Origin of the sequence: Arsukibacterium tuosuense (assembly GCF_900215315.1) — a bacterium.
GTDB classification, from domain to species: Bacteria; Pseudomonadota; Gammaproteobacteria; order Enterobacterales; family Alteromonadaceae; genus Alishewanella; species Alishewanella tuosuense.
This window is the reverse complement of the sequence record NZ_OBEB01000011.1, coordinates 1-57,671: the sequence shown is the minus strand read 5'-3', so window position 1 is coordinate 57,671 and position 57,671 is coordinate 1. Positions and strand designations below refer to the sequence as shown.

At 51.5% G+C, this 57,671-nt stretch carries 50 protein-coding genes and 1 other RNA gene (1 of these 51 running past the window's edge); 30 read left to right on the top strand and 21 right to left on the bottom strand.

The window, feature by feature from the left end; translation table 11 throughout:
* Positions 1-1,484 carry the 5' portion of a sodium:solute symporter gene (locus tag CRO03_RS17960; RefSeq protein WP_245861731.1) on the bottom strand. The gene continues 121 nt to the left of window position 1, outside the view, so only the first 1,484 of its 1,605 coding nucleotides appear in the window; its start codon is at positions 1,482-1,484; the stop codon falls past the left edge of the window.
* A gap of 248 nt (positions 1,485-1,732) precedes the next feature.
* Between CRO03_RS17960 and CRO03_RS17955 the strand changes: the two genes are divergently transcribed.
* The 3 genes from CRO03_RS17955 (at position 1,733) to CRO03_RS17945 (ending at position 7,543) form a co-directional block, all read left to right on the top strand.
* Positions 1,733-3,649, top strand: coding sequence for a glycoside hydrolase family 3 protein (locus CRO03_RS17955; RefSeq protein ID WP_212682452.1), 1,917 nt, complete (start codon positions 1,733-1,735; stop codon positions 3,647-3,649).
* Positions 3,649-4,872 carry an acyltransferase family protein gene (locus CRO03_RS17950; RefSeq protein WP_097113055.1) on the top strand — a complete coding sequence of 408 codons (1,224 nt, stop codon included), beginning with the start codon at positions 3,649-3,651 and terminating at the stop codon, positions 4,870-4,872. Before CRO03_RS17955 ends, CRO03_RS17950 begins: the two co-directional genes overlap by 1 nt.
* Positions 4,873-4,954: 82 nt before the next feature.
* On the top strand, positions 4,955-7,543 hold the full coding sequence (locus tag CRO03_RS17945; RefSeq protein WP_097113054.1) for an EAL domain-containing protein: 2,589 nt from the start codon (positions 4,955-4,957) through the stop codon (positions 7,541-7,543).
* A gap of 19 nt (positions 7,544-7,562) precedes the next feature.
* On the opposite strand, the gene CRO03_RS17940 is transcribed toward CRO03_RS17945, so the two are convergent.
* The 3 genes from CRO03_RS17940 to CRO03_RS17930 all read right to left on the bottom strand — a co-directional run bounded on the left by CRO03_RS17940 (position 7,563) and on the right by CRO03_RS17930 (position 9,744).
* The gene (locus CRO03_RS17940; RefSeq protein WP_097113053.1) at positions 7,563-8,237 is read right to left on the bottom strand and encodes a DUF1294 domain-containing protein; all 675 of its coding nucleotides are present in this window, start codon (positions 8,235-8,237) and stop codon (positions 7,563-7,565) included.
* An 84-nt stretch (positions 8,238-8,321) separates the two neighbouring features.
* On the bottom strand, positions 8,322-9,221 hold the full coding sequence (gene nadC / locus CRO03_RS17935) for a carboxylating nicotinate-nucleotide diphosphorylase (protein ID WP_097113052.1): 900 nt from the start codon (positions 9,219-9,221) through the stop codon (positions 8,322-8,324).
* 1 nt (position 9,222) lies between these two features.
* On the bottom strand, positions 9,223-9,744 hold the full coding sequence (locus tag CRO03_RS17930; protein WP_097113051.1) for a retropepsin-like aspartic protease family protein: 522 nt from the start codon (positions 9,742-9,744) through the stop codon (positions 9,223-9,225).
* Positions 9,745-9,812: 68 nt separating this feature from the next.
* Between CRO03_RS17930 and ampD the strand changes: the two genes are divergently transcribed.
* Genes ampD through CRO03_RS17905 form a run of 5 tightly spaced genes read left to right on the top strand, consistent with a single transcriptional unit; the run spans position 9,813 to position 13,405 of the window.
* Positions 9,813-10,382, top strand: a complete 570-nt coding sequence (ampD, locus tag CRO03_RS17925) for a 1,6-anhydro-N-acetylmuramyl-L-alanine amidase AmpD (protein WP_097113050.1) — start codon at positions 9,813-9,815, stop codon at positions 10,380-10,382.
* A gap of 12 nt (positions 10,383-10,394) precedes the next feature.
* Positions 10,395-11,285 (top strand): regulatory signaling modulator protein AmpE, encoded by an 891-nt coding sequence (gene ampE, locus CRO03_RS17920; protein WP_097113049.1) that lies wholly within the window; start codon positions 10,395-10,397, stop codon positions 11,283-11,285.
* Position 11,286: 1 nt separating this feature from the next.
* A complete protein-coding gene (locus CRO03_RS17915; protein ID WP_097113048.1) occupies positions 11,287-11,745 on the top strand; it encodes a thioesterase family protein in 459 nt (152 codons plus the stop codon).
* Between the two features lie 24 nt (positions 11,746-11,769).
* Positions 11,770-12,684, top strand: a complete 915-nt coding sequence (gene rarD / locus CRO03_RS17910) for an EamA family transporter RarD (RefSeq protein WP_097113047.1) — start codon at positions 11,770-11,772, stop codon at positions 12,682-12,684.
* 43 nt (positions 12,685-12,727) lie between these two features.
* On the top strand, positions 12,728-13,405 hold the full coding sequence (locus CRO03_RS17905) for a DUF599 domain-containing protein (protein ID WP_097113046.1): 678 nt from the start codon (positions 12,728-12,730) through the stop codon (positions 13,403-13,405).
* A gap of 58 nt (positions 13,406-13,463) precedes the next feature.
* On the opposite strand, the gene dolP is transcribed toward CRO03_RS17905, so the two are convergent.
* From dolP to CRO03_RS17885, 4 genes are read right to left on the bottom strand one after another with little or no spacing between them, the layout of a single operon-like run.
* A complete protein-coding gene (dolP, locus tag CRO03_RS17900) occupies positions 13,464-14,033 on the bottom strand; it encodes a division/outer membrane stress-associated lipid-binding lipoprotein (protein WP_170949055.1) in 570 nt (189 codons plus the stop codon).
* Complete coding sequence (locus CRO03_RS17895) at positions 14,030-14,617, bottom strand: SIS domain-containing protein (protein WP_097113045.1); 588 nt, start codon at positions 14,615-14,617, stop codon at positions 14,030-14,032. The genes dolP and CRO03_RS17895 overlap by 4 nt, the downstream gene beginning before the upstream one ends.
* A gap of 12 nt (positions 14,618-14,629) precedes the next feature.
* Positions 14,630-14,974, bottom strand: a complete 345-nt coding sequence (locus CRO03_RS17890; RefSeq protein WP_097113044.1) for a YraN family protein — start codon at positions 14,972-14,974, stop codon at positions 14,630-14,632.
* A gap of 16 nt (positions 14,975-14,990) precedes the next feature.
* On the bottom strand, positions 14,991-16,829 hold the full coding sequence (locus tag CRO03_RS17885; RefSeq protein ID WP_245861730.1) for a penicillin-binding protein activator: 1,839 nt from the start codon (positions 16,827-16,829) through the stop codon (positions 14,991-14,993).
* A 76-nt stretch (positions 16,830-16,905) separates the two neighbouring features.
* Between CRO03_RS17885 and rsmI the strand changes: the two genes are divergently transcribed.
* Both rsmI and rnpB read left to right on the top strand, forming a co-directional pair.
* A complete protein-coding gene (gene rsmI / locus CRO03_RS17880) occupies positions 16,906-17,754 on the top strand; it encodes a 16S rRNA (cytidine(1402)-2'-O)-methyltransferase (RefSeq protein WP_097113042.1) in 849 nt (282 codons plus the stop codon).
* A gap of 24 nt (positions 17,755-17,778) precedes the next feature.
* Positions 17,779-18,147: RNase P RNA component class A (gene rnpB, locus CRO03_RS17875), an RNA gene on the top strand.
* Positions 18,148-18,290: 143 nt separating this feature from the next.
* Here rnpB and CRO03_RS17870 read toward each other — a convergent pair.
* Together CRO03_RS17870 and CRO03_RS17865 are read right to left on the bottom strand one after the other, a co-directional pair.
* Positions 18,291-19,799 carry a tryptophan halogenase family protein gene (locus tag CRO03_RS17870; RefSeq protein WP_212682451.1) on the bottom strand — a complete coding sequence of 503 codons (1,509 nt, stop codon included), beginning with the start codon at positions 19,797-19,799 and terminating at the stop codon, positions 18,291-18,293.
* A gap of 150 nt (positions 19,800-19,949) precedes the next feature.
* The gene (locus tag CRO03_RS17865; protein ID WP_097113040.1) at positions 19,950-22,799 is read right to left on the bottom strand and encodes a TonB-dependent receptor domain-containing protein; all 2,850 of its coding nucleotides are present in this window, start codon (positions 22,797-22,799) and stop codon (positions 19,950-19,952) included.
* Positions 22,800-23,037: 238 nt separating this feature from the next.
* On the opposite strand from CRO03_RS17865, the gene CRO03_RS17860 reads away from it, so the two are divergent.
* Positions 23,038-24,441: an SH3 domain-containing protein gene (locus CRO03_RS17860; RefSeq protein WP_097113039.1), complete on the top strand. Its 1,404-nt coding sequence runs from the start codon at positions 23,038-23,040 to the stop codon at positions 24,439-24,441.
* An 11-nt stretch (positions 24,442-24,452) separates the two neighbouring features.
* Positions 24,453-25,547 (top strand): dipeptide epimerase, encoded by a 1,095-nt coding sequence (locus tag CRO03_RS17855; protein ID WP_097113038.1) that lies wholly within the window; start codon positions 24,453-24,455, stop codon positions 25,545-25,547.
* 106 nt (positions 25,548-25,653) lie between these two features.
* Here the strand turns inward: CRO03_RS17855 and CRO03_RS17850 are convergent, their stop codons facing one another.
* On the bottom strand, positions 25,654-26,499 hold the full coding sequence (locus CRO03_RS17850) for a MurR/RpiR family transcriptional regulator (RefSeq protein ID WP_097113037.1): 846 nt from the start codon (positions 26,497-26,499) through the stop codon (positions 25,654-25,656).
* A 396-nt stretch (positions 26,500-26,895) separates the two neighbouring features.
* Between CRO03_RS17850 and mraZ the strand changes: the two genes are divergently transcribed.
* The 16 genes from mraZ to lpxC all read left to right on the top strand — a co-directional run bounded on the left by mraZ (position 26,896) and on the right by lpxC (position 44,646).
* Positions 26,896-27,360 (top strand): division/cell wall cluster transcriptional repressor MraZ, encoded by a 465-nt coding sequence (gene mraZ, locus CRO03_RS18480; RefSeq protein WP_019677036.1) that lies wholly within the window; start codon positions 26,896-26,898, stop codon positions 27,358-27,360.
* The gene (gene rsmH, locus CRO03_RS17840) at positions 27,361-28,320 is read left to right on the top strand and encodes a 16S rRNA (cytosine(1402)-N(4))-methyltransferase RsmH (protein WP_097113036.1); all 960 of its coding nucleotides are present in this window, start codon (positions 27,361-27,363) and stop codon (positions 28,318-28,320) included.
* Positions 28,317-28,625: a cell division protein FtsL gene (gene ftsL, locus CRO03_RS17835; protein WP_097113035.1), complete on the top strand. Its 309-nt coding sequence runs from the start codon at positions 28,317-28,319 to the stop codon at positions 28,623-28,625. The genes rsmH and ftsL overlap by 4 nt, the downstream gene beginning before the upstream one ends.
* Positions 28,622-30,373: a penicillin-binding transpeptidase domain-containing protein gene (locus CRO03_RS17830; protein WP_097113034.1), complete on the top strand. Its 1,752-nt coding sequence runs from the start codon at positions 28,622-28,624 to the stop codon at positions 30,371-30,373. The genes ftsL and CRO03_RS17830 overlap by 4 nt, the downstream gene beginning before the upstream one ends.
* Positions 30,363-31,847, top strand: a complete 1,485-nt coding sequence (locus CRO03_RS17825; protein ID WP_097113033.1) for a UDP-N-acetylmuramoyl-L-alanyl-D-glutamate--2,6-diaminopimelate ligase — start codon at positions 30,363-30,365, stop codon at positions 31,845-31,847. The genes CRO03_RS17830 and CRO03_RS17825 overlap by 11 nt, the downstream gene beginning before the upstream one ends.
* Positions 31,844-33,247: a UDP-N-acetylmuramoyl-tripeptide--D-alanyl-D-alanine ligase gene (locus tag CRO03_RS17820; RefSeq protein WP_097113032.1), complete on the top strand. Its 1,404-nt coding sequence runs from the start codon at positions 31,844-31,846 to the stop codon at positions 33,245-33,247. Before CRO03_RS17825 ends, CRO03_RS17820 begins: the two co-directional genes overlap by 4 nt.
* The gene (mraY, locus tag CRO03_RS17815; RefSeq protein WP_097113031.1) at positions 33,241-34,323 is read left to right on the top strand and encodes a phospho-N-acetylmuramoyl-pentapeptide-transferase; all 1,083 of its coding nucleotides are present in this window, start codon (positions 33,241-33,243) and stop codon (positions 34,321-34,323) included. Before CRO03_RS17820 ends, mraY begins: the two co-directional genes overlap by 7 nt.
* A gap of 3 nt (positions 34,324-34,326) precedes the next feature.
* Positions 34,327-35,661: a UDP-N-acetylmuramoyl-L-alanine--D-glutamate ligase gene (gene murD, locus CRO03_RS17810; protein ID WP_097113030.1), complete on the top strand. Its 1,335-nt coding sequence runs from the start codon at positions 34,327-34,329 to the stop codon at positions 35,659-35,661.
* Positions 35,658-36,869, top strand: a complete 1,212-nt coding sequence (gene ftsW, locus CRO03_RS17805; RefSeq protein WP_097113029.1) for a cell division protein FtsW — start codon at positions 35,658-35,660, stop codon at positions 36,867-36,869. Before murD ends, ftsW begins: the two co-directional genes overlap by 4 nt.
* Positions 36,862-37,947 (top strand): undecaprenyldiphospho-muramoylpentapeptide beta-N-acetylglucosaminyltransferase, encoded by a 1,086-nt coding sequence (gene murG, locus CRO03_RS17800; RefSeq protein ID WP_097113028.1) that lies wholly within the window; start codon positions 36,862-36,864, stop codon positions 37,945-37,947. Before ftsW ends, murG begins: the two co-directional genes overlap by 8 nt.
* The gene (gene murC / locus CRO03_RS17795) at positions 37,944-39,398 is read left to right on the top strand and encodes a UDP-N-acetylmuramate--L-alanine ligase (RefSeq protein ID WP_097113027.1); all 1,455 of its coding nucleotides are present in this window, start codon (positions 37,944-37,946) and stop codon (positions 39,396-39,398) included. Before murG ends, murC begins: the two co-directional genes overlap by 4 nt.
* A complete protein-coding gene (locus tag CRO03_RS17790; RefSeq protein ID WP_425427030.1) occupies positions 39,377-40,333 on the top strand; it encodes a D-alanine--D-alanine ligase in 957 nt (318 codons plus the stop codon). Before murC ends, CRO03_RS17790 begins: the two co-directional genes overlap by 22 nt.
* Before the next feature lies 1 nt (position 40,334).
* On the top strand, positions 40,335-41,108 hold the full coding sequence (locus tag CRO03_RS17785; protein WP_170949054.1) for a cell division protein FtsQ/DivIB: 774 nt from the start codon (positions 40,335-40,337) through the stop codon (positions 41,106-41,108).
* Positions 41,105-42,340: a cell division protein FtsA gene (gene ftsA / locus CRO03_RS17780; RefSeq protein WP_097113025.1), complete on the top strand. Its 1,236-nt coding sequence runs from the start codon at positions 41,105-41,107 to the stop codon at positions 42,338-42,340. The genes CRO03_RS17785 and ftsA overlap by 4 nt, the downstream gene beginning before the upstream one ends.
* A 25-nt stretch (positions 42,341-42,365) precedes the next feature.
* Positions 42,366-43,526 carry a cell division protein FtsZ gene (gene ftsZ / locus CRO03_RS17775; protein ID WP_097113024.1) on the top strand — a complete coding sequence of 387 codons (1,161 nt, stop codon included), beginning with the start codon at positions 42,366-42,368 and terminating at the stop codon, positions 43,524-43,526.
* 208 nt (positions 43,527-43,734) lie between these two features.
* On the top strand, positions 43,735-44,646 hold the full coding sequence (gene lpxC, locus CRO03_RS17770; RefSeq protein ID WP_097113023.1) for a UDP-3-O-acyl-N-acetylglucosamine deacetylase: 912 nt from the start codon (positions 43,735-43,737) through the stop codon (positions 44,644-44,646).
* 114 nt (positions 44,647-44,760) lie between these two features.
* Here lpxC and CRO03_RS17765 read toward each other — a convergent pair whose 3' ends face one another.
* Positions 44,761-45,222: a DciA family protein gene (locus CRO03_RS17765; RefSeq protein WP_097113022.1), complete on the bottom strand. Its 462-nt coding sequence runs from the start codon at positions 45,220-45,222 to the stop codon at positions 44,761-44,763.
* A gap of 214 nt (positions 45,223-45,436) precedes the next feature.
* Here CRO03_RS17765 and secA point away from each other — a divergent pair, with 214 nt between their 5' ends.
* Both secA and mutT read left to right on the top strand, forming a co-directional pair.
* Positions 45,437-48,181 carry a preprotein translocase subunit SecA gene (gene secA, locus CRO03_RS17755; RefSeq protein ID WP_097113020.1) on the top strand — a complete coding sequence of 915 codons (2,745 nt, stop codon included), beginning with the start codon at positions 45,437-45,439 and terminating at the stop codon, positions 48,179-48,181.
* Positions 48,165-48,620 (top strand): 8-oxo-dGTP diphosphatase MutT, encoded by a 456-nt coding sequence (gene mutT, locus CRO03_RS17750; protein WP_097113019.1) that lies wholly within the window; start codon positions 48,165-48,167, stop codon positions 48,618-48,620. Before secA ends, mutT begins: the two co-directional genes overlap by 17 nt.
* A 12-nt stretch (positions 48,621-48,632) precedes the next feature.
* Here the strand turns inward: mutT and CRO03_RS17745 are convergent, their stop codons facing one another.
* From CRO03_RS17745 to CRO03_RS17705, 9 genes are all read right to left on the bottom strand, one after another.
* Positions 48,633-49,154 (bottom strand): invasion associated locus B family protein, encoded by a 522-nt coding sequence (locus CRO03_RS17745; protein ID WP_097113018.1) that lies wholly within the window; start codon positions 49,152-49,154, stop codon positions 48,633-48,635.
* A 136-nt stretch (positions 49,155-49,290) separates the two neighbouring features.
* On the bottom strand, positions 49,291-50,295 hold the full coding sequence (locus CRO03_RS17740) for a PEP-CTERM sorting domain-containing protein (protein WP_097113017.1): 1,005 nt from the start codon (positions 50,293-50,295) through the stop codon (positions 49,291-49,293).
* A 174-nt stretch (positions 50,296-50,469) separates the two neighbouring features.
* The gene (gene yacG / locus CRO03_RS17735; RefSeq protein ID WP_097113016.1) at positions 50,470-50,703 is read right to left on the bottom strand and encodes a DNA gyrase inhibitor YacG; all 234 of its coding nucleotides are present in this window, start codon (positions 50,701-50,703) and stop codon (positions 50,470-50,472) included.
* Positions 50,704-51,026: 323 nt separating this feature from the next.
* On the bottom strand, positions 51,027-51,782 hold the full coding sequence (gene zapD, locus CRO03_RS17730) for a cell division protein ZapD (protein WP_097113015.1): 756 nt from the start codon (positions 51,780-51,782) through the stop codon (positions 51,027-51,029).
* Between the two features lie 101 nt (positions 51,783-51,883).
* A complete protein-coding gene (gene coaE, locus CRO03_RS17725) occupies positions 51,884-52,648 on the bottom strand; it encodes a dephospho-CoA kinase (RefSeq protein ID WP_097113014.1) in 765 nt (254 codons plus the stop codon).
* Positions 52,623-53,534 carry a prepilin peptidase gene (locus tag CRO03_RS17720; RefSeq protein ID WP_097113013.1) on the bottom strand — a complete coding sequence of 304 codons (912 nt, stop codon included), beginning with the start codon at positions 53,532-53,534 and terminating at the stop codon, positions 52,623-52,625. Before CRO03_RS17720 ends, coaE begins: the two co-directional genes overlap by 26 nt.
* A complete protein-coding gene (locus tag CRO03_RS17715; protein ID WP_097113012.1) occupies positions 53,534-54,763 on the bottom strand; it encodes a type II secretion system F family protein in 1,230 nt (409 codons plus the stop codon). Before CRO03_RS17715 ends, CRO03_RS17720 begins: the two co-directional genes overlap by 1 nt.
* Positions 54,764-54,844: 81 nt before the next feature.
* Positions 54,845-56,539, bottom strand: a complete 1,695-nt coding sequence (gene pilB / locus CRO03_RS17710) for a type IV-A pilus assembly ATPase PilB (protein ID WP_097113011.1) — start codon at positions 56,537-56,539, stop codon at positions 54,845-54,847.
* A gap of 164 nt (positions 56,540-56,703) precedes the next feature.
* The gene (locus CRO03_RS17705; protein WP_097113010.1) at positions 56,704-57,150 is read right to left on the bottom strand and encodes a pilin; all 447 of its coding nucleotides are present in this window, start codon (positions 57,148-57,150) and stop codon (positions 56,704-56,706) included.
* Positions 57,151-57,671: the final 521 nt, after the last annotated feature.

Genomic DNA, 57,671 nt, shown 5'->3' with positions numbered 1-57,671 from the left:
TGCCAGGTAAAGCCCAGATCCCAGCTTGCCAGGGTTGGGCTGATAAATTGCAACAGGTACGGCTGCATTAACAGGGTGACAGTAAAACCGGCCAGCAGTGCCGCTGTCACGCTGGTGCTGTTGCCTCTTTTGCTGAATAGCGCAGTAAAAAACACGCCCAGCAAACCACTGTACGAAAACACCATTACACTCAGGGCAAACGCCAGCAGCGGCATATCAGAATACTGCTGCCAGTAAAAACACAGCACGGCCATCGCTGATAACGTTACAGCGGTTAGTAACATGGCCCACTGGCCTGCTCTGACATAATGCCGGTCACTGGTCGCCGCGTTGCGGCGCTGGCGCCAGGGTTGATACATATCAGCAACCAGCACCGACGCCATCGAGTTTAAACCGGAAGTAATGGTTGATAAGGCAGCGGCAATCACACCCACCACCACCAGACCACGCAGTCCGGATGGCATTTCATTTAGCACATAATACATAAAGACGGTAATTTGTTCACCGCCAAAGCTGCCACTGTAGCTGGCGTCATTACTGAATACGTCGGGCCGCTGGTAATAGATATACAGCAACAGGCCAATGACGATAAACACCAACATCACCGGGATAACCAGCAATGCTGACGATAACAGTGCTTTAGCGCCGCCGGCGGCAGTTTTACAGGTTAATACCCGTTGGGTCATGTCCTGATCAAGGCCGAACGCCGCAATGTTCAGCAGCACGAAGCCAGTCAGTGCCGACCAGATAGTAAACACGCCACTGCTGCTGAAGTCGGCTCTGAAATCAAACAGCAGTAATTTAGAGGTGCCGTCGGCCAGGGGTTCACTTAATACGCCATACAAACTGGCCAGGTCCAGCTGCAGGCTGCTGTACAAATAGCCCAGCACCACCAACGCGGCAGTGACGTAAACTGCACATTGCATGGCGTCGGTATAAATAACCGAGCGAATGCCGCCGGCCATGGTACAGGCCAGCCCAATAATGGCCAGCAGGGCGATAGCGCTTACCACACTGCTGGCTTCAATATTGTTAAACAACAGCATGGCAACGGCCAGCGCAGCCATATATAAACGGGCACCACTGGCAAAAACCCGGCCAAATAAATACATTTTACCGGCGTGGTTTTTGGCTGTCGCATTAAAGCGGCTCTCCAGCAGTTCGTACACTGTGGTGACTTTCAGCTGGTAATAACGGGGTAGCAGCCATTTTATTACCAGTAAAGTGGCAATAATAGCGCCAATATTGGTGGCCAGATAGGTTAAATTGCCGCGAAAGCCCATGTCAGGGCCGCCGAGGAAGGTGGCTGCAGATTGTGAGGTCGCCAGGACTGATATCGCCACCAGAAAGGGCGGCATGGAGTTACCACCGAGAAAATAATCGCTGCTGTTGTTGGCCTGGCGCCGGTTTACCCAGACAGCCAGTGTTGCCAGCAGCAGGAAATAACCAAAAAATACCGTCCAGTCTAAAAACGTCAGTTGCATGGCAGCGTTCCCGAAGCGAGGTTTTACCGTTAATTTTTCTTTAGCAGAGCGCCGCTACTGGCGGGCGTGCGTTTTTTTTGTTTTACTGCAAGTATCTATTTATCAAACGATACTTTAGCAATCGATACGTTAACAAGCGTTACCTTAACATAAGCGGAGTAGACAGTGTGTTGGATCAGAAAAATTGTTGGTATAGGCTGTTATCGGGGTGTTTTATGTTATCGGTTTTTTTGTCAAGCGGGCCGGCAATGAGTAATCAGCCGCAGCCAGGCACAGAGCGCACTCACCCGGAAGCCACTGGCCCGGAACCCCGTTCAGAACCCCGCTCAGAACCCAGTATCCGGCAGATGCTCGGCCAGAAGCTGATGCTCGATCTGCGCTATTACTGTCAGGATGCGACGCCAGCGGGTAAGTGCCGCACACCCCTGACCAGTCTGCCACCTGAGCTGGCGCAGCTGATCAGTCAGTATGATATTGGCGGGGTAATTTTATTTGCGGAAAATTTGCAGGACAGTCAGCAGATTATTACGCTAAACCGGCAATTGCAGCAGGCCGCCACCCGTTCTGATTTAAAACAGCCACTATTTATCAGTATTGATCAGGAAGGCGGCCGGGTCGCCCGTTTACCCCGGCAGCTGGCTACGTCGTTTAGTGGCAATATGGCAATTGGTGCCACTTACCCGCAACATGGCAACTATTTTGCCGAACAGGCTGGAACCATTCTGGCCGACGAGCTGCTGGCGCTGGGGATCAATGTGAATTTTGCGCCGACGGTAGATGTTAATGTTAATCCGGATAACCCGGTAATCAATGTCCGGGCCTTTGCTGAAAACCCACTGGTGGTGGCAGAGTTGGGGGGGGCCATGACAGCCGCCATGCAACAGCGTGGCGTGATTGCCGCGCTGAAACACTTTCCGGGCCATGGTGATACCCACGTCGACAGTCATCTGGGGTTACCGCGGGTAGAGCATAGCCGGCAGCAGATTGATCAGATCGATTTATTGCCGTTTGCTGAAATTATTAATAAGCAACAGCCCGGCATGATAATGACCGCGCACATTCAGTATCCGGCGCTGGACAGCAGCACTTTTACCGCCAAAGACGGCCAGCAAATGATCAAGCCGGCTACTTTGTCGCGGGCGATCCTGCATGATTTACTGCGCCAGCAACTGGGCTACAATGGTCTGATAGTCACCGATGCGCTGGATATGGCCGGTATCAGTCATTTTTTCAGCCCGCACGACGCGGTAATTGCCACTTTTGCTGCCGGTGCTGATATTGCGCTGATGCCGGTAAAATTGCAAAGCCCGGCCGAGCTGGCAGATTTAGCGGCACTGTTAAACGCCCTCGAGCAAGCAGTAGCTAATGATCAGTTGGACAGCACCGAATTGCGGGCGTCTTATCAGCGAATCATTAGCCTGAAGCAACAGTATCCGCTGTTACCAGAAGGCAACGCTGCTACGCAGCTGGCAGCAGCAGAAAAACTGCTGGGCAGTCCGGCACATCGTCAGGTTGAGCTGGCGCTGGCTCAGGCGGCCATTACCCGGATCCCAACTGCTGATGATGCCAAAAACACCTCGCTGCCGCTGCTGAAAGATAAGCAGATTGTACTGATCATGCCTGACAGCAATAAAGCGGCAGCGCTGAGCCTGGCCTTGCAGCAGCAAAGTCCGCAACCACTGCAGATACAAAGCCTCAGTTTATTACAGGATGATTTGAGCGACGCTGGCCTGCTGTTGGCGCAGGCCGATGTGGTGATCAGTGGTTTTATTACGCCAATGCCATCGCTGGCTGAAATTGGCGGCATGGACGATGTCAGTGCCCTCGGTCCGCTGGCTGCCCGCTATCAGCGTCAGCAGCAGGATTTTCTGAGCCTGCTGCGCCAGGTTGAGCAGTTACAGGCTCCTCATGTATTTATCAGCCTGCGTGCACCCTATGATGCGGCTGTTTACGGCCAGTACGCCGATCTCTCTCTGGCCAGCTACGCTTATAACAGCGAAGATAGCGCCATTGCTGCCGGCGACCCTGGTGCAACCTATACCGCGCTGGCCCGGGTGTTACTTGGCCAGGCCGCGCCTGCCGGTAGCTTACCGGTGACGATAAAACCGGTTCTGCCTGAGCAGACAGCACCGGTTGCATCGAATAACCCGGCTAAGACGCGCTGATGCTGGCATCGGTGAAAGGCCATTGCGACGCCATTCTGGCAAGTTTGCCAGCGCAACGTTTGCTGGCGCTGGATGCGCTGCGAGGTTTAACCATTACCGCAATGATTCTGGTTAATAACCCCGGTAGCTGGAGCCATGTCTATGGCCCGCTGCGCCATGCCGAGTGGCATGGCTGGACGCTTACTGATCTTATTTTTCCTTTTTTTATAGTTATTGTCGGCATATCGCTGCAATTCAGCCTGCAGCGGCAAAGCAGCCAGGGTCAACATAGTCAGGGCCAAAAAAGTCAGGCTAACTGGCAGGTAATACGCCATGCGGCAGTGCGCAGTGCAAAGCTGTTTGGCCTGGGACTGTTTCTGGCGTTGTTTTATTATAATTTCGCCGATCCGGCTTACAGTTACCTTGAACAAAAACTGCTAACGCTGCGCTGGCTGGGTGTATTACAGCGGATTGGTCTGGTGTATTTCGCGACGGTGCTGATAGTGCTGTACTGTGGTAGCCGCGGCCGGATAGCCTGGCTAACAGGGCTGTGTCTGGTGTACCTGTTGGGCATGCTGTACCTGCCGTATCAGGACAGCCAGGGCAATACCTTTAGTGGTTTGCTGTTATTTGGCAATAGTTTCGCGGCCTGGCTTGACCATACACTGCTGGGTGTTAACCACCTTTATTACCGCACGGCCACGCCCTTTGCCTTTGACCCTGAAGGGATCTGGTCGACACTGCCCGCTATTGCCAGTTGTTTAAGTGGCGTGCTGCTGGCCCAGTGGTTACAAACCGAGCGTAGCCTGGCCCATAAAATTCGCGGCCTGCTACTGGCAGGCGTCATAGCCGTGTGGCTGGCCGAGTTATGGCATTTCAGTCTGCCAATTAATAAAAGCCTGTGGACCCCGAGTTTTGTGCTGCTCAGCACTGGCTACTGTGCCATCGCCTTAGCGGCGTGTATCTGGTTGTGTGATATTAAACGCTGGCGGCGCTGGAGTGCGCCTTTTGTGGTATTTGGCGCCAATGCTATTTTGTTCTTTATGCTGGCCGGCATTATGGCGCGGGCATTGGTGATGATCCCGGTCGGGGACGGGCTGCTGAAAGGCTGGTTATTTAACCGGTTATTTCAACCCCTGTTCGGTAACCTTAATGGCTCACTGGCATTTGCGCTGGTTTTTCTGGGGCTGTCGTATCTGCTGATGCACTGGTGTTACCGTAAGGGATACATTTTCAAAGTATAGCCGTTGAGCCTGCCGGCGACATTTGCAATTTGAGCTGCCTGCAGTAAGCTCAATAACAGAATAACAACTAAGTGACCTGTTTATGTGCCGTATTGCTCTGTTGCTGGCATTGCTTTTTTTAACTGCCAAAGGGTTTATTTTCGCTCCAACCTTAGCTAGCGAGACAACTTCGCCAGCAAGCCAGCCGCTGGTAGTAGGTATTTACCAGAATCCGCCGAAAATAGCGGTAAGTGCCGATGGCATGCCAACAGGTATTTTTGGTGACTTGCTGAAACACATTGCACAGCAGCAAAACTGGCAATTAAAACCGGTGAGTTGTGACTGGTCATATTGTCTGGAGCTACTGAAAAGCGGCGATATCGATATCCTGCCTGACGTCGCGTTCAGTCCGGAGCGGGCGCTGGAAATGAGTTTCCATCAAACCCCGGCCTTATACAGCTGGTCAAGATTTTACAGCCTGCCAGAGCATAAAATCACCCAGTTATCTGAGCTGGCGGGTCAGCGGGTTGCGGTATTACTGAACAGTTCGCAAGATTTTTTTCTGCAGAATTACCGGCAACAGCAGCAACTGGATATTAAGCTGGAGAGGGTAAAATCGCTGCAGGCCGCTTTTAATCTGGTGGCCGCCGGGCGGGCTGATATTGCCGTGGCAAATCATTTATTTGGCGATCACCGAGCGGCACAGTTTCAGCTGCAGGCCAGTCCACTGCGTTTTGACCCGGTTGAACTGTTTTATGCTACAGCGCATGGCCGGAATCAGCAGATATTAGCCACGATTGACCAGTATCTGCAGCAATGGCAGGCTGACCCGCAGTCTTATTATTTTCAGACGGTCAGCCGCTGGAGTGAGCCTGGTTTTATAGATAAAACCAGTGTCTCATTGCTGTTGATCTGGTCAGTGTTCAGTAGCGTGTTGTTGTTGCTTAGTGCAATGGCATTGCTTTGGTACCACAGGCGCAGCAAGCGGCAGCTCAGCCAGCTGCAACTGAGCCAGGACCGCCTGACAACCATTCTGAACAGTGTCGATGCCCATATTTACATTAAAGATACACGCCTTCGCTATCAGTATGTCAATCACAAGGTAGCTGAGCTGTTTGGCCGGGCGCCAGAACACATTGTTGGCCATACCGACAGCCTGTTTTTTGATGCCAAAACGGTCAGTCAGTTACAAGTAAACGACCAGCGGGTACTGATTGCTGGCGAGCGAATTGTTGAAGAGGAGATAAATACCACTGCTGATGGCAGCCAGGAGCACGTCTATTTGTCGGTGAAATTGCCACTGCGCCATGCCAACGGTGAAATATATGCGTTATGTGGTATTTCAACTGATGTGACCGAGCACAAGCAGAACCAGGCCGCGATTCATCAGTTGGCCTTTTACGACTCACTGACATCACTACCGAACCGCCGTTTACTGCTGGAGCGGTTAGAGCAGGCCTGGAGTCTGGCCGGCCGTATTCCCTGCCAGGGCGCGGTACTGTTTATTGATCTGGACCATTTTAAAGACCTGAACGACACCCTGGGCCACGCCGTGGGGGATGAATTGCTGAGTCAGGTAGCCAGCAGGCTCGGCAATCAACTGCGTAAAAGCGATACGCTGGCCCGCTTTGGCGGCGATGAATTTGTGGTGCTGTTAGCCGAATTGCAGCCACGACCCGATTTAGCCGGGCAGCGGGTAGAGTTACTGGCCATGAAGCTGATGGATATTCTGAGTCAGCCGTTTCAACTGGCGGAGCGCACCTATACCATTAGTGCCAGCATTGGGATTGCCATGTTCAGCGACGCCGATAATATTGATGAACTGCTGCAGCGGGCTGATTTAGCCATGTACGATGCTAAAAACCGCGGCCGTAACCGCTACTGTTTTTATGACAGTAAGTTACAAGCCAAGGTGCTGGCGCGTTCGGCACTGCATACTGGTTTACGCCATGCGTTAAGTCAGCAGCAGTTTAGTTTGCATTTTCAGCCACAGTATCATCGTGATGGCCAGGTGCTGGGCGCTGAAGTGTTACTGCGTTGGTTTGATGCGGAGCTGGGCCCGGTTTCACCCGCCGAATTTATTCCACTGGCCGAGGACAGCGGCTTAATTCTGCCAATAGGAGCCTGGGTGTTGCAACAAAGTTGTCAGCAACTGGCCGACTGGCAGCATGACACCCTAAAAGCAGACTGGCATCTGGCGGTTAACTTAAGTGTCCGCCAGCTGCATGACCCTAAATTTGTAGAGCTGGTGCGCAATACGCTGCAGCAAACTGGTGCAAATCCGGCAAATTTAGTACTGGAGCTGACCGAAACCCAGTTGCTGGAAGATATTGAAGCCGTTATTGTAAAAATGCAGCAGCTTGGCGAGTTGGGTGTACGGTTTTCGCTGGACGATTTTGGTACCGGTTATTCTTCGCTCAGTTATTTAAAGCGTCTGCCGCTTAACCAGCTAAAAATAGACGGTAGCTTTGTCCGTGATTTACTGGACGACCCCAGCGATGAAGCCATTATCCGGACCATTCTGGCGCTGGGTAACAGCCTGGAGTTAGCTGTTATCGCTGAAGGTGTCGAGACAGTAGAACAATATCTGGCATTGCGTAACTTAGGTTGTCAGCAATTTCAGGGCTATTTGCTGGGGCGGCCGGCGCCGGTTGCTGAGTTAAGTACCCGGCATCAGACACCGGGCTTATAACTCGCTGCGGCTTGAGTTGCTAGGACCAGAGTGCCAACCGGCCCAGAAACAACTGGCCATGTTGCGACAATAACCACAGCAGCAGAATACCGTTACCAATGATGACCAACAGAAACTCCCGCTGAAACAAAAATTTGCGCTTTTTGTGAGACAGTTTTTTCTGGGCCAGCAAGGCGCCGGGCCAGCCACCAATTAAGCTGAATAACTGCAAACTCTGCTCAGGCAGGCGCTGGCGCTGGCGGGCTATCGCTGCGGCTTTGTCGGCCCGATACAGCCAGTAGGTAAATAAACTGGCTTCAATATACAAAATAGGCAGCACGTAGGGCAGGGTACCAAACAGCAGGGCAATCACCACCAGTACCAGAAAGGCACAGCGAAAATACAAGGCAACATCCTGGGTGTAATCAAGGTCAATCAGCTTAGGATCAGTCAGCACAGTCGCCTTGGCGGGGGCGTCGACAACCTTAAGTTGGCAGGCAATTGGCCGGCCCTGCTTATCTTTGCCCAGACTGAATTGCAGCCGACAGCCTTCCGCCGGGCGGATTTTACTGTCAGTGAAATCACGAATATGGAAAAACAATTGCTGGGTGTCGTTATCCGGCACAACGCTGTCCGGCACAACAAAACCGAAACCTTTATCGTCGCGCCAGTGTACTACTTTCCCAGTCAATTGTGCCGGTTCTGTCAGCTGCATAGGCAGTTACCAAAGTACACTTATTGCGAGCACCCGAGTGTACCAGAAGTTAACTGAACAGTGGTTTAACTAGTTAGTGATACTTTAGTTGAAAATACTTAGCCGCATCGACAAATCGATAGCCTGGACATGCTTGGTCAGGGCACCGCTGGATATAAAATCGACACCGGTCGCGGCCAGTTCGCTAAGTCGCCCGGCGGTAATATTACCTGATACTTCCAGTTTTGCCTGACCATTGTTCAGGCTTACCGCTGCGCTGATATCGGCCAGGCTGAAGTTATCCAGCATAATAATATCGGCCCCGGCACTAAGAGCCTGCTGCACTTCAGCAAGGTTTTCAGTTTCAACCTCTACCGGTTTACCCGGAAAGTTTTGCCGGGCCTGGCTTACCGCGGCTGCAATTGAGCCCGCTGCCGCAATATGGTTCTCTTTAATCAGAAAGGCGTCAAACAGGCCAAAACGGTGATTCAAGCCACCACCACAGTGCACCGCATATTTCTGGGCAAAGCGCAGCCCTGGCAGCGTTTTACGGGTATCCAGCAGCCGGGTGGAGGTAGTGGCCAGCAGGCTGGCATAGCTGGCAGTAACCGTAGCAGTGCCGCTTAGCAGCTGCAAAAAGTTCAGGGCACTGCGCTCGCCGGTTAACAGCAATTGGGCCGGGCCTTGCAGCTGGCATAACAGGCTGTCGGCGGCTACCTTGTCACCATCCTGCACCAGCCAGTTAATCGTTACCTGGCCGGACTGTGTCTGCTGATTAAGCTGAGCAAAAACCTCATTTACCCACGCAGTACCACACACTACACAGGCTTCACGGCTGATAATAGTGGCACTGGCCTGCTGGCTGGCAGGGATTAAGCTGGCGGTAATGTCGCCGTCGGCCAGCAGTAAAAAGCCTAAATCTTCGGCCAGCGCGGCCTGCACGCTGCGGCTGATTTCCTGCGCGAGAAGAGGGTGGTGGCTTGCTGCGGTGGCTTGCTCTGTCATATTAATTTCGCTGAATTAGGGTCAGTTGGTTACCTTGCTGGCGGAATTCTAACTGGTTTAACGCGCTCATGCCTAACAAAATCTCGGTACTGCCTAAATTGGGCACCACACTGGCGCTAACCTCTCGCAGCACGATATCGCCCAGTTGCAGCGAGGCAATTTCACTTAGATAGGCAGTGGTAATACCGTTGGCGGTAGCAACCTGAATTTGCCGGCCGCGGGGCAGGCCGAGTTTTTCAGCGGTGCTCTGGGCAATGGCCACCGTGGTGGCACCGGTGTCCAGCATAAAATCAACCGGCTGGCCGTTCAGCAGTGCTGTACCTATATAATGGCCGGCCCGGTTGCGGATTAGTACAGTGCTGATTTCGCCGCCGCTGCCCTGAATGCTTTGCAATTGCTGATTCGGGTTGCGCTTGCCGGCCAGGTAGTCCTGAAAAAACAGAAATAACATTACCAGCAGCAGTAGCCAGGCTAACCAGCTAAAAGCTTTGGCAAAAGGCGTTCGTTGCTCGGGTGCTTGCATTCACTGGCCTCAACCTTGACAATAGTGCCCTAGCTTAATCACAGTGCGGGCTAAAGGCAAAAATTCCGATGAAAACTGCTGCGCAGCCAAGGTGTCCACCGATCCAGCAACGGCCCTCCACTCATTTCGATGAGCGACCGCAGGGTGAGCCGATAAGTTTGCTGGTTATCCATAATATCAGCTTGCCTGCCGGCAACTTTGCCAAAGTACCGCAGCAGGGCAGCCATGTTGACAACTTATTCTGTGGTACGCTCGATTGTACTGCCCACCCCGACTTTGCCTCATTAAAAGGGGTCAGAGTCGCTGCGCACTGCGTGATATGGCGAGATGGCCGCATTTTTCAGTATGTACCCTTTGCTAAACGTGCCTGGCACGCTGGCAAAAGTGAGTTTGCTGGTCGGGCCAACTGCAACGATTATTCGATAGGGATAGAGTTAGAAGGCTGCGATAATATACCGTATACTGAACAGCAGTATCAGAGCCTGATAGCGCTAAGCCAATTTTTGCTGGCAAGCTATAAGCAGATTAGCCCACAGCGGATCGTCGGACATTGTGATATTGCGCCCGGGCGGAAAACCGATCCGGGACCGGCGTTTGACTGGGCGTATTACCGGGCCGCAATTCGAGCCGCAATATAAGGAGAGCAGGGAATGACATTAATCAGTATGTTGCTGGCATTAATTATCGAGCGGCTGGCGGTGCGCAGCGACGCCTGGCAGGCTCAGCGTTATGTCAGAGCGTATTTGCGGTTTAGCCTTAGAACGCCGTTGGCCGGGTTAGCCCGCAATAAGCTGGGCCAGTACTTATGGCTGGTGCTGCCTGGAGCTGTAGTGGCACTGGTGCTGTGTCTGGCAGATAGCCGCCTGCTAACCCTGATTGTTAATACCCTGGTGCTGCTGGTGGGTATTGGTTGCTGGCATTATCGTCAACTGTATAAACAATATCTTAATGCGCAGGAACGTGGCGATGCCGAAGCGGCACATCTGGTAATGCAGCAAGTTCGGACGGACAGTGGCAGCAGTTTCGAGCAAAACAGTTATGGCCAGACGCTGATTTGGCTGAATTTCCGCTACTACGCCGCGACCGCATTCTGGTTTTTAGTACTCGGTGCCTTTGGCGTCATAACCTATGCATTGCTGCGCCAGTTACAGGAGCCGGCAACGGTAGCGGCAACTGAAACAACTGAAGGTGACGAAGTGACTTCAGACTATGCCGAATTACAGCCGGACACCACAGGTCCGGATGCAGTCCATTTTATGACGTATTGGGCGCAGTGGTTACCCACCCGGTTGTTCGGCCTGGGGTTTGCTTTGGTCGGTTATTTTTCGCGGGCGTCAAACACTTTACTGGCTTACTTTCTGGATTTCAGCACGGCCAACGAGCAAGTACTGACCGAAGTGGCCACTGCTGCCGAGCCAATGGAGCAAGAGCAAGTTAATACCCTGGATGAAAGCAGCGCCATGGTGCAACTGGGTAAGCGCAATATGCTGTTCTTTCTGGCCCTGGTCGCAGTGTTAACCTTAAGCGGCTGGCTACCCTGAGATGGCACAGTCTGCAGAGCAGTTACTACCTTATATTGCGGCAACTTTTGATCAAATGCCGTTTAACCGTTTGCTGGGGTTACAGGTAAGCCGGTTTGCCGATGATGAGGTAGAAGTTCGTTTCCCCTGGGCTACTCAGCTGGTGGGCAATCCTATTCAACAGATTTTACATGGTGGGGTGATTGCCACCGTGCTGGATGTTGCCGGCGGCATGATGGCAGTAGCCAGTGCCCTGGGCCGGTTCAGCGACAAAGACCAAAGCGAGCTGGTGCAGCGATTTGGCAAAATGAGCACCATTGATATTCGCACTGACTACCTGCGGCCAGGCCGCGGTGAAGAATTTATCGCCACCGCCAGAGTTATCCGCGCTGGTAACAAAGTGGCAGTGTGCCGGATGGAACTGCATAACGAGCAAGGCGTGCATATTGCACTGGGTACCGGTACTTATCTGGTTGGCTGACGGCCAACTCTCTGAGGTTGCACAATGTCGTTAAGCAGGGAACAAAAGCTCGGTGGTGCGTTCGCCGCCAGTGCTTATACCCTTTGGGGCATTGCCCCATTATATTTTAAACAAATAGATTTTATTGCCGCGACAGAAATTCTGGTGCACCGGATTGTCTGGTCCTGCCTGCTGTTATTGCTGGTGCTACTGGCGCTGAAGCAGGGTCGGCAGCTTATCCGGTTAATGCGCCAGCCAAAGTTAATGCTCTGGCTGTTGTTCACCGCAGTAATTCTTGGCGCCAACTGGGGGCTGTTTATCTGGGCGGTTAACAGCGACCATATGCTGGAAGCCAGCCTGGGCTATTATATTAACCCGCTGCTGAATGTGTTGCTGGGCATGTTATTTCTGGGCGAACGGTTAAGAACCCTGCAGTGGCTTGCCCTGGGGCTGGCTGCGACGGGCGTGGTGATCCAGGTGGTTATTTTTGGCTCTATTCCCTGGGTCGCGCTGGCGCTGGCGGGGTCATTTGCTATTTATGGTTTGCTGCGTAAAAAACTGGCGGTGGAGGCGATAACCGGCCTGTTTGTTGAATCATTATTGCTGCTACCTGTGGCATTGCTGTACTGGTGGTTTTATGCCGATAGTAGTGCCGTTAATATGCTGAACAATAGCGCGGGTTTGAATTTACTGCTGGTGGCCGCGGCCTTTGTTACCACTATTCCTTTGCTATGCTTTATTGCCGGTGCCAGGCGCCTGCAGTTGTCGACTATGGGCTTTTTTCAGTATATCGGCCCCAGCCTGATGTTTGTGTTTGGGGTCTGGTTGTATCATGAGCCTTTGCGGCCTGCCAGTTTAATTACCTTTGGTTTTATCTGGCTGGCTTTGCTGATTTACAGCATGGATGCATGGCGCCATCTGCGTTACCAGCGCAACCTGTTGCGCAGCGCGGTGTGTTAAGCCAGTGCGCAGTTTACCGTTAATGTCGTTGCAGGAGTAAGTTATGCCAGGCCCGTTAGACTTAATTGCTGTTATCTGGTTTTTTGTATTGTGGATAGGCTATACCCTGTTTGCCAAACGCAAGGCCAAAGTGGTTAGTTGTTTATCGTTCGAGTTACGGCGTAAGCGCACTGACTGGATGCAGAAAATGCTGACCCGCGACAATAAAATGGCTGATGTCGGGTTAATTTCCACCCTGGAGCGCAATGTTACGTTTTTTGCCTCCAGTTCGCTGCTCATTTTAGCGGGTTTACTGACTGCCATGTCATCGGCTGAAAAGCTCAGCCTGATGTTGTCTAATCTGGTGCCCTGGGCAAATTACAGCGAAGGTTCAGTGCAACTGAAGTTGCTGTTGCTGACCTTTATTTTCGTTTTTGCATTTTTTCAGTTTACCTGGTCATTACGCCAGTACGGTTTTTGCGGGGTACTAATAGGCGCAGCGCCAGAAGGCCGTGATTTAACAGCAGATGATCAGGCGTTATACGCCAACCGGGCTGCCAAGGTCATTGATCAGGCCGGCCATTCTTTTAATTATGGCCTGCGTTCTATTTATTTTTCGTTATCGGCATTGTCGTGGTTTATTGACCCTATATTGTTTATGGTCAGTGCGGTGGTGGTGATGATAGTAATGAAGCAGCGGGAGTTTCACTCTAAAGTGCTGAAAGCCCTGCAGGAATGCTAAAAAGGGGTCAGAGTGAATAATTTATTCACTCTGACCCCTTTTCGCTTGTAATCACGGATTAGCGCCGCTCAAAGGCTTTTATTACCCGGGCGACGCCGTCGACATTGCGGGCAATATCTACCGCTTTATCTGCTTCCGGTCCATGCACCAGGCCCATTAAAAACACTTCGGCATTTTCGGTTACCACTTTAATGTTCAGGCCGCTTACATCATCATCGGCCAGCAGCTTGCTTTTTACCTTAGTAGTGATCCAGCTGTCGCGGGTGCGGGTGGTTAACGATGTGCTGTTGCCAAGCCGGATTTGATTGTGAATATCCCGCATGCCAGGTGTATCTTTGATCAGTTGCTCTGCCTGCTGCTTTATCGTATTGCTGCTGACCTGACCGGTCAGTAAAATGACCCCGTTGTAACTGGTGACGTTAATGTTGCTGCCGTCAGGAATACTGTCTGCAGTCCCTATTGTGCGCCGGGCGCGGATAACAATACTGTTGTCGTCCAGCTGCGAGCCCAGGGTACGACGATCGTTCGCCGCACTCGCCGCGGTTGCACCACCGGCGACCACTGCTGCCGCGCACCCCTGCAATAAAACAAAGGCGACAGTCAATGCAATAAGTTTGCTGATATTCATAGTTCTCCCTGCTGTGGAAACAGCGTAGTGTCAATTAGTTCGCAAATGCAATGCAGCAAAAAGGTGTAGCACTCAAAGACCCGGGCTGGCCGGTGGGCCGGCACTTTTAACTCGACATCCTGCTGGTTCAGCAGGCCGGCGAGGTCGCTGTCATTATCTATGGTCAGCGCCACCACTTTCATATCACTGGTTACCGCTGCTTCGACTGCTTTTATTAAGCTTTGTTCGGAGCCGGTAAGTGAAATAACCAGTAACACATCGGCTGCACTTCCCAGCGCCCGTACCTGACGCGCCAGATAATCCTGATTAATATGGTTGTTCGGGTGCAGGCTGGACATGTCATTTTGTAATGCCAGCGCCGGCAGGCAGGGACGTTCGGTTTCAAACTGATCCAGTAGCAGCTGGGCGAAATGGCCCGCCAGGCCATCGCTGGCACCGGCACCACAGCAAAGCACTTTGCCGCCGTTAATCAGGCTGTTAACAATAACCAGCGCACTGTTCTCAATAGGCTCGGCCAGCGCTTCACTGGTGGCAATCATGGTCTGAATATTTTCGCTGAAAAGCTGGCGGATTTGTTCTTGCATTTCCCTGTCCTTCTAACTGAACGCATTTTGCAGCCAGTTGTAGTGAAAGGGCTCGCGCCCTTCAATTGCTAATACATCAATCCGGCAAGGCTGACTCTGACCGCCATGTTGCTGCAAGTACCAGCGCACTGCCCTGAGCAGCTTCTGCTGTTTTGCAGCAGTAACCGCCGCCAGGGCACCGCCAAATGCAGCGCTGGCCCGGTATTTTACCTCAATAAACACCAGTTGCTGGCCCTGACGCATTATTAAGTCAATTTCGCCGGCTTTGCACTGAAAATTACGGCAAACCAGGCTCAGGCCCTGTTGCTGCAGATAATCCAGCGCCAGTTGTTCGTAGTATTCCCCTTTGCTATTCATATCCCGCTATTCACCCTCAGGGTTCCTGCACGGCAATTAAGCGGTTATTGCGATAGCTGGCCCAGCTTAGCCGCCGCACCACGCTGCCATCGTTATCCAGGCTAAGCTGACCGGTCAGACCGGAATATACCAGTGCCGGTAAATGCTGTTGTTGTTTCAGGCGGGCGATCAGCTGGTAGGCATCATGGCCCATTGCATACATCCGTTGCAATATTTCGTCCTGATCGGTGAACAGTTGCTGATATTGCTCCCGCAGTTGCACACTGCTTTGCTCGCCCAGCATCCAGGGCATTTCGGTAAAGGTCAGGCCGTTTAAATCGCGTTGCTCGTTACGATCCAGGCTGGCACTGAAACTGCGCGAGCTGGCATATACGGGCAGCCGCGGTGCAGTCTGATTTACCGATACATCAACATAGGGTTTAAATAAACGGGTTTGCACCGGATCAGCCAACAGGTAAATGGCGTCAATGTCCAACCGGCTATGCGGCTCTGCTTCTAACTTAGTATTACCACTGACTAAGCTGCTGATACTGCGAATGCGGTTTTGGCTGCTATCAGTTTCCAGCAAGCTGCTGACAATCGCTTCCAGTTCCGCTTTGGCACTAAACTGATAAAGCTCTGGTGTCGGGTGGTCCATCGCCTGCCACTGACTGGCAAAATGCTGTTGCATCCGCTGGCTGATATTATTACGGGCACTGATCACCACCGGTCGCTGGTAATTTTTTTGCTGAAACAGCTCGGCCATCTGGGCAGCTTCATCTTCCAGACTTAACGCATAGAAAAAGTGATTATCTCTTTTCGGCTGGCCCGGGTCACGGCTGTTTAAAAACAACGTAGGCCAGGGCCAGTCTTGTTGCTGGCTGATTAAATCAACCTGGTCCCGCAGCAGCGGGCCAATCACAAAATCGACCAGCTGCTGTTTTAAGGCGGCAGTAATCTGCTCCGGGCTTTGCTGGCTGTCGATAAAAATAAGCTGTGGTGCGATTTCCTGTTCACTGGCAGCGCTGATTAAGCCATATTGCAGGGCTTTGGCATGCGCCCTGAAATTACCACTTAACGGCAACAGCACACCAATCCGCCGTGGCTGATAGGGTGTTAAGGTAGTGAGCTGCTGCAGCGCCTGCGGTAACGCATCCGGTCCGGGCATAAAGGGATAGCGTTGATGCCAGTCAGCCAGCGCTTGCTGCAGTGCGTCTTGCTGGCCAATATTGACCCGGCTCAGCTCAGCCAGATTTAGCCAGGCCAGGTTGCGGTTGGTGGCATTGGTCCGTAATGTCGCCAGGTTGCTTTGAGTTAACGCGGTAAGTTGTTGCCACAGTAAATCCCATAACTCAGGGTAGTTATCGGTGCTTTGTTGTTGCTGGTCCAGTTGCAGCAACCAGCGGCTGGCGGCCAGGCTTCGTTGCTGTCTGGCATAAAACTGGCCACCGTGCCACAAATATTCGCTTAAATCAGCCTCTGGCAAGGTATCAAGGCTGGTGTTTTCCAGTAAGACACTGGCTCGTTCCAGCTCATTATTCGCCAGATAGGCTTGCAGCAATAGCAGAATATTGCGCTGGCGCACCAGATAATACTCGCTGTTTGCCAGGGTATGGGTTATCGCCAGTGCCAGCGGATACTGTTGTTGTTCCAGCGCCGCGCGGGCCGCGCGCAGTAAATGAATTTGCCGGGCCTCGCCCTGATAGTCGCGGGCTTTCTGATAAAGCGCAGTGGCATCTTCAACAATTGTGGCCGGCAAATCCTGCTCTGTCGATACCACAGGGCGTTCAGCCGTTGTAGTGGGTTGCTGGGCGCAGCTGGCTAACAGGCCGCACAGGCTTAAAAATAGCAGTGGCTTTAATTTGCTGGAATTCACGTTGCACAGTACCATTAGGCTTTTAATAGGGCTATCTTACTTAGACTGCCCGCCAAGCTCAATTAAATAGCGAAATATGACCAAACAAACCGGATCTTTGTATGTTGTTGCCACACCTATCGGTAATTTAGCTGACATTAGCGAGCGCGCAATTGCTACGTTAAAGCAGGTTAGCTGTATCGCCGCTGAAGATACCCGCCATACCGGCAAACTGTTGGCGCATCTGGGCGTGCAAACCAGAACCCTGGCGTTGCACGATCATAATGAAAAGCAGCGCTCAGCCAGTATTATCGAACGCTGTCTGGCCGGAGAAGACCTGGCGCTCGTTTCCGATGCGGGTACTCCGTTGATTAGCGACCCGGGCTATAATCTGGTGCGGCAGTGTCGGGCAGCCGGGGTCAGGGTGGTGCCAATACCAGGGCCCAGTGCCGTTATTACGGCGCTGTGTGCCGCGGGCCTGCCAACCGACAAGTTTTTATTTATTGGTTTTCTGGCGGCAAAAAGTAGTCAGCGCCAGGCCCAGCTGGCGGCACTGCCGGCCGATGTTGGCACTATAGTCTGTTACGAAACCGCGCGGCGTATTCAGGCCTGTCTGGACGATGTAGCACTGGTGCTGGGTGCTGATCGCGAACTGGTGCTGGCGAAAGAGCTGACTAAAACCTTTGAAGCCTTTTGTCATGGTACGCCAGCGCATATTCAGGCCTGGCTTAACGAGGACCCGCAGCGCTGTCAGGGTGAAATGGTGCTGATGATAGCGTCAGAGCCAGCCAGAGCCGCCAGTGACATCAGTGAACAGGTGCAAAATACCCTGAAAATCCTGTTGGCCGAACTGCCGGTAAAACAGGCCGCCGCATTAACGGCGCAAATTCATAACGAAAAGAAAAATGCCCTGTATAAGCTGGCTCTAGAATGGGCTGGCAGTTAACGTCGTTTCACGTATAATGCGCGCTGAGTTGGCCAAGACAATCGCTGCTTGCGCAAGCAAGGGGAGGAAAGTCCGGGCTCCACAGGGCAGGGTGCCAGGTAACGCCTGGGGGGCGTGAGCCTACGACCAGTGCAACAGAGAGCAAACCGCCGATGGCCCACGCAAGTGGGATCAGGTAAGGGTGAAAGGGTGCGGTAAGAGCGCACCGCGCGACTGGCAACAGTTCGTGGCACGGTAAACTCCACCCGGAGCAAGATCAAATAGGCCCTCTATGGCGCGGCCCGCGTTGAGGGCGGGTAGATTGCTTGAGGCTCAGGGTGACCTGAGTCCTAGAGGAATGATTGTCACTCTGGCAACAGAGCACAGAACCCGGCTTAATGGCTAACTCACCTAATAACCACAGAACCGCGCTGAGCTTTTGCTCTTCGCGGTTTTTTTATAACCTGTTGCCGGCTGCTGCCAGAAAAAAGCCCGCACAAGGCGGGCAAAAGGTACCAGGAACAAGGTAAGATCAAAGGTCAGTACCAACTGACAATTCAGGATGAATTGGCTTGGCAATTGTGGGCAATAAAGTCGGCATGACCTGGCATTTCAGCAACACTATCCGCCACTTGCTGTTGCAACATGGCTAACTGTGCGTCTAACTTCGCGGCTGGAAATTGATCTGCCAGCGGATGATAGCTTTCCGGAAAAATGCCCTGGCCATTCAACACGGATAGCCAACTAATTTCACTGAATAACTCATTATTTTCCCTGAAAATTCTGCCTGTTTGACGATATAACTGAATTTTATCTTTCAGACTATCCGGCACTTTCATTGTACGGCAATAGCGCCAAAAATCAGCGTCTTGCCGCTCATTCGCTTTGTAGTGCAAAATAATGAAATCGCGGATCTGCTCCATTTCAAGGCTGCTATAGCGGTTGTAGGTATCAATGGTTTCAGCAGCAAAGCTTTTATCCGGAAATAAGCTGAGCAGGCGGGAAATAGCCGACTGGATCAGTTGGATACCGGTAGACTCCAGCGGTTCCAGAAAGCCTGCTGATAGCCCGATAGCGACACAGTTTTTTTTCCAGGGCTCACGCCTGCGTCCGGTTTGCCAGCGTAACAGGTTCGGCTCAGCTAGTGGGGCTCCAAGCATGGTGTTATGCAATACTCGTAATGCTTCGTCATCGTCAACATAATGGCTGCTATAAACATGGCCATTACCTACCCGGTTTTGCAACGGTATTCGCCATTGCCAGCCGGCAGCCTGAGCAATAGATTGGGTATAGGGTTTTGGCGCTTCTGTTGCAGCACAGGGTTGAGCAATAGCGCGATCACAAGGCAGCCAGTGGCTCCAGTCCTCAAAACCGGAGTGGAGTGCTTTCTCAATAATTAATCCTTTGAAGCCTGAGCAATCGATGAAAAAATCAGCCTCAATCTTTTGGCCATTTTGCATCAGCAACGCCTGTACAAACCCGGTAACAGGGTCAAGTACTACATTTTGCATCCGGCCTTCGCTCCGCTTCACCCCTCGTTGCTCAGCAAACTTACGCAAATAATCAGCATAGGCAACCGCATCAAAATGAAAGGCATAATTTACCTGCCGTGGCGGAGCACCGGCACGTTTCAGAACAGGTATAAATTTACCAGCGCGAGCTGCCATCGCTTCAAGACAATAGTCTTCCAGCGGCCGCTGACAACCGTGCTTTAACCAATAATGATGAAAAGGTACACCTGCCATATTGGCACCATAAGGGCCAAATGGGTGCAGATAAGCAGTACCCGGTTTGTACCAGTCTATAAACTCAATACCTAACTTAAATGTGCCCTGGGTATGACGAATAAAGTCCATCTCATCCAGGCCAAGCAAATGATTAAACGCTCTGATTTGTGGGATGGTTGCTTCACCCACAGAGACTGTACCAATACTCTCGGATTCAACCAGTTCAATCTGGATGGATTGTTCAGCAAAGACTTTCGAAAGCGCGGCCGCAGTCATCCAACCTGCGGTGCCGCCACCAAGAATACAAATCCGTTGAATAGCACTACTGTTATTTGTCACAAATGGCCTCCTGTTTGCCAGGCCAGGATACATAATTAAATCTGTCGGAGAAGCCGACAGTCAGGTTCTTGAAGCATAAAATAAGCGGCCTGAGGCCGCTTATTTGCTGCGGTGTTTACCATACCACCCTGGCTACTTCTGAACTAGCCTTCAGAAGGTATACTTAGCCAGTAAGGTAAACGCCCGGCCTCTTGGATCAGCCACCCGCGGATCAAACGCAGCACCAGGTGAGAAATCGTTCTGGTGAGCAGTGAATGGTGGATCTCTGTCAAACAGGTTCTTGATACCGAAGGTTAACTCCAACTGATCCAGACCCTTGTAAGTTACACTGTAATTGTAAGTTGTGTAACTTGTCACCACTGGATTCCAGTTAGCAGGACGGGTATTTCCTGAAGCAATTCCAGGTGGTACCTCGTCTAAGTAACTGTCCCGGAACATCTGGATTAGATTATGCGTCCAGTCTCCGCGGCTCCAGTTAAACGACACAGTATGTTTCCAGCGCAGCGGGATATTGCCCCGGCTGTGTGTTCCTACCAGGTTGTCGCCAAATTCTGCGTTTGGAAGAATGCGTTTACGGTCTTCAATCAGGTAGCTACCATTGAAAGACAGCCCCCATCGTCCATCATACAGCTCGCCATTGAACATGGCATTGACTTCCACGCCTGATGTCTTGCGCTCACCGGCATTCACCCAACGTCGATCAATGGTGAGCAGGTTGCCGCTGCTATCGCGGATAAAGTTGTCTTCAAATAATTCGAAGTTATCAATCAACTCATCAAAGCTAAGGGTTTGAATCGTGCCCTCTTTATTGATTTCCCAGTAATCCACCGTGAAAGTAGCGCTATCAACAGGTGACCAAACCAGGCCAATATTTGCCTGATCGGATTCCTCCGGGCCCAGGTCTTCTTTTCCGCCAAACAGCATGGACGGTTGCAATGGTTCGGAACAATTCGGATCATCCGGATTTACCTGGCCACCCGGACAAAGAGCCGGGTCAGCAAAGTCAAGTCCGGTATATGGCAGTTCTGATACACCGTTATACAGCTGGTTGAAGGATGGTACCCGGAATCCGGTGCTGTAGGCAGCGCGCAACATCAAATCCTCGGTTAAATCATATTTCACTGACACCTTCGGATTGGTAGTGCCACCAAACCCATCATAACGGTCATGACGCACCGCCAGGTTTACTTCAAAGTCATAGGTGACGGGGATCAGTGCTTCTACAAACAGCGCCTTAATGTTGCGGCTTACGTCATCCAGCGCATTGGCATCATCAAACGGGGCACCGTAAATTGTAGGCCGATTATCGGCTGCACGCCTGTCACCCTGGAATTCATAACCTTCCCGTCTGAAGTCAAAGCCTGCAGCGACCATTACCTCACCACCCGCTAATTCCCAACCTGAACTGCCACTAATCAGACCGTCAACCTGCAGCATGGTGGTTTTACCGCCGAACAGAATAGTACCTTCAGCAGACGCTCGATCTAAGGCAGCCATACCAGCACTGCTTTGTGACTGACCCGCCAATAAAAACGGGTTGATATCACCACTGCCAAGCCCTTCAGCCAGCAAGCCGGTAAAGTGATAACCTCTACCCAGCTCTGACTCCGCTTCACTGGAAGCATAAGAAACACCTAGCTTGTAATCCCACTTATCGTCAAACAACATCCCTTCCAAACCAGCTAAAAGCCGGTATGCCTTGGTGGTCGTTTCAATTTCACGCGGGCCGCAATCCACACAACGCCAGCGATAAGCAATAGGTGCGCCGCGATTGATTTGCTCTTCACCATAATGATCTGCTAAGGCATTGGCGATGAAATCATAAGACTCACCCGTGCTGGGATAAAACCCCTCTACACCAATGGCCCATGGCGTGATTTGGTTTGGTTCAAACACCTTATTGCTGGTGACATGAGAGCCAACCACCTCCACAAAGGCTTCATCACCATTTTCCAGCATGAAGGAGCCTCTGGAAACAAGGTTTAAATTCTCAACCGGCTGTTGCAGCACTGAGGCACGTGGGTAATCCCAGGCACAGCTGAAAATTTCATTGGAACGATTCCATAACGCGCCGGTATCGACGTCCATACCATCACCACCGGCTGCACAACCAGCCTGACCGGGCAATGCCAGAACATTCATAACGGTTTGGGACAAGCCCGTTTCCGGATCAACCAGGCCAGTCCCTATCAGGTTGTCAATTGAGCCTGGACGGTTATTTATTGAAGCAAACGGCGTACCCCGGGTATCAGGTGATAAACCACGCTCTGGCTGGAAAGTATTGGTAAAATCGCGATCGGTTCCGCGCAATATTTCAGCTTTGCTGTAAGACAGGCTGGCCATCAAATTGTAGCCATCCTCGTATAAATCACCGGTTCCGCCTAACATATTTAAGCGGTATATATTACCACCGCCGTCCTGTGTGTGATCAATGAAGGTGGAAGCCTGCAGGCCGTCATAGTTTTTCTTAAGAATAAAATTGATAACACCGCCAATCGCGTCTGTACCATAGACGGCCGAAGCACCATCCCGCAGTACTTCCACTCGTTCGATGGCTTCAAAAGGAATGGAGTTTAAATCTACGGCACGGCCCTGGATACCATGGGTTGCTACCCGGCGTCCATTTAGCAGAACCAGTGTAGAGTCCCGTCCTTGCCCCCTTAAATTGGCACTGGATGCGCCATTGTTGCCGCGTTCTTCGCCACCAACAATACCTGCATTACTGGCAAGGTTATCATTTGAGTTAGCGCCGATATTCAGGTTAAGCATCAGCTGATCAACGTTGGTAATACCTGCTGAGTCAATGTCAGACTTCGAGATAACCGTCAGTGGCAAAGCACCTTCCATATTGTGGCGTTTTATGCTGGAACCTGTCACTTCAATACGTTCAATTTTGGCGTCTGGGTCCGTTGTGTCAGATTGCGGAGGATTATCCTGCGCAAAAGCGTGTGTGCTAAGGCCGGCTAGGGTGAGGGCCTGAATAAGCTTGGTCAACTTCATCACTGTCTCCTGGATTTGCAGTTGTGTCTTATTATCGCTATCCGTTAGTCGGGTTCTGAACGCCCGTTTTTATCGCAACTGGCAGATGTTTATTTTCTGCACAAAATTAACATAGCAATAATTTTTTGGTTTTGAAAATAATTTATGCTAAAAATTACTATTAATTGGAATATTTGATTCTATTTGCAGCTATTATAAAAGTCAGTTGGCATTTTTTTGGTGCTGATAAGAGGGTGAAATGAAGCTAGGTTATTGGTTAATAGTGCTTTTATTCCTGGGTGGCAGCGGTGTTCAGAGAAATGTATATGCTGAGTCAGATATTCCTATGTTAAAAACCGATCATTTAACGGCTGACTACTGGCTGGCAAAGGTGGCAAATGCCAACACGGTGCTGTTAACGCAACGCCAAATCAGTGCCCGCAATCAAGATACCTTTGGCCGTCAGCCTGAAATGACACTGCTGGCAGATTTACCGCAAAGCTTAGCGGCAGCTGTTTTAGCTGAGAAAATAACCAGCGCCAGCGCGTCGCCCGGCCAGCCGCGTTTTTATGCCGATGGCACAGCAGTAACAGCTGCCCAGTGGCAGCGCTACCAACATAATCTTAATATTGAGGCAGTGCAGGCTGACAACCCGGTGCAGTTTGGCCTGGTGGTAAAGCGCACGGATTTACGCAGCATGCCGACTGCAGACCGGGTGCACAATGAGAATATGGCGCTGGATTTAGATCGCTTTCAGGAAACTGCCTTGTTTCCGGGCGAAGCGGTCGCGGTGCTACACCAAAGCCGTGATGGCAAGTGGCTGCTGCTGCAGAATTACCATTACACCGGTTGGGTACAGGCAGAAGATGTTGCAATTGGCGACCGGCAGCAGGTGCTGGCATACAGCGAACAAACGCCTTTCCTGGTGGTTACCGGTGCCCGGGCACGCACCAGCTTCACGCCGGCTGTACCGGCCATTTCAGAATTACTGCTGGATATGGGCAGCCGCTTACCACTACTCACTACTAAAAATACCGGCCACAATGTGCACGGCCAGAACCCGCATGCCAGCCATATTGTTAAATTGCCGGTACGGAACAGCGATGGCAGCCTGGATTTTACCCCGGCGTTAATTGCCCGCCAGCAGGATGTCAATATCGGTTACCTGCCGTATACACCGGCCAATGTGCTGCAGCAGGCGTTCAAGTTTCTCGGTGATCGCTACGGCTGGGGCCATGACTATGACAGCCGCGATTGCACCGGCTTTATTATTGAAATTTACCGCAGTTTCGGTTTGCTGATGCCACGTAACTCCGGCCAGCAGGGCGAGGGCAGCTATGGCGACAATATCCGCTTTACGGCAGATAACAGCCACAGCGACAAGCTGGCGGCGATCAGTGAGGCCAGCGCCGGTGACTTAATTTACCGGCCGGGTCACGTCATGTTGTACCTGGGCAATGATAATGGCGAGCCCTTTGTCATTCATTCAGTGCATGAGTTGGCCTATTTTCGTGAACAAAACGCTGAACAAGACGCTGCTGCAACGCCTGAGCTGTATCAGGGCATTTTAAATGGGGTGGCGGTAACACCGTTAACCCCGCTGCAGCTGACGGCTGACAGCAGTTATCTGGATAAAATATACGCAATTAAATCGTTGCGTTAACCGAGGCACCTATGAAAATTACCGATATCCGGCTGGGCATGCTTACCATACCGCTGAAAACGCCCTTTAAAACGGCGTTGCGTACCGTACAGCAAATTGAAGATGTAGTGGTAATGATAGAAACCGACACCGGCCATATTGGCTATGGTGAAGCGCCTGCCACGGCGGTGATTACCGGTGATATTCATGGCTCGATAATTGATGCTATTAAAAGTGTGTTAAAGCCCAAACTGGTGGGTCAGCAGATTGCCGATTTAAACCATATTATCCGCCTTATTCAGGGCGCTATTATGAAAAACTACAGTGCCAAAGCAGCGGTGGAAATGGCGGTCTATGACTTATTTGCCCAGCTGTATCAGGCGCCTTTGTACAAAATTCTGGGTGGTGGCGTACCAAAAATAACGACAGATATTACCATCAGTGTCGACTATATCGACAAAATGGTTGCCGATTCCCTCAGTGCCATCGACCGCGGTTTTGAAACCCTGAAAGTGAAAGTGGGCAAAGATATCGGGGTGGATATTGAGCGGGTGAAAGCCATTTATGCTGCTGTCGCCGGCAAGGCATTAATCCGGCTGGATGCGAATCAGGGCTGGACCGCCAAAGAAGCCGTGTATGCGCTGCGTAAACTGGAAGATGCCGGGGTGCGGCTGGAATTAGTAGAGCAGCCGGTTAAAGCGTATGACTTAGAAGGCTTAAAATACATTACTGAGCGGGTGCATACCCCGGTCATGGCCGACGAAAGCAGTTTTGGCCCGCGCGAAGTAATAGAACTGATAAAAATGCGTGCCGCCGATATTATCAATATTAAGCTGATGAAAACCGGTGGGATTGCCAATGCCATTAAAATTGCCGATATCTGCTCGTTTTACGATATGCAGTGCATGATAGGGTGCATGCTCGAAGGCAGTATCAGCGTGGCGGCGGCGGTGCATGTGGCGGTAGCCAAGTCAGATGTCATTACCAAAATTGATTTAGACGGGCCGTCGCTCTGTGCCTTTGATCCGGTAACCAGCAGTGTCAGCTTCAATGACGCTGACATTACCATTGGTAATGCGCCGGGGCTGGGGATTACTGCCATCGATGGCCTGAAAATGCTGTCCTGATTTATTAGTGTTGAGTGCTTAGTGTTTAGTGTTTAGTGTTTAGTGTTTAGTGTTTAGTGTTAAGTGTTGAGTTATGAGTTATGAGTGTTGAGTTTGCTGCTGCAAATCAGGGCTTTTCCAGCAGGCCCATTAACTCGGTACTTTCGGTCAGCGCCAAATCGTTATTCTGCCAGTGGCATAGCTGCAAATACAGCATATGACACAGATGCTGCTGCGCCAGCTGGGTTAAAATCGGGTTTAACCGAATATCTTCTTCGGCACTTAAGGTAAACAGGGTAATGTCGGCCGCCAGGCTCTGGGCATTGGTTTTATAGCTGGTAAGCGAGATAATTTTCAGCTGACGGCTTTTGGCATAATGTTCCAGTTTTAATAAGTCACTGTTCTGGCCGGAATCAGATACCAGCAGTAGCACGCTGGTGTCGGTTAGACTGCGGGCCAGTTGCAGCGCCAATGCCGGGTCGGCATGATGCAACGCCAGTTTCCCCAATTGCAGCAAGCGGAACTGCATGTCTGCAACCACTATTGCTGACTTGGCAAAACCAGCCAGCAGTATTTTATCGGCGCTTTGCAATAAACGCGCTGCCTGCAGCAGGGTTTTCTCATCGTTAATGGTCAGCAAGGTCCGCAAGTGCTGTTGCAGGCTGAACTGTAACTGTTCGCCAATTCCGAGCAAGCTGCCGTCATCGTTATTTTTATCGGCCTGATCCCGGTTCAGCGTGCTGGCTGTTACCACTGCTTCGTTGATCGCCAGCTTAAGGTCGGGGTAACCTTTATAGCCCAGCTTCTGACAAAACTTCACCACGCTGGACTGGCTAATACCCACAGCATCAGCTAATTGCTGCGAGGAGTAATCGCGCAGCATATGAGAATTGTCCAGAATAAACTCGGCCAGCTTGCGCTCAATAACCGACATCTGGTCCAACATGCCACGTATCTTCAGTAAACTCAGCATAGGCGGTGGTCTTAGGCTCAACCGGCTTACTTGCCGGTTATAAAAAATTAGTTATGCGATATGTAAATTTATATTGAATAATTTATTCAGCAATAGCAAGTTTTCTGCTGAAAAAGCCGGCATTGCTAAATTAATTTTTGCCGGGCCGGCTGATAATCCTTACTGCATTCACCACTTTTCCCCACCAAAATCATCAACTTCAACCGAGCGCCCGATTCTACTGGATCTCTATCGATCATCAGACTCGGTTTTTACCTTGACATTGGTTAAAGCAGAGCCCTAAACTGTATCGTTGTGGGGATTTGTGGGTAATTGTGGATCATTTTGGAATTTTCCAATCGATTCAGGCTGGCGCTGCGCTGAAAATCGCAGGCCGCTTAACCAGGCAGATAAGTTATGTTTCGTGGGTCATTTACACTGACATTGGATGATAAGGGACGGTTAGCGCTACCAGCGCGTTACCGGGAAATCCTGTTGTCTGAAAATCAGGGGCACTTGATCTGCACCATCGACTTGCATGATCCCTGCTTATTATTGTATCCGCTGGCAGAGTGGGAAGAAATAGAAGAAAAACTAAAGTCTCTGTCCAGCCTGAACCCGCAGGAACGCCGCCTGCAGCGTTTATTACTGGGTAACGCCACTGACTGCGATATGGATAAAAGCGGCCGTATTTTAGTACCGGCACCGCTGCGTCAGCACGCTGGCCTGGCCAAGAATATCCGGTTGGTAGGTCAGTTGAACAAATTTGAAATCTGGGACGAAGCCGCCTGGCATGAGCGCTTAACCGCTGATATTGAACTGGAACAAGCTCAGGCCGGCACCGTTGAATTATCTGAACGATTACAGGACTTTGTACTGTAAATGACTAGCCACGCTCATATCTCTGTCTTGCTGAAAGAAGCAATTGACGGACTCGCAATAAAAGCCGACGGGGTATACCTGGACGGTACCTTTGGTCGTGGCGGCCATAGCAGGGAAATTCTGAATTTACTTGGCCCGCACGGCCGCTTATTCGCCATAGACCGCGATCCCGCCGCCATCGCTGCTGCAGCCCCACTGCAAGCTGATGCGCGTTTTCACATCACTCACACCCCCTTTGCCGCCCTGGCAACCGTAGCTGAGCAACAACAGCTCAGCGGCAAACTTGACGGCATTTTGCTGGATTTAGGCGTGTCTTCCCCGCAACTGGATGACGCCGATCGTGGTTTTAGCTTTATGCGTGACGGCCCGCTGGATATGCGGATGGACCCCAGCAGTGGTTTATCGGCCGCCCAGTGGCTGGCGACAGCTGATGTCGAAGATATCAGTTTTGTACTGCGCGAATATGGCGAAGAGCGGTTTGCCTGGCGGATTGCCCAGGCAATAGTGGCGGCGAGGGTGGAGACGCCCTTTAGCCGCACTGCGCAGCTGGCGAAACTGATTAGCGACAGCGTGCCGAAAAGCCATAAAGAGAAAAAGCATCCTGCCACCCGCAGTTTCCAGGCCATTCGTATTTACGTTAACAGCGAACTGGAGCAGGTCAATCTGGCATTGCATGCCGCCATGAAGGTGCTGAAGCCCGGCGGTCGGCTGGTGGTGATCAGCTTTCACTCGCTGGAAGACCGGCTGGTTAAACAGTTTATGCGGCGTTATTCCAAAGGCGAACCGGTACCCCGTGGTATGCCGCTAACTGACGCGCAGTTGTCGAAGGCTATTCCGTTGAAACTGATCGGTAAAGCTATTATGCCGTCCGAGGCCGAGCTGGCTGCAAACCCGCGCGCGCGCAGTGCTGTGCTGCGGATTGCGGAAAAACAGCTGATAGCAGAGGGGCCGGCGCAATGAGTCAAATTCAGCTGGAACGTTTAATCAGTCAGGACTGGCGTCAGCATAAGCTGGCCGGTGTGCTGTTGCTGGCTTGTATTGTTTCAGCATTGGCAGTGGTGTATCTGGCTCATTTAAACCGCCAGCTGACCATTGCTCAGGATACCTATTACCAGCAACGCGATCAGTTAGACACCCAATGGCGCAATTTACTGCTGGAGCAACGATCGCTGGCCGAACACAGCCGGGTGGAGGATATCGCCAGACGGCGCTTAAATATGCAGCGACCCAGTGGTGAGCGGGAAATTATGGTGAGGCCGCAATGACAGCTAAACCACGTAAAAGCCAGGCCAAAGCCCGCCAGTATCCGTCAGTGATTAGCTGGCGTTTTGCGTTTGTAATGGTGATGCTGACCTCGGTATTTTTTGCTTTGCTGGCCCGGGCTGCCTGGTTGCAGGTGGTCGAGCCTGACATGCTGGTAAGTCAGGGCGACCGCCGTAGTTTGCGGGTAGAAGCCGATACAGTAATGCGTGGCATGGTGTTCGACCGCCATGGTGAAGCATTGGCAGTAAGTGTGCCGGTCGAGGCTATCTGGGCCGACCCTAAAATTGTTATCGAGCGCAATGCGCCGGGTGACGAGCGACGCTGGCATGCACTGGCCGACATTATGCAAATGACCCCGCAGCAATTGCTGAGCCGGGTGGGTGATGATCCGAAACGGCGCTTTGTTTATTTACAGCGCCAGGTTAACCCGGCTGTGGTCGATTACGTTAAAAAGCTGAAAGTGCCCGGTATTTACTTCCGCCAGGAATCGAAACGCTATTATCCGGCCGGCGAAGTGACCGCCCAGCTAATTGGCTTTACCAACGTCGACGATGTTGGAGTGGAAGGAATAGAAAAGCGCTTTGATGCCTTGCTTACCGGCACTGCCGGTCGCAAGGTATTCCGTAAAGATGCCAAAGGCCGGGAAATTGAAGTGCTGGAGCGGCAGGACGCCACCATGCCGGCCAATTTACAGCTAAGCATTGATCAGCGAATTCAGACAGTAGCCTACCGCGAACTGAAAAAGGCGGTGTTATCCCATGGTGCTACCTCAGGCTCGGCTGTGGTGGTTGATGTGGCGACCGGTGAAATTCTGGCAATGGTCAACAGCCCGTCTTTTAATCCGAATAACCGGCGCAACACCCCGGTTCACCGTTTTCGCAACCGTGCTGTTACCGACACCTTCGAACCGGGCTCAACCATGAAACCGCTGGCGGTATTAAGTGCGCTGGAATTTGGCAGCGCCACCCTGGATACCGTGGTGGACACGCACCCGGGTACCATGCGGATTGGCGGCAGTTGGGTGCGCGACCCAAATAATTATAAAGAGTTGGATTTAACCGGCATTATTCAGAAGTCCAGTAATATGGGCGTGGCTAAACTGGTACTGGACATGCCACACCAGCACGTGTTGGCCTTGTATAACAATATGGGACTGGGTGAAGAAACCGGCCTGGGCCTGGCCGGTGAAAGCAGCGGTATTTTCAGTTACCGCCAGCGCTGGTCGGACTTTGAACGCGCTACCTTTTCTTACGGTTATGGTTTGTCGGTTACTGCGGTGCAACTGGCCCGCGCTTACGTCACCATGGCCAACGGCGGCGTTAACCGGCCACTGAGCATAATTAAAAATAACGAGCCATATCCGGGGCAACGGGTACTGGCAGAAAAACATGCGCTGGCCATGCTGGAAATGATGGAAGCGAATATTGGCCCGGGCGGCACCGCAACCCGGGCGCAGGTTTACGGCTACCGGGTTGGCGGTAAAACAGGTACTGCCCGCAAAGCTATTGCTGGTGGCTACGGTGACGATTACATCGCCTCGTTTGCCGGGGTTGGCCCGGTGTCAAACCCACGTATTGTCACGGTAGTGGTTATCAATGAACCTGCCGGTGATTTTTATCACGGTGGTGAAATAGCCGCGCCGGTATTTGCCAGTATTATGGGCGCCAGCCTGCAGTTACTGAATGTTACGCCCGATGCCGATACCGGCCCGGCGCTTATCAGCCGTGCAGGAGGCCGCAATGTCAACTAACCAGCTGCATTTATGGTTGCCTGAACTGGCTACCCAGGTTGCTGACCGGCCGCTGCGGCATTTACAGCTGGATAGCCGCCAGGTAACAGCGGGCGATGTGTTTGTCGCCCTGCCGGGTACCCGGGAGCACGGTAATAAGTATATTGACCAGGCGCTGGCTCAGGGGGCAGCACTGGTGCTGACCGATAGTATTGATGCTGAGCATCCGCATGCGCAGGATAAAAGCATAGTGGTACTGCCTGATCTCGTGGCGCAAATGCCCCAGCTGGCCGCGCGGTTTTATCAGCTGCCACAGCAACAGCTGCAATTGGTTGGCGTTACCGGTACCAATGGTAAGTCCAGTACCAGCTGTTTTATCAACCAGTTAGCAGAGCAATGTGACACCCCGGCCGCGGTAATTGGTACCCTGGGTTACGGTCACTGGCAGCAGCTAACACCATTGCTGAATACCACACCGCACTATATTGAAGTGCAGCGTATTCTGGCTGAGTTTGTTGAACAACAACGACAGCTAGTGGCGATGGAAGTATCGTCCCATGCTCTGGTGCAGCAACGGGTAGCTGGCTTGCAGTTTCAGGTGGCGGTGTTTACCAATTTAAGCCGCGATCATCTCGATTATCATGGCAGCATGGCAGAGTATGGCCAGGCGAAAAGCTTGCTGTTTCAACCTGATATAAGCCGCTGTGCGGTGCTGAATGTCTCGGATCCATTGGGTAAGTCACTGGCCATTCGTAACGATATTCCGGTATGGGCGTATGGCAAAGCTGAAGATTGTCAGGCTTACGCCCGTTTTCTGGGCTACCACCAGCTAACCGCCACCGAACAGGGTTTTCAGTGTTTATTAAGTAGCCAGGCTGGCGAACATAAACTGCACTTACCGCTGCTGGGCGAATTTAATATTCAGAATGCGTTGGCGGCTATCAGCAGCTTACTGGCGCTTGGCTATGACTTAACAGAACTACTGCACGCTGCCAGCAGCCTGCAGCCACTGGCAGGCAGAATGGAGCAGTTTCCATTCAGTCATGGCGTTACCGTGGTAGTCGATTACGCCCATACGCCTGATGCCTTAAAGCAGGCACTGCAAGCGTTACGTCAGCATTGTGGCGGCCGGCTATGGTGCGTATTTGGTTGTGGCGGCGATCGTGACAAAGGCAAACGGCCATTAATGGGCCAACTGGCGCAGCAGTATGCTGATCACTGCATTGTTACCTCAGATAACCCACGCAGTGAAGCGCCGCTGCAGATTTGTCAGGACATTGCTGCCGGCATGCAGGACGCTGATTTTTATGATAATTACCGGATAGAACCGAACCGCCAGCTGGCCATTAAACTGGCGCTGGCCAGCGCCCAGCGCGGGGATGTGATCCTGCTGGCCGGTAAAGGCCACGAAACCACCCAGATTATCGGGCACGAACAACAACACTATGATGAGCGTGCTTACGTGCGGCAACTTATGTCGGAGATGGCATTATGATAACGCTAAGCTGTGCAGAAATAGCCTCCTTGTTACAAGGGCAGTTAATTGGTGACAATCATCCAATCAGCGACGTCAGTACAGATAGCCGAACGATAAGCCGTGGTGCGCTGTTTATTGCCTTAAAAGGCCCGAATTTTGATGGCAGCCGTTTTGTTGCCGATGTTATGGCTAAAGGGGCTGCGGCAATCGTGGTCGACCGGCCGCTGGATTGTGATATCAGCCAGATAATAGTGGCCGATACCCGCCAGGCTTTAGGTCAGTTAGGGGCCGCAATTAAAGCCCGCTTACAGCCGAAAACCATAGCGGTAACCGGCAGTGCCGGTAAAACCACGGTCAAAGAAATGCTGGCGGCGATACTGAGCCGCTGCGGCCAGGTGCTGGCCACCCAGGGTAATTTTAACAACGATATCGGCGTGCCATTAACCCTGCTGCGCTTAACAGAAAAAGACCAGTATGCCGTGATGGAGCTGGGTGCCAACCATGCCGGCGAGATTGCTTATACTACCTCGCTGGTGAAGCCCGATGTCGCCATTATTACCAATGCCGCTGCCTCACATCTGGAAGGTTTTGGCGATACGTACGGTGTGGCCCGGGCAAAAGGCGAGATTTTCTCAGGTATCGCAGATGGCGGTATTGCCATTATGCAGCACGACAGCGAGTTTACCGAATACTGGCGTAACCGTTGTAAGCATTTAAAAATTATCAGCTTTGCCAGTGACTACAAAACTGACAGTGACGCTGACAACAGCACGGCCGATATCCGGGCTGAGCAAATCAGCTTAAACAGTCAGGGTTGTGCTCAGTTCAAGCTGATATATGGCAGCGACGAGGTACTGGTGCAGCTAAACCTGCCGGGTAAGCATAATGTCGCTAATGCTCTGGCTGCGGCTGCCGCTGCGGTAGCGGTGGGCGCCAGGCTAAGTGATGTACAGCTGGGGCTGGCACAGATGGCGGGCGTTAAAGGCCGCACCAATATTATTGAACTGAACCCGCAAATTAAGCTGATTGACGACAGTTACAACGCCAATGTTGAGTCGGCAAAAGCGGCAATCGATTTACTGGCCAGTTATCCGGGTTACCGGGTGTTACTGTTGGGTGACATGGCTGAGCTGGGTGCCAATGCCCGTTTATACCACGAAGAGATTGGTTTATACGCCAAACATGCCGGTATTAATCTGTTATTCACCCTGGGTGTGTTATCACAGAGCGCCAGTGACTTGTTCAACGGACAAGGCTCGCATTTCAGCTCGCGGCAGTCGATGTTAGACCGGCTGATACCGCTAATTACAACCCAGCAAAGTGTCACCATACTCGTTAAGGGCTCTCGTAGTGCGAAAATGGAGTTAGTCGTGCAGGACTTGCTAGAAAGATGTCAGCAGGAGCGTAGCCCATGCTAGTGTGGTTAGCCGAATATTTAACCCAGTATTTTAGCTTTTTTAATGTGTTCAGCTATCTGACCTTCCGGTCAATTCTGGGCGTGCTAACGTCATTATTTTTAAGTTTATATTTTGGCCCGATCCTGATAGCCCGCCTGCAGAAAATGCAAATTGGCCAGGTGGTACGGGGTGATGGCCCGGAAAGCCATTTTTCGAAAAAAGGCACCCCTACCATGGGTGGTTTGCTGATCCTCGGCGCTATTCTGGTCAGTACCCTGCTATGGGCGAACCTCAGCAACAAATATGTCTGGGTCGTATTGTTTGTATTAGTCAGTTTTGGCGCTATCGGCTTTATCGACGATTACCGCAAAGTTATCCGTAAAGATTCGAAAGGTCTTATCGCCCGCTGGAAATACTTCTGGCAGTCGGTTTTTGCCATTGTCACCGCGCTGTTTTTATATATGACGGCTGAGCGTCCGGCCGAAACTGCCTTGTTACTGCCCTTTTTTAAAGATGTAATGCCGCAACTTGGTCTGTTGTTTCTGGCGCTGAGTTACTTCGTTATCGTTGGCACCAGTAATGCCGTTAATCTGACTGATGGTCTGGACGGCCTGGCAATCGTGCCTACCATTATGGTCGCCGGTGCCTTTGCCATTATTGCTTATGCCAGTGGCAACGTTAACTTCGCCGGCTATCTGAATATTCCTTATCTGCCCTATGCCAGCGAGCTGGTAGTACTGTGCGCCGCAATAATCGGCGCCGGCCTGGGTTTTCTGTGGTTTAACACCTATCCGGCCCAGGTTTTTATGGGCGATGTCGGCTCGTTAGCACTGGGTGCGGTACTGGGAGTGATTGCCATTTTAGTCCGCCAGGAAATTGTGCTGTTTATTATGGGCGGCATTTTTGTGATGGAAACCGTGTCGGTGATTTTGCAGGTTGGCTCTTATAAGTTGCGCGGCCAGCGGATCTTCCGGATGGCACCTATTCATCATCACTATGAATTAAAAGGCTGGCCAGAGCCGCGGGTTATTGTCCGCTTCTGGATATTATCAATCATTTTTGTGCTGGTGGGTCTGGCGACCCTGAAACTGAGATAACTGATGCAAACTAACCTTAACGCCAAACGCATAGCGGTAGTGGGGCTGGGCCTGTCGGGTCTGGCCACAGTACGCTTTTTGCTGGCGCAAGGCGTAAAACCAGTACTGATGGACAGCCGCAGCAAGCCTGCCGGGCTGGAGCAGATTGCCGCCGACAAAGTGGACGGCATTTACCTGGGTGAGTTTGACGCTAACCGTCTGGCCCAGATGGACATGATTATTGTCAGCCCGGGGTTGGCGTTAAGTCACCCCGCCATTCGCTTTGCTAAAGGGCAGGGCGTGGAAATTGTTGGCGATGTTGAGTTGTTTGCCCGCTTTAATAACAAACCGGTTATCGCCATTACCGGCTCTAATGGTAAGTCGACTGTTACTACCCTGGTTGCCGAGATGCTACAGCAAAGCGGTATTAAGGCCGTGGCTGCCGGTAATATTGGCCTGCCGGTGCTGGATGCGATACGCCAGCAAGACGTTGACGTCTTTGTGCTGGAACTGTCCAGCTTTCAGTTAGACAGTGTAACCAGCCTGCACAGCCGGGCCAGTTGTTTACTGAATGTCAGTGCCGACCATCTGGATCGTTATGCCGATATGGCAGCTTACACTGCATCAAAACAACGGGTTTACCAGCACACGCAGCTGGCAGTGTATAACCAGGCCGATCCGTTAACCTATCCGGGTGCTGCGGCTGGCGATGCTCAGCCAGTAGCGATAAGCCTGGATGATGCCGACTACGGCATTACAGAATTAAAAGGTCAGCAATGGCTGAACGTAGCCGGCGAACCGTTGTTGCCGGTCAGTCAGCTGGCCATTACCGGCAGCCATAACCAGTTTAACGCCCTGGCAGCAGCGGCCTTAGCGCTGAGCGCAGGTGCCAGCCGGCAGGCAATTTCCCGCACTCTGCAGCAGTTTACCGGCCTGGCCCATCGTTGCCAGCTGGTACTGGCACACAAGGGTGTTCGCTGGGTCAATGATTCGAAAGCAACCAATATTGGTGCCACCCTGGCGGCGATTGCCGGCCTGCGGCCTGAGATCAGCGGCAAGCTTATTCTGATTGCCGGCGGCGATGCCAAAGGCGCTGATCTGAGCGAATTACAACCGGTACTGCAGCGCGATGTCAGCCATCTTATTACTCTGGGGCAGGACGGCCCGGCGCTTGCCGCGCTGCATCCGCATGCCATTCAGGTAAAAGATTTAACCGCCGCGGTGCAACAGGCAGCCAAACTGGCCCAGAGTGGCGATATGGTGCTGTTATCGCCGGCTTGTGCCAGCCTGGATATGTTTAAAAGTTATGCACAGCGCGGTGAGCTGTTTGCCAAAGCGGTGAAGGAGCTGAAATTATGAAACAGCTAACCTTAACCGGATGGCAAAATGCCTGGCAAAACCCGTGGCAAAGTATCAGCAATTTATGGCTGCGCGATGATAACGCTGCTTACGATAAACTGTTTTTAACCCTGCTGATGCTGATCCTGGCTATCGGCGTAGTGATGGTCACCAGCGCATCAATGCCGGTGGCCGAGCGGTTATTTAATAACCCGCTGCATTTTACCATTCGCCACCTGGTTTATCTGGGCATCGGCCTGACCCTGGCGGTACTGGTGCTGCGGGTACCGGTAAGCTGGTGGCATCGCGGCAATATGTGGTTGCTGCTGCTGGGCCTATTGTTGCTGGTAGCGGTGCTGTTGTTTGGTCGCAATGTTAACGGCAGTACCCGCTGGTTGTCGCTGGGGCCGATTGGCTTGCAGGCGGCAGAGCCGGCTAAATTATTCTTTTTTGTTTATCTGGCCAGTTATCTGGTACGCCGGCATGAGGAAGTGCGGGACAACCTGAAAGGCTTTTTAAAACCTTTAGCGGTACTGTTTTTGTTTGCGGTACTGCTGCTGATGCAGCCTGACTTAGGCACCGTTATTGTAATGTTTGCCACTGCAGTAGCGCTGCTGTTTTTAGCCGGTGCCAAAATCTGGCAGTTCCTCTGTTTAATGGCGACCGGCATCATGGCGATTGGCGTGCTAATTGTTTACAGCGAATACCGCTGGAAACGGGTAACTGCGTTTCTTGACCCTTGGGCTGATCCCTTCGGCAGTGGCTACCAGTTAACGCAGTCGTTAATGGCGTTTGGCCGGGGTGGCTGGTTTGGTCAGGGCCTGGGCAACAGTATTCAGAAACTGGAATATCTGCCTGAAGCCCATACCGACTTTATTCTGGCGGTTATTGCTGAAGAAACCGGCTTTGTCGGCGTGGCAGTGCTGATGACGCTTATTTTTGTGCTGGTGTACCGGGCGCTGTGGATTGGCCAGCGTGCGCTAGCTAAAAAATTGAGTTTTCATGGTTTTATGGCTTATGCGCTGGCTATCTGGATTGGTTTTCAGGCTGCGGTAAATGTTGGTGTAGCGACCGGTGCGCTGCCTACCAAAGGGTTAACCCTGCCATTTGTCAGCTCCGGCGGCAGTAGCCTGGTGGTTATGCTGATTGCGGCAGGCCTGTTATTACGAATTGATTTTGAAGTGCGCCTAAAAGGTAAACATGCGCTAAGCGGAGGCAAAAATGGCTAAACCGCTGGCATTGATTATGGCAGGTGGCACCGGTGGCCACATTTTCCCGGCGCAGGCTGTGGCTAACGCCTTGGTTGCAGAAGGCTGGGATATTGCCTGGCTGGGCAGCAGTGACCGGATGGAGGCCCAGCTGGTACCGGGCTTCGGCTGGCCATTCTACGGCATCAAGGTTGCCGGCCTGCGCGGTAAAGGCCTGGCCAGTAAACTGAGCGCACCCTGGATGGTGTTAAAAGCGCTGTGGCAGGCGGTGAAGGTAATCCGCAAGCTTAAACCAACTCTGGCGCTGGGTTTTGGTGGTTATGCCAGCGGCCCTGGTGGCCTGGCAAGCTGGCTTAGCGGCACGCCGTTACTTATTCATGAACAAAATGCGGTGGCCGGCAGCACCAATAAATTGCTGGCCCGGCTGGCCAGGCAGGTGTTGGTGGCTTTTGACAGTGCTTTTACAGGCAACAGCAAACGGCAGCTGGTGGGTAACCCTATCCGGGCTGAATTATTGCAATGCCGGGCTAATCGCCAGCCAGGCAGCAGTCTGAATATATTAATAGTGGGTGGCAGCCTGGGGGCCCGGGCGCTGAATTTGGCGCTACCGGCTCAGCTTACTGAGCTGGCCAGGGCTGGCAGTATTGCTGTGCGCCATCAAACCGGCAGTGCGATGCACGACGAAGTAGCTCAGGCTTATCAGCCACTTAGTGCGACCGGTTGTGAAGTGGACGTCAGTGCATTTATTGACGATATGGCGGCGGCGTATCGCTGGGCCGATGTATTGATTTGCCGCGCCGGCGCCCTGACAGTCAGCGAAGTGGCCGCTGTTGGCGTGGCTGCTATTTTTGTACCATTACCGGGTGCGATTGATGACCATCAGACCGCTAATGCCCGGGTACTGGCCGACCGTGACGCTGCGGTATTACTGCCGCAGCAACAATTACAGCAACAGGGTGTGCAGGCGATAATCCAGCCCTGGTTAACCGATAAAACGCCGCTGCAGCAAATGGCGCAGCGTGCCCGTAGTCTGGCGACTGAAGATGCAGCGGCTCATATTGCCGCGCTGTGCCGGCAAGTAACAGGACAAGTAGTATGATTACCACCCTGCAACATAAAAAACAGGCCATGCGCCGGGTAGAGCGGATCCACTTTGTTGGCATCGGCGGCGCCGGTATGGGCGGTATTGCTGAAGTATTGTTGAATGAAGGGTATAAGGTCACCGGTTCCGATCTGGCATCCAACCCGGTAGTTGAACGTTTGGTATCATTGGGTGCGGAAGTGAAATTTGGCCACCACGCCAGTCAGATAGACGGTGCCAGTGTGGTGGTGGTATCCAGCGCCATTAAAGCCGCTAACCCGGAAGTCGCTGCGGCCCTGGCCCAGCGTATCCCGGTGGTGCGCCGCGCAGAAATGCTCGGCGAGCTGATGCGGTTTCGCCATGGTATTGCCATTGCCGGCACCCACGGTAAAACCACCACCACCAGCTTGCTGGCGTCTATTTTCGCCGAAGCGGGTACCGACCCGACCTTTGTGATTGGTGGTTTACTTAATTCTGCCGGTTCTAACGCCCGCTTAGGTGCCGGCCGCTATTTAATTGCTGAAGCAGATGAAAGCGATGCATCATTCCTGCATTTGCAACCGATGGCGACGGTAATTACCAATATCGAAGCCGACCATATGGACACCTATGAAGGTGACTTTGAAAAACTGAAGGACACCTATCTGGAGTTTTGCCATAACCTGCCATTTTATGGCATGGCAGTGGTGTGTATCGACGATAAAGTACTACGTGGCCTGATCCCGTCAATCGGCCGCACCGTGCTGACCTATGGTTTCAGCGACGATGCAGATTATAAAATTACCGAATTCAGCCAGCAGGGTACCCGCAGCTTCTTTGTGATTACTGACCCTGCCGGCAACCAGCGCGAAGTGCAATTGAATTTGCCGGGTAAACACAACGCCTTAAACGCCACTGCAGCTTTTGCACTGGCTGCAGATGAAGGGATCAGCGAGCAGGCTATTCTGGCTGCGCTGGGTAAATTTGAAGGCATTGGCCGGCGTTTTCAGCAATACGGTGAGTTTGATACCGGCCGTGGCAAAGTGCTGTTAATTGACGACTATGGTCATCACCCGACCGAAGTGGCCGCCACTATTGCTGCCGTGCGCAGTGCCTGGCCTGAGCGCCGGCTGGTCATGGCCTATCAGCCACACCGCTTCAGCCGCACCCGCGATTTATACGAAGATTTCACCTCGGTGCTGTCCAGTGTCGACAAACTGTTATTGCTGGAAGTGTACTCTGCCGGCGAAGCGCCGATTGCCGGCGCTGACAGCCGCAACTTATGTCGCTCTATCCGGGCCCGCGGCCAGTTAGAGCCGGTATATGTGGCAGAACCGAAAGCGCTGGCCGGGGCGCTGGCCGAGGTACTTGAAGATGGCGATATTGTGCTGACCCAGGGCGCCGGCAATATTGGTACTTTGGTGAAAGAGCTGGCTACAACCCGGCTGGATATTAACAAATTAAAGCAATTGTCGGAGGGTGCAGCATGAGCAACTTTGGCAAAGTCGCCGTGATGTTTGGCGGGCATTCTGCTGAACGTGAGGTGTCGCTGCGCTCTGGCAAAGCGGTACTTAGGGCCTTGCAGCAGGCCGGTGTAAATGCCGTAGCCTTTGACCCGGCCGAACAACCGTTAACCGCGTTAATGAGCGAGGTAAAAGCGGAGCGGGTATTTATCGTGCTGCATGGCCGTGGTGGTGAAGACGGTACCATGCAGGGCGCGTTGCAGTTGCTGGGCCTGCCTTACACTGGTAGTGGTGTGCTCGGCTCCGCGTTAGCGATGGATAAAATTCGTTGTAAACGCTTGTTTTTAGCGCAGCAGCTGCCGACAGCGCCGTTTGCCGTGGTCCATAACGACACTCTCGACTATGCCGAATTACTGGCAGAGCTGGGCGGCAAAGTAATGGTTAAGCCGGCTAATGAAGGGTCCAGTATCGGCATGAGTGCAGCCTGTACTGCAAATGAGTTAGAGCAGGCTATTGCCGCCGCGCTTAAATATGACAGCGAAATTTTGGTCGAGCGCTGGATCAACGGTCGTGAATTTACCATTTCGATTCTGGGCGATACGGTGCTGCCGATTGTGGAAATGCGCACGCCGCGGGCTTTTTATGATTACGAAGCCAAATATCAGGCCAACAGCACCGAGTATTTATGTCCGGCGCCGTTAACCGCGGAGCAAACCGCCGCTATGCAAACCGATGCCCTGGCCGCCTTTAAAGCCGTCGGCGCCTCCGGTTGGGGCCGGGTTGATTTAATGCTGAATGAGCAGGGCGAACATTTTTTACTGGAAGTGAATACTGTGCCGGGCATGACTGAAAAGTCGCTGGTACCGATGGCGGCAAAAGCCGCCGGTTTAAGTTTCAGCGAGCTGGTACTTCGCATTTTGCAGCAAACCCTGCCAGACACAACAAAAGTGCAGGAGCAGTAATATGAGCTTGCGTCAGTACTTTCAGCAGTTAACCGACAGGCAGCAACTAAACCACAGGCCCGGTTTTATCGGCGGCCTGCTGTTTTTTGTGTTGGCACTGGCGCTGCTGACCTGGGGCGGTATCCAGGTCCATGGCTGGCTGCAAAGCCAGCAGGGCGCACCAATAAAACAGGTGCGGTTATACGGTGATTTTCAGCATATTCAGCAGCAGGCTTTGCAGCAACAGCTGCAGCAGGAATATGTTGGCAATTTTTTTCGGGTGGACGTTGATCAGGTGCAGCAGTTCCTGCAGCAACAACCTTGGGTGTATCAGGCAGCCGTGCGCAAACAATGGCCTGACACCCTGGTGGTGGTTGTCACAGAGCAGCAGCCGGTCGCAGTCTGGAATCAGCAGCACTTGCTCAATAATAAAGGGGAGTTATTTATCGCCCCGCTAAGCGAGCTGATCCCGGCCTTGCCCCGGTTGCACGGCCCCGAGGGCAGTGAGCAGGATGCCCTGACAATGTTTCGCCATATGCAAGCGTTGCTGCGGATACATCAGTTTAACGCTGAGCAACTGTGGTTAACCGAGCGTTTTTCCTGGCGCCTGCAACTGCAGGACGGCCTGGCGCTGCAGCTGGGGCGGCAGGACACCATGAAACGCTTGCAACGGTTTATTGAATTATACCCGACCATGAAAAATCATCGGGAACAGGCATTAGCTGAAGTCGATCTGCGCTATGACACCGGCATTGCCGTGCGTTATGCCAATACGGAGCCAAAGAGAAAAGCATGACAAAGTCGATAGAACGAGATCTGATAGTAGGGCTGGATATCGGCACCGCTCAGATTAAAGCCGTAGTAGGCGAAATAACCCCGGACAACCGGCTCAGTATTGTCGGCGTGGGTACTCATGCCTCGCGGGGTATGGATAAAGGCGGCGTTAACGATCTGAATCTGGTGGTGCAGGCGGTACAGCGGGCCATTAACGAAGCCGAGCTGATGGCTGACTGTCAGATTTCGTCTGTCTATTTAGGCATTACCGGGAAACATATCCGCTGCCAGAACGAAAGCGGCATGGTGCCGATTAACGATACTGAAGTTACCGCTGACGATGTGGCCAGTGTTATTCATGCGGCTAAGTCAGTGCCTATTTCGGCTGAGCGACGCATGCTGCATGTATTGCCACAGGAGTTTTCGGTCGACATGCAGGAAGGCATTAAAAGCCCGGTAGGCATGTCCGGGGTAAGAATGGAGGCCAAGGCCCACATTATTACCTGTGCCAACGATATGGCAAAAAACATTGAAAAGTGTGTTGAGCGTTGTGGCTTACAGGTTGATCAGCTGATTTTTTCATCGCTGGCCTCCAGCTACGCGGTATTAACCGACGATGAAAAAGAGCTGGGTGTTTGTGTGGTCGATATGGGTGGCGGCACCATCGATTTATCGATTTATACCAATGGTGCCTTACGCCATACCGCCGTTATTCCGGTGGCCGGCAATCAGGTTACCAGCGATATTGCCAAAATTTTCCGCACGCCGATAAGCCATGCTGAAGATATAAAAGTGCAGTACGCCTGTGCCCTGCGCAGCATGGTGGGCAAGGAAGAAAGCATTGAAGTACCCAGTGTTGGCGGCCGGCCGGCGCGGTCAATGTCGCGTCATACTCTGGCCGAAGTTATCGAGCCGCGTTATCACGAATTGTTCGAGCTGGTGCTGGAAGAAATTCGCAGCTCTGGTCTGGAAGAACAAATTGCCGCGGGCTTAGTGCTAACCGGCGGTACTTCAAAAATGGAAGGCGCAGTCGAGTTTGCCGAAGACGTGTTTCAGATGCCGGTGCGGGTTGGCCAGCCGATGCATGTCAGCGGTTTAAAAGAATATGTACAAGACCCGGCCTACGCCAGCGTAGTCGGGTTGTTGCTGTATGGCAAGGATGTCCGGGCCCAGCAAAAGAATGCGGCACTGAGCCGCGACCCAGTTAGCAGCATGCTGAAGAAAATCAGCAGCTGGTTCAAAGGTGAGTTTTAAAGAGCGTAAAAACGGAGAGAGAGCTATGTTTGAGTTAATGGAAAACCACAGCCAAGAAGCTGTAATTAAAGTAATAGGTGTTGGCGGCGGTGGCGGTAATGCTGTCGAATATATGGTAGCCAGCAATATCGAAGGCGTAGAGTTTGTGGCGGCCAATACCGACGCCCAGGCGCTGCGTAATTCCTCAGCCAACGTTACCCTGCAGTTAGGTGCCGGCGTAACCAAAGGCTTAGGTGCCGGTGCTAACCCGGAAATCGGCCGTCGCTCGGCTGAAGAAGACCGGGAAACCATCAAGAAAACCCTGCAAGGCGCGGATATGATCTTTATCGCCGCTGGCATGGGCGGTGGTACCGGTACCGGTGCAGCGCCAATCGTAGCTGAAGTGGCGCGCGAACTGGGCATTTTAACGGTAGCTGTGGTAACCAAGCCGTTCCCGTTCGAAGGTAAAAAGCGCACTGCCTATGCCGATGAGGGCATTCTGGAGCTGAGCAAGTATGTTGACTCGCTTATCACCATCCCGAACGACAAGCTGTTAAAAGTATTAGGCAAAGGCACCAGCCTGCTGGATGCGTTTAAAGCGGCTAACAACGTGTTGTTAGGTGCCGTGCAGGGTATCGCTGAATTAATTACCCGGCCCGGTTTGATCAACGTCGACTTTGCCGACGTACGTACCGTTATGTCTGAAATGGGCACTGCGATGATGGGTACCGGCCGTGCGTCAGGCCCGGACCGTGCTGAAGAAGCTGCCGAGCAGGCCATTTCCAGCCCGTTGCTGGAAGATATCGACCTGTCAGGCGCGAAAGGTATTCTGGTGAATATTACTGCCGGTCTGGATATCAGTATCGAAGAGTTTGAAATCGTTGGTAATGCGGTTAAAGCCTTCGCATCTGAAAACGCCACTGTCGTAGTAGGTGCGGTTATCGACCCGGAAATGCACGACGAGTTACGGGTAACCGTAGTTGCTACCGGTATTGGTGCTGATCGCCGGCCCGATATCAGCCTGGTACCAAATCACCGCGCTGAGCCGGCACCGGCTTATGTACAGCAGGGCAATACCATGCGTCATGCGGCACCAGCGGCTAACCCGCAAAAGGAAGAAGCAGCGCAGACTAAAACCCAGCCGGAAAGTAAAGGCGGTATCGATATTTTTGATATCCCGGCGTTTTTACGCAAGCAGGCAGATTAAGCTACCTGCCGTGGCCGACAATAAAATGTCTGGCGCACGCCCGGTGAAGGGAATAATATTAGCAACAGTTGAAGTTAAGCCGCTGTTCAGCTGATATTTGGCAACATAACTGCCTGCAGCAATAGCCAGTAAATTGGCAAAACTGCGGAAGTTGTGCTAAGCTTCGCCGCCATTTTGTGATTGCTTAAAATTTGAGCAGGAAGAAATTATGATTAAACAACGTACCGTCGCTAAAACAGTCAGTACTATTGGTGTTGGGTTACACAAGGGTGAAAAGGTTACGCTCACTCTCCGGCCTGCACCTGATAACACGGGCATTATGTTCCGTCGTGTTGACCTGGATCCGATAGTCGACTTTAAAGTTACCCCAGAAATGGTGGGTGACACGGTAATGTGTACGTGTTTAATTAATGAACAGGGCGTGCGGCTGTCGACTACCGAGCATTTAATGGCTGCTGTTGCCGGCCTGGGTATCGACAATCTTATTATTGAAGTCGACTCTGCTGAAATCCCGATCATGGACGGCAGTGCCAACCCTTTTGTCTACCTGTTGCTGGAAGCCGGCATCAGCGAGCAGAAACTGGCCAAGAAATTCATCCGGATTAATCGTACCGTGCGGGTGGAAGACGGCGACAAGTGGGCCGAAATTAAGCCGCATAACGGCTTTAAAATTGATTTCGCTATCGACTTCGACCATCCCGTTATTGCTGAAACCACTCAGCGGATGCAAATGGACTTTTCAGCTGCCGGTTTTATCAAAGATATCAGCCGCGCCCGTACCTTTGGTTTCCTGCACGACATCGAATACCTGCGTGCCAATAACCTGGCGTTAGGCGGCAGTTTCGACAATGCCGTGGTACTGGACGAGTTCCGGGTATTAAACCAGGACGGCCTGCGCTACGAAGACGAATTTATCAAACATAAAATTCTCGACGCCATCGGTGACTTATATATGGCAGGTTACAGCGTGCTGGGCGAGTTTATCTCATACAAAACCGGTCATGCCTTAAATAACCAGTTGTTATGCGCGGTGTTAGCCAAGCAGGAAAACTGGGAATTTGTCAGCTTTGAAGACAAAGCCGACATGCCTATCTCCTACCTGGCACCACAACTGGCGTAATAGTTGCCACCAAACTTAAAAAACCGACGTTATGTCGGTTTTTTTATGCTTAAAATGGGTCAGAGTGAATAATTTAATGGGTCAGAGTGAATAAATTATTCACTCTGACCCATTTTATTTGGCGAGGAGGCGGGTCAGGGCTTGTTTTACCTTGTCGTCGCTATGTTCTAATGCTTGTTGTAGCGAGGCGCGGGCGCTGGCTGATAAGTCGTGTTGTTTAGGATTAGCAGGCGCTTTCGGCGGTGTTTTTACGGCAGGGCGGGCAATCTGGCCGTGCGGTGACACTTCAATATCAATTCCGGCTAAATCAGGCAAGATTTTTTGCCTGAAATTGTCTAGAATGGCATCGCGCTGCATCTTTAACCGGTTAGCCCAGCCTGGCGATTGACATAAAATAACCGCCCGCCCGGCATTAATGCTCGACACCTGACAAAAACTCAGTTGTTCCAGCTGCAAAATATGGCATAACTCGGAATTTAATTTGCGAACAAGTTCATACTGTTGCTGCATCGTGGCCAGCGAGCTCTGGCCAAACAGCTTGGTTAAATCTTCGGGTTTATGGCTATAGCGTTTCATCAACAGCTTACTTAACGGGCTTAATAGCAGGCCGGTTAAGTGTAACAGGTTTTATCGGTGCTGCCACAGTTCGCCGGGCTTGAAACTCAGCCTGGTTGGCACCATATTCTGCCAATAGCCGTTGCACCGGCAGGCAGTAGTAACCAACAACGACAATAAATAACTGGCCTGGCCAGGGCTGCAAAGCAGTTTTAACTTAAATGGTAACTGGATAATGTTTGGAAAATTTTTCGCCAAATTAGTTGGCAGCCGTAACGACCGCTTCCTGAAAAAACAACAGAAATATGTGAAGCAAATTAATGCCCTGGAAGCCGAATACCAGGCGTTATCCGATGAAGCCTTAAAGCAAAAAACCGCTGAGTTTAAACAGCGGATGCAACAAGGCGCCACCCTGGAAGATATTTTGCCCGAGGCCTTTGCTACTGTGCGCGAAGCCAGTACCCGGGTATTCAAAATGCGTCACTTCGACGTGCAGCTGCTGGGTGGTATTGTGCTGCACCAGGGCCGTATTTCCGAAATGCGCACCGGTGAAGGTAAAACCCTTACCGCTACCCTGCCGGCTTACCTGAATGCGTTAAGTGGCAAGAGCGTCCATGTTATTACCGTTAACGACTATCTGGCGCGGCGCGATGCTGAGACTAACGAACCGCTGTTCACCTTCTTAGGCATGACCGTTGGGGTTAATGTGCCCGGTTTAGCCCATCAGGCCAAGCAACAGGCGTATCAGGCCGACATTACCTACGGTACCAATAACGAATTTGGTTTCGACTATTTACGCGATAATATGGCGTTCTCACCGCAAGACCGGGTGCAGCGCGATTTAGCCTACGCCATTATCGATGAAGTCGACTCAATTTTAATAGATGAAGCCCGTACCCCGCTTATTATCTCTGGCCCGGCCGAAGACAGCTCAGAGCTGTACAAGAAAATTAATGTACTGGTGCCGCAGCTGGAAAAGCAGGATAAGGAAGACGAAGAGGGTAAGCACGGTGATGGTCACTTTACCGTTGATGAAAAAGCCCGCCAGGTATATTTAACCGAGCAAGGCCAGATTAAAGTAGAAGAGATGCTGCGCGAAGCCGGCATGATCGGTGAAGAAGAGACCCTGTTCTCTGCCGCCAATATTACCCTGCTGCACCATGTGTATGCTGCACTGCGGGCGCATCAGTTATTTAAACGCGACGTTGACTACGTCGTGAAAGACGGCGAAATTGTTATTGTTGACGAACACACCGGCCGTACCATGGAAGGCCGGCGCTGGTCAGAAGGTCTGCACCAGGCAGTTGAAGCCAAAGAAGGCGTCCGTATTCAGAACGAAAACCAGACCCTGGCTTCTATTACCTTTCAGAACTATTTCCGCCTTTACGACAAACTGGCCGGTATGACAGGTACCGCCGATACAGAAGCCTTTGAATTCCAGCAAATTTATGGCCTGGAAACCATTGTTGTGCCTACCAACCGCCCTATGGTGCGGGACGATATGGCCGACCTGGTGTACTTAACCGCTGAAGATAAGTACAACGCCATTATTGAAGACATTGTTAAAGCCCGCGACGCCAAACGGCCAGTGCTGGTGGGTACGGCGTCAATCGAAAGCTCTGAATACCTGTCTGATTTACTGAATAAAGCCAAAATTAAGCATCAGGTGCTTAATGCCAAGTTTCACGCCAATGAAGCGCAGATTATTGCCGACGCCGGCCGGCCGGGCACCGTTACCATTGCCACCAATATGGCAGGTCGGGGTACCGATATCGTGCTGGGCGGCAGCTTACAATCTGAATTAGCGGCGCTGGAAAACAAAACTGACGAAGCCGTAGCGAAAATTACCGCCGACTGGCAACTGCGCCACGATGCCGTTATTGCCGCCGGTGGTTTACATATCATTGGTACCGAGCGCCATGAGTCACGGCGGATCGATAACCAGCTGCGTGGTCGTTCAGGCCGCCAGGGCGATCCGGGTTCATCGCGGTTCTATCTGTCGCTGGACGATGCGTTAATGCGTATTTTCGCCTCTGACCGGATGGCCGGCATGATGCGCCGCTTAGGCATGGAGAAGGGCGAAGCCATTGAACACCCGTGGGTTAGCCGGGCCATTGAAAACGCTCAGCGTAAAGTAGAAGCCCGTAACTTCGATATCCGTAAGCAATTGCTGGAGTTTGATGACGTCGCCAACGACCAGCGTAAGGTGGTATACGAGCAACGTAACGAACTGTTAGATGCAACTGACATCAGCGAAACGGTCAGTGCCATTCGCGATGATGTGGTCGACTCAGTGATCAGCCAGTATATTCCGCCGCAATCATTAGATGAAATGTGGGATATTCCGGGGCTGGAGCAGCGCTTGAAGGCCGACTTCGGCTTAGAACTGCCGGTAGCCAAATGGCTGGCTGATGACAAAAAACTGTTTGAAGAAAAACTGCGTGATAAAATTCAGCTGGAATTTAGCGAAGGCTACAAGCATAAAGAGCAAATGGTTGGGGTAGAGGTTTTACGCCAGTTTGAAAAAGCCATTATGCTGCAAAGCCTCGATACCCACTGGAAAGAGCACTTAGCGGCGATGGATCACCTGCGGCAGGGTATTAACCTGCGTGGCTACGCCCAGAAAAACCCGAAGCAGGAATATAAGCGCGAAGCTTTTGAGCTGTTCTCGACGATGCTGGACGAGCTGAAAACAGATGTTATCGGTGTTTTAAGCCGGGTTCAGGTTAAAGCGGCTGAAGATGTTGAGGCAGTGGAAGAGCAACGCCGTAAAGCCGATGCAGTGCCACATAACTATCAGCATGCCGAAGCCGGCCAGATGGGTGCTGCCGCTCCAGCACAAGCCCCGGCGCCTGCTGCAGCTGGCGCAAATGCCATGCCGACACCGGTAGTCCGTGACGGCGACAAAGTGGGCCGCAACGACCCATGTCCCTGTGGCTCAGGTAAAAAATATAAACAGTGTCATGGCAAACTCAGCTGATACTGTGGCTGGCACAGCTAACATCAGCAGCCAGCACGCCAGCGCCCTGCCACAATTGCATGTGGCAGTGGGCGTTATTGTTAAGCAGCAGCAAGTATTGTTAGCCTTGCGCAGCAGTAAGCAGCATCAGGGCGGTAAGTGGGAGTTCCCGGGCGGTAAAGTCGAGCAGGGCGAAACCGTCGCAGCCGCATTAGCCCGTGAGTTAACAGAAGAACTGGCGATAACCGTTAGCAAAGCCGAGCCTTTTATGCTGCTGCAACATAGCTATCCGGAGCGTCAGGTTACCCTGGACATCTGGCTGGTTACCGATTTTACTGGTACGCCACAGGGGCTGGAAGGCCAGCCACTGCAGTGGGTTAATATCAGCGACCTGGCCAGTATTACTTTCCCCGATGCCAACTTGCCCATAGTACAGCAATTACAACAGCGCTTTTTATAACGGCGGCTGTTGCTAGTCTGCCGTTAAACTGGCCAGGGCATCACTAAAGCCCCGTAATGAAAACTTCAGCTGGCGCGGGCTTTGCTCGGTTACGAACAGCTGTACCGTGTAGGCGGCGTTATCCTGCAGTTGTTTAACTACCTCCGGGCTTAATACCAGCAAAACTTTACAACCCTCGGGCAAGCATACGGTAACCGGTGCCCGGTGCTTGTTCTCGCCAATATCAATTGCCACACCCGGTGGCAGATAAATACCTAAAGGCAAATTAAGCTGCAGTACCGGATCACTGCTGTTACTGACATAGGATACCTGGCTGGAATAAATAAGCCCCGGTTGCTCAGGGTTTTGCAGGCCCTGGGCGATAACGCACTGGTCGCGGCACACCGCCCGCCAGTCACCAAATTCTGTGACATCGGCTTTAGCGTCATCAGCAACAGCTGCCGGGCTGGCCAGCGCTGTGCTCAGGGTTAACAGCGCCATCGCTGCTAATGATTTCAGGTGAGAAAACGGCTGGTAAAATGTTATGTTGGCCATAATACTATTCCATTAAAAAGCGGATTCCATCAGAAAGAGTTTTCCATTGACGGTGTTTCTTTCAGTCAAAAAATAAAGCCCTGCGCTAAGGCAAGGCTTTATCAGGGTTTAAAGCATTGTACTTATAACGTTTGCATTACAGCTTAGCATAGCGTTGGCGACGGGCAAACAGCGCCATAAAGCCAGTAGCAAACAATAACAGGCTGGCAGGGGCAGGCACATCTACCGGATCGTCCGGGTCAATAACAACGGTACCACCTACACCAGAAAAGCCAAAAATATAGGTAGGGGTAATAGCGCCGCTGGCATCACCAAAGCCATCCTGGTCAACATCGGTACCAGACCAGCCTAATGAATAAACTTCAGCACCGACACTGGCTAATGCGCTTAATGCCGCATTGCGGTTATCTGCGCCACCATAATAAATTTCAAAGGTGTAGCTTTCGCCAGTCAGCAAGGCACCAAAATCAAAATCGAAGTTTGAACCTATATCATCCGGGCCACCAGCAGTAAAGTCGCCGCTATTGCCCGCTTCTGGATTACAGGTAACCAGTGGGTCAGAGCTACAGAAGCCATTATCATTTGCACCTAATACGGCGCTGGCACCGGCGGTACCACCAATAGTAACAAACTCATTGAACGGTGTTGGTGAAGTATCCCAGTCGAAAGTGCGGCGGTACAACAGGTTGGCAATATCTGCCCCGCTGATGTTTTCGATGGTAACGGCAACCCGGAACAGGTTGTCGGTTTCTGACGCCAGGGCAAAATCGTGGGTAATTTGTAACAAACCGCCCATGGTGGTTACCGAGGTAGCTGTTGTAGCCGTGCTGTCAAAACTAACCAGACTCAGGCCACCAATACCTGAAGCATTGTTGGCAGAACCGGAAGTGCCATCAGCGGCCACACCCCAGCCTTCACATAAACAACCATGGTAGGTTGACTCATATTCCACGCCATCACTGATATAGCGCAGGCCAACACCCGTTAACCCGGTCACATCAGGGTTACCACCAGATACATTAAGCTGGCCAAGGTCATCTACGCCGAGGCTGACATTGCCATCGGTAATAATCATTGCGGCCTGGCTTGCTCCGGCCATACCTAATAGGGCTGCTGCTGCAGCCAGTTTTAAAAGTTTCATAGTTTCATCCTGAAAGTTATACATTATCTGTTTATTACAACGACTGCGTATTACAACCACAGGCAGATTGCACAAAACATGCCAATAACTAAACTGTTGAAAATATGCAGCTTTATGTTGTACCTATTATACAAATGTAAAATTTTGTGACGAAAAATGATGGGTTGCTAATGTTTAGTTTTTAAAGAACTGGTTATCCTGGGCAATAAACTCCTGCTCCAGCTCTGCCAGATATTGTTCTGATAAATCAGCATCTATGGGTGCTTTATCCGGAATGCGATGGTTCTCAGCAGCCCAGTCACCTAAATCAATGAGTTTGCAGCGCTCAGAACAAAATGGCCGGAATGTTGAACTGGTATCCCAGATAACTTTGGTGTCGCAAGTGGGGCATTTAACGGTAGTTGGCATAACATAACTCTGTTTAAAACGTAAAAATCCGCTGCTAAGTATAACAGATTAGCTGACTCGAGGCAGGTGAGCCGGCACGATTGTACCTAGTAGAGAGTGAGGTACGCTGCAACCACATTGCTCACGCCGACACGCCGTAAACCCATCCCTGGGGGCTCGTTTATAAACTTCATCCATGAAGTTTACCCTGCGGGCCAGCAAAGCTGTTCAAATGCGTTCCCTGCGCATTTGTCCGCCCGTCCGGGGCTTCAACGGTCGGCTTAGAGCAATATGGTCTCAGCTTTATCCGCCAGGTTCGGCTGGATTCAGTTTTACCTTCAGGCTTAACAACAAGCCAGTTGAAATTGCTGTGATTTGGCGGCGGCGCTGCGGGCGCTGTCGGCATCCAGCTGCATAAAACGAATGGCATAGCGGTACTTATTGCCACTTACCGTCGGGTAAATGCCTTCGCCAGCCGGGTACTTAATCCGCAGTAATTCATACTGCTCGGCATTTTGCTGATAAAAACCGTTGTCGGCCAGCACATCCTGATAATGGCTGCGCTCACGAATAAAGGTTAATACATAACTGATTGCCTGCTCGGCCAGCGCCACCTGCTGCAGCCAGTCTTCCGCCTGGGCCTGGCGCTCGGCCAGCGGTAAACTAAACCAGTATTGCAGCTGCGGCATGTCAAAGTAACAGCAGCCACCGGGAATACTGAAACGCTGGCGTAGCGGCGCTAAAAAGTTATCTTCTTTTAAACCAGCCAGTAATTTACCACAGCGTAACAGCTCTGATTGCATCCGCACTGCGGCTTGTAGCATCGTTTGTAATTTAGCATCTGACACCGACGGATGCTGCGACCAAATTACCAGCTGGCTTTCACAGCGCTCAATATCTTTAATTAAGTCGGGGCGTATATCGTTGCGATCCAGTACCTCAATTAACGCAAACAGGCTGGTAAAAAAACTTTGTTGCTGGTTTTCATCGGCCAGCGCCAGCTGGCTGTGAACTTGTTGAAACAAAAATTCCAGGCGCAAATAGGTGCGGATTTTCTCGTTCAGCGGATGCTCGTAAATAATGTCGGTGGTGTTCGTCATAAGAACAATTGGCCTGTTTTAAACTTAACCGAACCTGCGGGCCCGGTTATCTTTGCATTGACTTGTCGATCCTGCGCCAGCTTTACACTCTCTGCCAGATCTTAACGCTTTGTCAGATCCAAATGTTTTGCCAAATCTAAATAGCGCTGGTGTAGCTGCTGTACCTGCGGTTGCAGCGTGGCGGCTGCGCCGCCGTTTGTAATATCAGTACTTTCGCTATTATTATCAATAATATCATCAGCTAAGGCTAAGCGTTCTGGCCGGCTGATCTGGCTGGCGATAATCGCCTGTACCTGCTGTGCACTTACCCCATCGCGGCTTAGAGTACGGCTTAGCTGGTTTCGTTCAGAAATATCTACCACTAATACCCGGTTAACCAGCGTATCCAGCTTATTTTCCAGCAATAGCGGGGCGATTAACAGCACATAGGGCGCTGGCGGCAAGTTCGCTAACTGCTGCAGCATCTCAGTGCGAATGGCCGGGTGCATTACGCTATCCAGCCACTGTTTGGCTGCCGGGTCGTTAAAAATTAACTGGCGCAGCAGTGGCCGGTTTAAGGTTTGCTGCGGCGTTAACAGCTGAGGCCCGAAATGGTCCACTATTTTTGCCAGTAACGGGCTGCCTTTGGCAACAACTTCCCGGGCAACAATATCGGCATCGACCGCCGGTATACCCAGCTGGTTAAACAAGCGTGCGACGGTCGACTTACCCGAACCAATACCGCCGGTTAAGCCGACAATAAAACGTTTTCTGTCAGGTAGCTCCGGATCTTGCAACAGCGGATCTTGCGACACCTGATCTTGTGACACAGTATCAGGCGCCAAGGTAACTGCGCCGCTGCTAGCCAAGGTAACTAAGGTACGCATTGGTTAACTGCTCACCCCACAGTAAGGCAATAAAGCCAGCCGCAGCAATATAAGGGCCAAACGGAATAGGCGTGGCCTTATCGCGGCCCTGAATCGCCAGCATGCTGGCACCAATTACCGCACCGACCACAGATGATAATAAAATAATCAGCGGCAGCTGTTGCCAGCCGAGCAGGGCACCAAAAATGGCCAGCAATTTAAAATCGCCATAGCCCATACCTTCCTTACCGGTCAGCAGTTTAAAGCCCCAGTACACCAGCCATAAACTCAGGTAGCCGGCAGCGGCGCCAATAATGGCCTCGCTTGGGTTAACCAAGGCTGAATCGGTCAGGCTAAATACTAAGGCCAGCCATAATAGCGGCAGGGTCAGGCTGTCGGGCAACAGCATGGTATCAATATCAATAAAACTAAGCGCAATTAAGCCCCAGGTAACAAAAATCAGCACAAGGGCCAGGGTGCCAAAGCCATATTGCCAGGCCACTAAGGCCGACATTACTGCCGTTAACGCTTCTACTGCCGGGTAACGGCTGCTTATTGGTGCTTTGCAGTGGCGGCAACGGCCTTTTAATAACAACCAACTGATTACCGGAATATTATCGCGGGCGGCAATTGGCGTATTACACTGGGGGCAGCGTGAACGCGGCACTGCCAGGTTAAAGCGCTCAGGTGTATTGGTGGTATTAGTATTTGCAGCGGACGCTTTAGCAGATACTGCCGCATCTGCCTGAAAATAAGCCTGATACTCCTGCTGCCACTCGCGTTCCATCATTTTTGGCAGCCGGTACACCAGTACATTTAAAAAGCTGCCAATCAGTAAACTCAGCAGCGCCACTAAGGTAATAAACAGCCAGTTATGCTGGCCTAAATAGCTGGCAAAATCAGCCATTATACAATCGAACCCATCTGGAAAATTGGCAGGTACATGGCAATAATTAAACCACCAATAACCACCCCCAGCACAGCCATAATCATTGGCTCTAACAGCGCGGTTAAGCCATCGACGGCATCATCCACTTCCTGCTCATATATATTGGCCACTTTTTCCAGCATGCCATCCAGGGCACCGGATTCTTCACCAATTGACACCATCTGAATCACCATTTCCGGGAATTGTTTAGTTTGTTTCATTGCCTGGTACATCTGGGTACCGGAAGACACTTCCTCCCGCACATGCATAATGGCATTGCGGTATATTTCATTGCCCGAGGCGCCGGCGGCCGATTCCAGCGCCTCTATTAATGGCACCCCGGCGGCAAAGGTGGTAGAAAGGGTGCGGGCAAAGCGCGCTACTGCCGCCTTATTTAAAATATTACCAATAACAGGGGCTTTTAAAATCAATGCATCTGCCTGGGTACGGAATTTTAAACTATTGGCGTAGGCTCTTTTAACTACATAACCGGTTGCAAAAATCCCCAGCAATACAACCCACCAATACTCTTGCATCATTTCGGAAATACCCAGTACAAACAGGGTGAAAGCCGGTAGCTGGGCGCCAAAACCGGCAAAAATCTCGGCAAATTGTGGTACTACGAAAATTAATAAAATCGAGGTTACAATAAAAGCCACTACCAATACCGCTATTGGGTAGAACATGGCTTTTTTAATTTTCGATTTTAGTGCTTCGGCTTTTTCTTTATAAATGGCGATACGGTCAAAAATCCGGTCAAGGGCACCGGATTGCTCACCCGATTTAACCAAATCGCAGTACAGCTCATCAAAATACTTCGGGTGCTCGCGCAGTACTTCCGATAACGGCAAACCAGCCTGAATTTTTACCGAAATTTTCTGCATTAAGGTGCGCAGGCTTTTATTGTCGGAACCATTAGCAATAAGGTCGACGCTTTGCACCAGCGGCACGCCGGCACCAAGCATAGTAGATATCTGGCGGGTAACCACGGCAATATCAGCTGGGGTAATTTTTCGTTCGCTGCTGAATAGTGATTTTGGCTTACGTTTAACCCGGGACGGGGTAATACCCTGTTGACGGAGCAGGGCTTTTACTTCGGCAATACTATTGCCTTTCAGTTCGCCATCGGCTTTTTTACCGCGACGGTTTACCCCTTTATATTGGTAAATTTCCAGCTCTTTAATTTTAAGTTTTTGTGCCTGAGCCATACTGTTTATCCTGTTGCGGCGTTACTACGCCCTATGTAAAATTCAGCTTATTAGGTGTCCGGTCGTTGTCAAAACCCGCCACTAGCCCTTGGTCACCCGGTTTACTTCAGCCAGGCTGGTTACTCCGGCGGCGGCTTTAATTAATCCCGACTGGCGTAAATTATTAATGCCTTCTTTCGCCGCCTGGGTGGCAATATCTAAGGAATTACCATCGGCCATAATAATATCGGCCATTTTACCGCTGATTGGCATGACTTCGTAAATACCAACCCGGCCTTTATAGCCGTTTGTGCAATGGTCACAACCGACCGGTTTAAAAATGGTAATACTAGCCAATTGATCTTCGGTAAAGCCCTGGCGCAGTAGTTCCTGCTCCGGTAAATGCTCCGGCGCTTTACATTGCGGGCAAAGGCGCCGCGCCAGGCGCTGGGCAATAATTAAGCTAACCGAACTGGCGACGTTATAGGCCGGTACGCCCATATTGAGTAAGCGGGTCAGGGTTTCCGGGGCCGAGTTAGTGTGCAGGGTTGATAAGACTAAGTGACCGGTCTGGGCTGCTTTAATGGCTATTTCGGCGGTTTCCAAATCGCGGATCTCACCGACCATCACCACATCCGGGTCCTGGCGTAAGAATGATTTTAACGCCGTAGCAAAGGTTAAGCCGGCGCGCGGGTTTACCTGGACCTGGTTAATCCCGGTTAAGTTAATTTCGACCGGGTCTTCAGCGGTGGAAATATTGGTTTCGCTGGTATTAAGAATGGCCAGGCCGGTATACAAGGACACCGTTTTACCGCTACCGGTCGGGCCGGTGACTAATATCATGCCCTGGGGCTGGGCCAGCGCGGCTAAATAGCGCTGCTTCTGAATATCTTCATAGCCTAATACATCGATGCCCAGCATGGCGCTGTCGGAATCGAGGATCCGCATTACAATTTTCTCGCCCCAGAGGGTGGGCAGGCTGCTAACCCGGAAGTCGATCGATTTTTTAGCCGAGAGCTTTAGTTTAATCCGGCCATCCTGCGGTACCCGCTTCTCGGCGATATCGAGCCGCGACATTACCTTTAAGCGGGCTGACAGCCGGCTGGCCAGCGCCACCGGCGGGTTGGCCACTTCATTAAGAATACCGTCGATGCGAAAGCGAATGCGGTACATTTTCTCATAGGGCTCAAAGTGCAGATCTGACGCGCCCTTACGAATGGCATCCAGCAGCATTTTATTAATAAAGGCAATAATCGGCTGGTCGTCTTTATCTGCTGTGACCCCGCCATCGTCCTCTTCTTCCTCGACAATGCCCATAGAACCTAAGTCCCAGTCGGCGGCATCGCCGGCCATATTAAAGCTGCTGTCAAATAGCTTTTCAATCAGCTTTTGCAGCTTATCAAATTCAACTACGACTACTTCAGCATTAAGGCCGGTATTAAATTCAAAATCTTCAATCGCCGCAATATTGGTGGGGTCAATCACTGCCAGGTACATATTGCGGCCGCGCTTGGAGAGCGGCAGCATATCGTTTTTGCGGATTAGCTTTTCATTACGCAAGTCTTCCGGTACCGACTCCAGGTCATAATAATCGAGATCAATACTTAACGCTGAGCTAACCTGAGTAGCCAACTCGGCCAGGCGTGCCGAACCTATTAACTTCTCATTAACTAATAGTTCCGGCAGGGTGCGGTAATTACCGCTTTTTTCGCTAATAGCCTTAGTGGCCTTATCGCTATCGATAATGCCCTGCTGCAATAAGCGTTTTAATAAGGTGGAATTTGCATTAACCGCCATACAGCAAAATTATCCTGATGATTATTTGAGTTTTAAGGAATGCTTTGATTATGCCAGCATTTAGCGCTTATTCAAGTTTTAGGATAATTAGCTTAAATATTAAATATTAGCGCCCAAAAAAACCAGCCACTGAGGCTGGTTTTTGTTTCGAAACAACTAAAATATTAAGGAGTTACTGTGCGGCACTCTGCAGGAACATATTTGAAGTCATCTGCATCACCAACAGTACATGTCCAGTTGATTTCTGGGTCACCAGCAGCAAACGCAGGAGTTAATGCAACAGTAACTGAGCCTGCTGCTGCAGTTGAAATTACAGTAATAACACCAGAGGCGTCTGTGCAAGTTAGAGACGTGGTGTTAGTAGTTGGTACTGTAATATCGGTAACGCCACGACAACTGCCAACAGCAATCGCATTTGCGTTTGCAATGTTTTCAGTTACAGTAGAACGGGCTGCAGAAGCTAAGCTTATTGGTTCAGCCATGCGGCCGCGAATAGTGTAGTCTTGATAAGCTGGCAATGCTACTGCAGCCAGAATACCGATAATCGCTACCACGATCATTAATTCAATCAAGGTAAAACCTTGTTGTTTGGCACGTTGTAAATTAATCATTTTGTACATCTCCTGAGGATTTAATTAGCCGTTGGGCTACCGTCTATTTTGGTGATTTTTCAGGGTAGCGCAAGTTAATTGTTAATAAATGAACGAAAAATATCTAAGCCATTATTGCTATTAGAAAAATAAATTTTTTCTGGCTATTGCGGCAACACTTTTTAATAGTACAAAGGTATTAGTTTTAAAACTTATTTTGCGCTTGTTTTGCTAAAAGGGCCAGATTTTGATCGCAGGATCCTGTTGATTGATCGTAGCAGTGGCCAAAAATCCGACAAATTGCAGGGCAATCTCCCCACCAAATAAATTGGGGTCAGAACACAATTAATTTATAAATGGGGTAAAGCACAAATCCCCCTGTGGTCCCCCTTTGCTAAAGTGGGACGGGCAAGTGGCAAAATTCTGTTGTGTTGTCAGTATAAATTAGGGTCACCCATTAGCCTCTCGGAGTCAACAGCGTAACCAAACCCGCGCGCACGGTTAAGTGCGCGTCTCTTTTATTCCTTGTAAACCAATAACCT

Coding starts and splice junctions, on each gene's coding strand:
- CRO03_RS17955 (WP_212682452.1), top strand. CDS start 1,733: ATGAGTAATCAGCCGCAGCCAGGCACAGAGCGCACTCACCCGGAAGCC.
- CRO03_RS17950 (WP_097113055.1), top strand. CDS start 3,649: ATGCTGGCATCGGTGAAAGGCCATTGCGACGCCATTCTGGCAAGTTTG.
- CRO03_RS17945 (WP_097113054.1), top strand. CDS start 4,955: ATGTGCCGTATTGCTCTGTTGCTGGCATTGCTTTTTTTAACTGCCAAA.
- CRO03_RS17940 (WP_097113053.1), bottom strand. CDS start 8,237: ATGCAGCTGACAGAACCGGCACAATTGACTGGGAAAGTAGTACACTGG.
- nadC (WP_097113052.1), bottom strand. CDS start 9,221: ATGACAGAGCAAGCCACCGCAGCAAGCCACCACCCTCTTCTCGCGCAG.
- CRO03_RS17930 (WP_097113051.1), bottom strand. CDS start 9,744: ATGCAAGCACCCGAGCAACGAACGCCTTTTGCCAAAGCTTTTAGCTGG.
- ampD (WP_097113050.1), top strand. CDS start 9,813: ATGAAAACTGCTGCGCAGCCAAGGTGTCCACCGATCCAGCAACGGCCC.
- ampE (WP_097113049.1), top strand. CDS start 10,395: ATGACATTAATCAGTATGTTGCTGGCATTAATTATCGAGCGGCTGGCG.
- CRO03_RS17915 (WP_097113048.1), top strand. CDS start 11,287: ATGGCACAGTCTGCAGAGCAGTTACTACCTTATATTGCGGCAACTTTT.
- rarD (WP_097113047.1), top strand. CDS start 11,770: ATGTCGTTAAGCAGGGAACAAAAGCTCGGTGGTGCGTTCGCCGCCAGT.
- CRO03_RS17905 (WP_097113046.1), top strand. CDS start 12,728: ATGCCAGGCCCGTTAGACTTAATTGCTGTTATCTGGTTTTTTGTATTG.
- dolP (WP_170949055.1), bottom strand. CDS start 14,033: ATGAATATCAGCAAACTTATTGCATTGACTGTCGCCTTTGTTTTATTG.
- CRO03_RS17895 (WP_097113045.1), bottom strand. CDS start 14,617: ATGCAAGAACAAATCCGCCAGCTTTTCAGCGAAAATATTCAGACCATG.
- CRO03_RS17890 (WP_097113044.1), bottom strand. CDS start 14,974: ATGAATAGCAAAGGGGAATACTACGAACAACTGGCGCTGGATTATCTG.
- rsmI (WP_097113042.1), top strand. CDS start 16,906: ATGACCAAACAAACCGGATCTTTGTATGTTGTTGCCACACCTATCGGT.
- CRO03_RS17865 (WP_097113040.1), bottom strand. CDS start 22,799: ATGAAGTTGACCAAGCTTATTCAGGCCCTCACCCTAGCCGGCCTTAGC.
- CRO03_RS17860 (WP_097113039.1), top strand. CDS start 23,038: ATGAAGCTAGGTTATTGGTTAATAGTGCTTTTATTCCTGGGTGGCAGC.
- CRO03_RS17855 (WP_097113038.1), top strand. CDS start 24,453: ATGAAAATTACCGATATCCGGCTGGGCATGCTTACCATACCGCTGAAA.
- CRO03_RS17850 (WP_097113037.1), bottom strand. CDS start 26,499: ATGCTGAGTTTACTGAAGATACGTGGCATGTTGGACCAGATGTCGGTT.
- mraZ (WP_019677036.1), top strand. CDS start 26,896: ATGTTTCGTGGGTCATTTACACTGACATTGGATGATAAGGGACGGTTA.
- rsmH (WP_097113036.1), top strand. CDS start 27,361: ATGACTAGCCACGCTCATATCTCTGTCTTGCTGAAAGAAGCAATTGAC.
- ftsL (WP_097113035.1), top strand. CDS start 28,317: ATGAGTCAAATTCAGCTGGAACGTTTAATCAGTCAGGACTGGCGTCAG.
- CRO03_RS17830 (WP_097113034.1), top strand. CDS start 28,622: ATGACAGCTAAACCACGTAAAAGCCAGGCCAAAGCCCGCCAGTATCCG.
- CRO03_RS17825 (WP_097113033.1), top strand. CDS start 30,363: ATGTCAACTAACCAGCTGCATTTATGGTTGCCTGAACTGGCTACCCAG.
- CRO03_RS17820 (WP_097113032.1), top strand. CDS start 31,844: ATGATAACGCTAAGCTGTGCAGAAATAGCCTCCTTGTTACAAGGGCAG.
- mraY (WP_097113031.1), top strand. CDS start 33,241: ATGCTAGTGTGGTTAGCCGAATATTTAACCCAGTATTTTAGCTTTTTT.
- murD (WP_097113030.1), top strand. CDS start 34,327: ATGCAAACTAACCTTAACGCCAAACGCATAGCGGTAGTGGGGCTGGGC.
- ftsW (WP_097113029.1), top strand. CDS start 35,658: ATGAAACAGCTAACCTTAACCGGATGGCAAAATGCCTGGCAAAACCCG.
- murG (WP_097113028.1), top strand. CDS start 36,862: ATGGCTAAACCGCTGGCATTGATTATGGCAGGTGGCACCGGTGGCCAC.
- murC (WP_097113027.1), top strand. CDS start 37,944: ATGATTACCACCCTGCAACATAAAAAACAGGCCATGCGCCGGGTAGAG.
- CRO03_RS17785 (WP_170949054.1), top strand. CDS start 40,335: ATGAGCTTGCGTCAGTACTTTCAGCAGTTAACCGACAGGCAGCAACTA.
- ftsA (WP_097113025.1), top strand. CDS start 41,105: ATGACAAAGTCGATAGAACGAGATCTGATAGTAGGGCTGGATATCGGC.
- ftsZ (WP_097113024.1), top strand. CDS start 42,366: ATGTTTGAGTTAATGGAAAACCACAGCCAAGAAGCTGTAATTAAAGTA.
- lpxC (WP_097113023.1), top strand. CDS start 43,735: ATGATTAAACAACGTACCGTCGCTAAAACAGTCAGTACTATTGGTGTT.
- CRO03_RS17765 (WP_097113022.1), bottom strand. CDS start 45,222: ATGAAACGCTATAGCCATAAACCCGAAGATTTAACCAAGCTGTTTGGC.
- secA (WP_097113020.1), top strand. CDS start 45,437: ATGTTTGGAAAATTTTTCGCCAAATTAGTTGGCAGCCGTAACGACCGC.
- mutT (WP_097113019.1), top strand. CDS start 48,165: ATGGCAAACTCAGCTGATACTGTGGCTGGCACAGCTAACATCAGCAGC.
- CRO03_RS17745 (WP_097113018.1), bottom strand. CDS start 49,154: ATGGCCAACATAACATTTTACCAGCCGTTTTCTCACCTGAAATCATTA.
- CRO03_RS17740 (WP_097113017.1), bottom strand. CDS start 50,295: ATGAAACTTTTAAAACTGGCTGCAGCAGCAGCCCTATTAGGTATGGCC.
- yacG (WP_097113016.1), bottom strand. CDS start 50,703: ATGCCAACTACCGTTAAATGCCCCACTTGCGACACCAAAGTTATCTGG.
- zapD (WP_097113015.1), bottom strand. CDS start 51,782: ATGACGAACACCACCGACATTATTTACGAGCATCCGCTGAACGAGAAA.
- coaE (WP_097113014.1), bottom strand. CDS start 52,648: ATGCGTACCTTAGTTACCTTGGCTAGCAGCGGCGCAGTTACCTTGGCG.
- CRO03_RS17720 (WP_097113013.1), bottom strand. CDS start 53,534: ATGGCTGATTTTGCCAGCTATTTAGGCCAGCATAACTGGCTGTTTATT.
- CRO03_RS17715 (WP_097113012.1), bottom strand. CDS start 54,763: ATGGCTCAGGCACAAAAACTTAAAATTAAAGAGCTGGAAATTTACCAA.
- pilB (WP_097113011.1), bottom strand. CDS start 56,539: ATGGCGGTTAATGCAAATTCCACCTTATTAAAACGCTTATTGCAGCAG.
- CRO03_RS17705 (WP_097113010.1), bottom strand. CDS start 57,150: ATGATTAATTTACAACGTGCCAAACAACAAGGTTTTACCTTGATTGAA.